Annotated in this window: 50 protein-coding genes (2 of these 50 only partly in view); 25 read left to right on the top strand and 25 right to left on the bottom strand. The window is 72.0% G+C overall.

All coding sequences use genetic code 11. The features are described 5' to 3' along the window. On the bottom strand, positions 1-669 hold the 5' portion of the coding sequence (locus ACQ5BE_RS13490) for an SGNH/GDSL hydrolase family protein (RefSeq protein WP_430297480.1). It extends 183 nt beyond the left edge of the window; only the first 669 of its 852 coding nucleotides appear in the window; the start codon lies at positions 667-669; its stop codon lies off the left edge, out of view. Between the two features lie 133 nt (positions 670-802). Between ACQ5BE_RS13490 and ACQ5BE_RS13485 the strand changes: the two genes are divergently transcribed. Together ACQ5BE_RS13485 and ACQ5BE_RS13480 are read left to right on the top strand one after the other, a co-directional pair. Continuing rightward, positions 803-2,773 carry an MFS transporter gene (locus tag ACQ5BE_RS13485; RefSeq protein WP_430297479.1) on the top strand — a complete coding sequence of 657 codons (1,971 nt, stop codon included), beginning with the start codon at positions 803-805 and terminating at the stop codon, positions 2,771-2,773. Next, complete coding sequence (locus tag ACQ5BE_RS13480; protein WP_430297478.1) at positions 2,770-3,306, top strand: TetR family transcriptional regulator; 537 nt, start codon at positions 2,770-2,772, stop codon at positions 3,304-3,306. The genes ACQ5BE_RS13485 and ACQ5BE_RS13480 overlap by 4 nt, the downstream gene beginning before the upstream one ends. Before the next feature lie 142 nt (positions 3,307-3,448). Here the strand turns inward: ACQ5BE_RS13480 and ACQ5BE_RS13475 are convergent, their stop codons facing one another. The 5 genes from ACQ5BE_RS13475 to ACQ5BE_RS13455 all read right to left on the bottom strand — a co-directional run bounded on the left by ACQ5BE_RS13475 (position 3,449) and on the right by ACQ5BE_RS13455 (position 10,173). Next, positions 3,449-6,988 carry an ATP-binding protein gene (locus ACQ5BE_RS13475; protein ID WP_430297477.1) on the bottom strand — a complete coding sequence of 1,180 codons (3,540 nt, stop codon included), beginning with the start codon at positions 6,986-6,988 and terminating at the stop codon, positions 3,449-3,451. Next, positions 6,985-7,893 (bottom strand): DUF4194 domain-containing protein, encoded by a 909-nt coding sequence (locus tag ACQ5BE_RS13470; RefSeq protein ID WP_430297476.1) that lies wholly within the window; start codon positions 7,891-7,893, stop codon positions 6,985-6,987. Before ACQ5BE_RS13470 ends, ACQ5BE_RS13475 begins: the two co-directional genes overlap by 4 nt. Next, positions 7,894-9,363 (bottom strand): DUF3375 family protein, encoded by a 1,470-nt coding sequence (locus ACQ5BE_RS13465; protein WP_430297529.1) that lies wholly within the window; start codon positions 9,361-9,363, stop codon positions 7,894-7,896. 242 nt (positions 9,364-9,605) lie between these two features. Continuing rightward, positions 9,606-9,842: a hypothetical protein gene (locus ACQ5BE_RS13460; RefSeq protein WP_430297475.1), complete on the bottom strand. Its 237-nt coding sequence runs from the start codon at positions 9,840-9,842 to the stop codon at positions 9,606-9,608. Continuing rightward, positions 9,835-10,173: a hypothetical protein gene (locus ACQ5BE_RS13455; RefSeq protein ID WP_413248907.1), complete on the bottom strand. Its 339-nt coding sequence runs from the start codon at positions 10,171-10,173 to the stop codon at positions 9,835-9,837. Before ACQ5BE_RS13455 ends, ACQ5BE_RS13460 begins: the two co-directional genes overlap by 8 nt. A 422-nt stretch (positions 10,174-10,595) precedes the next feature. On the opposite strand from ACQ5BE_RS13455, the gene ACQ5BE_RS13450 reads away from it, so the two are divergent. The 5 genes from ACQ5BE_RS13450 to ACQ5BE_RS13430 are packed head-to-tail and all read left to right on the top strand — an operon-like array spanning position 10,596 to position 14,845. Then, complete coding sequence (locus ACQ5BE_RS13450) at positions 10,596-11,705, top strand: DUF475 domain-containing protein (protein ID WP_430297474.1); 1,110 nt, start codon at positions 10,596-10,598, stop codon at positions 11,703-11,705. Positions 11,706-11,747: 42 nt separating this feature from the next. Next, positions 11,748-12,350 carry a TerD family protein gene (locus tag ACQ5BE_RS13445; protein ID WP_208710589.1) on the top strand — a complete coding sequence of 201 codons (603 nt, stop codon included), beginning with the start codon at positions 11,748-11,750 and terminating at the stop codon, positions 12,348-12,350. A gap of 28 nt (positions 12,351-12,378) precedes the next feature. Then, positions 12,379-12,960, top strand: coding sequence for a TerD family protein (locus tag ACQ5BE_RS13440; RefSeq protein ID WP_430297473.1), 582 nt, complete (start codon positions 12,379-12,381; stop codon positions 12,958-12,960). 47 nt (positions 12,961-13,007) lie between these two features. After that, positions 13,008-13,589, top strand: coding sequence for a TerD family protein (locus ACQ5BE_RS13435; protein ID WP_208710591.1), 582 nt, complete (start codon positions 13,008-13,010; stop codon positions 13,587-13,589). A gap of 50 nt (positions 13,590-13,639) precedes the next feature. Next, positions 13,640-14,845, top strand: coding sequence for a toxic anion resistance protein (locus ACQ5BE_RS13430; protein ID WP_430297472.1), 1,206 nt, complete (start codon positions 13,640-13,642; stop codon positions 14,843-14,845). 68 nt (positions 14,846-14,913) lie between these two features. Here the strand turns inward: ACQ5BE_RS13430 and ACQ5BE_RS13425 are convergent, their stop codons facing one another. Next, entirely contained in the window at positions 14,914-16,116 is a 1,203-nt protein-coding gene (locus ACQ5BE_RS13425) for a hypothetical protein (protein ID WP_430297471.1), read from the bottom strand. 117 nt (positions 16,117-16,233) lie between these two features. Here ACQ5BE_RS13425 and ACQ5BE_RS13420 point away from each other — a divergent pair, with 117 nt between their 5' ends. From ACQ5BE_RS13420 to ACQ5BE_RS13395, 6 genes are all read left to right on the top strand, one after another. Continuing rightward, entirely contained in the window at positions 16,234-16,776 is a 543-nt protein-coding gene (locus ACQ5BE_RS13420; protein WP_430297470.1) for a hypothetical protein, read from the top strand. Further along, positions 16,776-17,333: a TerD family protein gene (locus ACQ5BE_RS13415; RefSeq protein WP_430297469.1), complete on the top strand. Its 558-nt coding sequence runs from the start codon at positions 16,776-16,778 to the stop codon at positions 17,331-17,333. The genes ACQ5BE_RS13420 and ACQ5BE_RS13415 overlap by 1 nt, the downstream gene beginning before the upstream one ends. Before the next feature lie 23 nt (positions 17,334-17,356). Beyond that, entirely contained in the window at positions 17,357-18,130 is a 774-nt protein-coding gene (locus ACQ5BE_RS13410) for a hypothetical protein (protein ID WP_430297468.1), read from the top strand. A 66-nt stretch (positions 18,131-18,196) separates the two neighbouring features. Next, entirely contained in the window at positions 18,197-19,441 is a 1,245-nt protein-coding gene (locus ACQ5BE_RS13405) for an HpcH/HpaI aldolase/citrate lyase family protein (RefSeq protein WP_430297467.1), read from the top strand. Further along, positions 19,438-22,269: a phosphoribosyltransferase domain-containing protein gene (locus ACQ5BE_RS13400; protein WP_430297466.1), complete on the top strand. Its 2,832-nt coding sequence runs from the start codon at positions 19,438-19,440 to the stop codon at positions 22,267-22,269. Before ACQ5BE_RS13405 ends, ACQ5BE_RS13400 begins: the two co-directional genes overlap by 4 nt. Next, positions 22,262-23,182, top strand: a complete 921-nt coding sequence (locus ACQ5BE_RS13395) for an HAD family hydrolase (RefSeq protein ID WP_430297465.1) — start codon at positions 22,262-22,264, stop codon at positions 23,180-23,182. The genes ACQ5BE_RS13400 and ACQ5BE_RS13395 overlap by 8 nt, the downstream gene beginning before the upstream one ends. An 84-nt stretch (positions 23,183-23,266) precedes the next feature. Here ACQ5BE_RS13395 and ACQ5BE_RS13390 read toward each other — a convergent pair whose 3' ends face one another. Beyond that, positions 23,267-24,310, bottom strand: coding sequence for an LLM class flavin-dependent oxidoreductase (locus ACQ5BE_RS13390; RefSeq protein WP_430297464.1), 1,044 nt, complete (start codon positions 24,308-24,310; stop codon positions 23,267-23,269). 196 nt (positions 24,311-24,506) lie between these two features. Between ACQ5BE_RS13390 and ACQ5BE_RS13385 the strand changes: the two genes are divergently transcribed. The 3 genes from ACQ5BE_RS13385 to ACQ5BE_RS13375 all read left to right on the top strand — a co-directional run bounded on the left by ACQ5BE_RS13385 (position 24,507) and on the right by ACQ5BE_RS13375 (position 26,212). Then, on the top strand, positions 24,507-25,007 hold the full coding sequence (locus ACQ5BE_RS13385) for a hypothetical protein (RefSeq protein ID WP_430297463.1): 501 nt from the start codon (positions 24,507-24,509) through the stop codon (positions 25,005-25,007). A 177-nt stretch (positions 25,008-25,184) separates the two neighbouring features. Beyond that, positions 25,185-25,469 (top strand): WXG100 family type VII secretion target, encoded by a 285-nt coding sequence (locus ACQ5BE_RS13380; RefSeq protein WP_208710601.1) that lies wholly within the window; start codon positions 25,185-25,187, stop codon positions 25,467-25,469. Positions 25,470-25,747: 278 nt separating this feature from the next. Beyond that, positions 25,748-26,212, top strand: a complete 465-nt coding sequence (locus tag ACQ5BE_RS13375; protein WP_430297462.1) for an Lrp/AsnC family transcriptional regulator — start codon at positions 25,748-25,750, stop codon at positions 26,210-26,212. 199 nt (positions 26,213-26,411) lie between these two features. Here ACQ5BE_RS13375 and ACQ5BE_RS13370 read toward each other — a convergent pair whose 3' ends face one another. From ACQ5BE_RS13370 to ACQ5BE_RS13325, 10 genes are all read right to left on the bottom strand, one after another. Continuing rightward, on the bottom strand, positions 26,412-27,761 hold the full coding sequence (locus ACQ5BE_RS13370; protein ID WP_430297461.1) for an MBL fold metallo-hydrolase: 1,350 nt from the start codon (positions 27,759-27,761) through the stop codon (positions 26,412-26,414). 67 nt (positions 27,762-27,828) lie between these two features. Beyond that, positions 27,829-28,782, bottom strand: a complete 954-nt coding sequence (locus tag ACQ5BE_RS13365; protein WP_430297460.1) for a hypothetical protein — start codon at positions 28,780-28,782, stop codon at positions 27,829-27,831. 310 nt (positions 28,783-29,092) lie between these two features. Next, positions 29,093-29,596: a DUF456 domain-containing protein gene (locus ACQ5BE_RS13360; RefSeq protein ID WP_344300491.1), complete on the bottom strand. Its 504-nt coding sequence runs from the start codon at positions 29,594-29,596 to the stop codon at positions 29,093-29,095. A gap of 122 nt (positions 29,597-29,718) precedes the next feature. Next, a complete protein-coding gene (locus ACQ5BE_RS13355) occupies positions 29,719-30,936 on the bottom strand; it encodes an NAD(P)-dependent malic enzyme (RefSeq protein ID WP_430297528.1) in 1,218 nt (405 codons plus the stop codon). Positions 30,937-31,214: 278 nt separating this feature from the next. Beyond that, the gene (locus ACQ5BE_RS13350; RefSeq protein WP_430297459.1) at positions 31,215-32,474 is read right to left on the bottom strand and encodes a Gfo/Idh/MocA family protein; all 1,260 of its coding nucleotides are present in this window, start codon (positions 32,472-32,474) and stop codon (positions 31,215-31,217) included. Then, complete coding sequence (gene ggh / locus ACQ5BE_RS13345; RefSeq protein WP_430297458.1) at positions 32,471-33,832, bottom strand: glucosylglycerate hydrolase; 1,362 nt, start codon at positions 33,830-33,832, stop codon at positions 32,471-32,473. Before ggh ends, ACQ5BE_RS13350 begins: the two co-directional genes overlap by 4 nt. Further along, a complete protein-coding gene (locus ACQ5BE_RS13340) occupies positions 33,829-34,953 on the bottom strand; it encodes an ABC transporter ATP-binding protein (protein ID WP_430297457.1) in 1,125 nt (374 codons plus the stop codon). The genes ggh and ACQ5BE_RS13340 overlap by 4 nt, the downstream gene beginning before the upstream one ends. Before the next feature lie 15 nt (positions 34,954-34,968). Continuing rightward, positions 34,969-35,835: a carbohydrate ABC transporter permease gene (locus tag ACQ5BE_RS13335; RefSeq protein ID WP_430297456.1), complete on the bottom strand. Its 867-nt coding sequence runs from the start codon at positions 35,833-35,835 to the stop codon at positions 34,969-34,971. Continuing rightward, positions 35,832-36,767, bottom strand: a complete 936-nt coding sequence (locus tag ACQ5BE_RS13330) for a carbohydrate ABC transporter permease (RefSeq protein ID WP_430297455.1) — start codon at positions 36,765-36,767, stop codon at positions 35,832-35,834. Before ACQ5BE_RS13330 ends, ACQ5BE_RS13335 begins: the two co-directional genes overlap by 4 nt. Next, positions 36,767-38,095 carry an ABC transporter substrate-binding protein gene (locus ACQ5BE_RS13325; protein ID WP_413248930.1) on the bottom strand — a complete coding sequence of 443 codons (1,329 nt, stop codon included), beginning with the start codon at positions 38,093-38,095 and terminating at the stop codon, positions 36,767-36,769. The genes ACQ5BE_RS13330 and ACQ5BE_RS13325 overlap by 1 nt, the downstream gene beginning before the upstream one ends. A 150-nt stretch (positions 38,096-38,245) precedes the next feature. On the opposite strand from ACQ5BE_RS13325, the gene ACQ5BE_RS13320 reads away from it, so the two are divergent. Then, on the top strand, positions 38,246-39,460 hold the full coding sequence (locus tag ACQ5BE_RS13320) for an ROK family protein (RefSeq protein ID WP_430297454.1): 1,215 nt from the start codon (positions 38,246-38,248) through the stop codon (positions 39,458-39,460). Between the two features lie 102 nt (positions 39,461-39,562). Then, entirely contained in the window at positions 39,563-40,171 is a 609-nt protein-coding gene (locus ACQ5BE_RS13315; protein ID WP_430297453.1) for a TetR/AcrR family transcriptional regulator, read from the top strand. Between the two features lie 66 nt (positions 40,172-40,237). Here ACQ5BE_RS13315 and ACQ5BE_RS13310 read toward each other — a convergent pair whose 3' ends face one another. Next, positions 40,238-41,548 carry an MFS transporter gene (locus tag ACQ5BE_RS13310; protein ID WP_430297452.1) on the bottom strand — a complete coding sequence of 437 codons (1,311 nt, stop codon included), beginning with the start codon at positions 41,546-41,548 and terminating at the stop codon, positions 40,238-40,240. An 88-nt stretch (positions 41,549-41,636) separates the two neighbouring features. Between ACQ5BE_RS13310 and ACQ5BE_RS13305 the strand changes: the two genes are divergently transcribed. Together ACQ5BE_RS13305 and ACQ5BE_RS13300 are read left to right on the top strand one after the other, a co-directional pair. Continuing rightward, complete coding sequence (locus tag ACQ5BE_RS13305; RefSeq protein WP_430297451.1) at positions 41,637-42,308, top strand: GntR family transcriptional regulator; 672 nt, start codon at positions 41,637-41,639, stop codon at positions 42,306-42,308. A 28-nt stretch (positions 42,309-42,336) separates the two neighbouring features. Continuing rightward, entirely contained in the window at positions 42,337-43,998 is a 1,662-nt protein-coding gene (locus tag ACQ5BE_RS13300; RefSeq protein WP_430297450.1) for an ABC1 kinase family protein, read from the top strand. 32 nt (positions 43,999-44,030) lie between these two features. On the opposite strand, the gene ACQ5BE_RS13295 is transcribed toward ACQ5BE_RS13300, so the two are convergent. The 6 genes from ACQ5BE_RS13295 to ACQ5BE_RS13270 all read right to left on the bottom strand — a co-directional run bounded on the left by ACQ5BE_RS13295 (position 44,031) and on the right by ACQ5BE_RS13270 (position 50,469). Further along, positions 44,031-44,441, bottom strand: a complete 411-nt coding sequence (locus tag ACQ5BE_RS13295) for a DUF302 domain-containing protein (protein ID WP_430297449.1) — start codon at positions 44,439-44,441, stop codon at positions 44,031-44,033. A gap of 89 nt (positions 44,442-44,530) precedes the next feature. Further along, positions 44,531-46,120, bottom strand: a complete 1,590-nt coding sequence (locus ACQ5BE_RS13290) for a multicopper oxidase family protein (RefSeq protein ID WP_430297448.1) — start codon at positions 46,118-46,120, stop codon at positions 44,531-44,533. Then, positions 46,120-47,022 carry a F510_1955 family glycosylhydrolase gene (locus tag ACQ5BE_RS13285; protein ID WP_430297447.1) on the bottom strand — a complete coding sequence of 301 codons (903 nt, stop codon included), beginning with the start codon at positions 47,020-47,022 and terminating at the stop codon, positions 46,120-46,122. Before ACQ5BE_RS13285 ends, ACQ5BE_RS13290 begins: the two co-directional genes overlap by 1 nt. Continuing rightward, on the bottom strand, positions 47,019-47,648 hold the full coding sequence (locus tag ACQ5BE_RS13280) for a DUF305 domain-containing protein (RefSeq protein WP_430297446.1): 630 nt from the start codon (positions 47,646-47,648) through the stop codon (positions 47,019-47,021). Before ACQ5BE_RS13280 ends, ACQ5BE_RS13285 begins: the two co-directional genes overlap by 4 nt. 48 nt (positions 47,649-47,696) lie before the next feature. Continuing rightward, positions 47,697-48,194 carry a DUF6153 family protein gene (locus ACQ5BE_RS13275; protein WP_430297445.1) on the bottom strand — a complete coding sequence of 166 codons (498 nt, stop codon included), beginning with the start codon at positions 48,192-48,194 and terminating at the stop codon, positions 47,697-47,699. Between the two features lie 4 nt (positions 48,195-48,198). Next, a complete protein-coding gene (locus tag ACQ5BE_RS13270; RefSeq protein WP_430297444.1) occupies positions 48,199-50,469 on the bottom strand; it encodes a heavy metal translocating P-type ATPase in 2,271 nt (756 codons plus the stop codon). Positions 50,470-50,767: 298 nt separating this feature from the next. On the opposite strand from ACQ5BE_RS13270, the gene ACQ5BE_RS13265 reads away from it, so the two are divergent. The 5 genes from ACQ5BE_RS13265 to ACQ5BE_RS13245 form a co-directional block, all read left to right on the top strand. Next, positions 50,768-51,253, top strand: a complete 486-nt coding sequence (locus tag ACQ5BE_RS13265; RefSeq protein ID WP_430297443.1) for a DUF3237 domain-containing protein — start codon at positions 50,768-50,770, stop codon at positions 51,251-51,253. 82 nt (positions 51,254-51,335) lie between these two features. Further along, a complete protein-coding gene (gene malQ, locus ACQ5BE_RS13260; RefSeq protein WP_430297442.1) occupies positions 51,336-53,465 on the top strand; it encodes a 4-alpha-glucanotransferase in 2,130 nt (709 codons plus the stop codon). Between the two features lie 56 nt (positions 53,466-53,521). Then, the gene (locus ACQ5BE_RS13255) at positions 53,522-53,884 is read left to right on the top strand and encodes an ArsR/SmtB family transcription factor (protein WP_208710619.1); all 363 of its coding nucleotides are present in this window, start codon (positions 53,522-53,524) and stop codon (positions 53,882-53,884) included. Further along, a complete protein-coding gene (locus ACQ5BE_RS13250) occupies positions 53,881-54,930 on the top strand; it encodes a cation diffusion facilitator family transporter (RefSeq protein WP_430297441.1) in 1,050 nt (349 codons plus the stop codon). Before ACQ5BE_RS13255 ends, ACQ5BE_RS13250 begins: the two co-directional genes overlap by 4 nt. Before the next feature lie 128 nt (positions 54,931-55,058). After that, positions 55,059-56,146: the 5' portion of an MDR family MFS transporter gene (locus ACQ5BE_RS13245; protein WP_430297440.1), read on the top strand. Its footprint extends 514 nt past the window's final position; the window shows 1,088 of its 1,602 coding nt (coding positions 1-1,088); its start codon is at positions 55,059-55,061; its stop codon lies off the right edge, out of view.

Here is a 56,146-nt window from a genome sequence, read left to right as displayed (position 1 = left end):
CTGCTGCGACACCCACTCGCGGGCCGTGCGGCGCGCGGGCTCCTCCCATTCCTTGGGCTCCATCCGGTGCGGGACCCCGAGATGGTCCAGGACCTGGCGGGCGAGGAACTTGTGGCCCGCCTTGGACATGTGGAGGCGGTCGGAGTCCCACATGCGCCGGTCGGCGTACTCGTCGAAGCACCAGTAGTCCACGAGCACGGCGTCGAGCTCGCGCGCCAGCGCGCGCACATGGGCGTTGTACTGCCAGTTGCGGCGCTTGAGGGGCTCGAGGAGAGGGTTGACCTTGACGTCGTAGCCGGTGAAGAGCACCAGCGTGGCGCCCGTCCCGGCGAGGGCCCGGGCGAGTCCGCTGTACTCGGCGAGCAGGTCGTCCATGTCGGTGCCGAGGTCGAGGATGTCGTTCCCGCCGGCGTAGAGCGTGACGAGGGTCGGCTCCATCGCGAGGGCCGGCTCGAGCTGGTCCGCGATGATCTGCCGCAGCCGCTTCGAGCGCACCGCGAGGTTCGCGTACTCCCAGCCCTTCTCGGCCTTGGCGAGCTTCTCGGCGACGCGGTCGGCCCAGCCGCGGACTCCGTTGGGCAAAAGGGGGTTCCAGTCCCCCACGCCCTCGGTGAAGGAGTCGCCCAGGGCGACGAACCTCCTCCGGCTCCCGGACACGCGCTCAGCCACGCCGGGAGTCTAGGCGCGCCACACCACGCGCGGCCGACGCCCGGGTTAACGCGAGGCGACATGCTGCACGGGTGAACACTCGTTTACCCTTGGAGGTAAACGCATGTTCACCCCTCCCAGCTCGGAAGGATCCATGAGCACCTCCCCGCACGCCGCCCCCACTCCCGCCGCATTCGGCCGCGGCAGCAGCGCGCCGGCCGGGCGCCGTCGTGCGCCCTGGCTCCTCACGCTGGTGCTGTCCCTCTCGGGAACGCTGGTCGCGCTGCAGCAGACGCTCGTCGTCCCGCTCCTGCCGGACTTCCCGAAGATCCTCGGCGTCTCCCCGGAGGACGCGTCGTGGCTTGTGACCGCGACCCTCCTGACCGCGGCCGTCGCGACCCCGATCGTGTCCAAGCTCGCGGACATGTTCGGGAAGAAGCTCATGATGCTCGTGTGCCTCGGCGTCATGATCGCGGGCTCCGTGGTCGCGGCTGTGGGGCTCGGGTTCGCCTGGGTCATCGTCGGACGGGCGCTCCAGGGCTTCTCGGCCTCGCTCATCCCGGTGGGGATCAGCATCATGCGGGACGAGCTCCCACCGAAGAGGGTGGGCGGCGCGGTTGCCCTCATGTCCGCGACCCTCGGGATCGGCGGCGCGCTGGGCCTCCCGCTGGCCGGCGTCATCTACGAGAACCTCGGCTGGCACAGCCTCTTCTGGGTCACCGGCGCGGCGGGCGTGGCGATGTTCGCCGCGATCCTCGGCAGCGTCCCCGAGTCGCGCGTCAAGACCCCGGGCCGCTTCGACCTCCCCGGCGCGCTCCTGCTCTCCGCCGCCCTCGTCGCGCTGCTGCTCGCGGTGACGAAGGGCGGCTCGTGGGGCTGGGGCAGCCCGGCGGTCCTCGGCCTGTTCCTCGCCGCCGCGGCGCTGCTCGCGGTGTGGTTCCCGTATGAGCTGCGGGTCGGCGCCCCGATGGTGGACCTGCGCACGTCCGCCCGCCGGCCGGTGCTGCTGACGAACATCGCGTCGGTCCTCGTGGGCTTCTCGATGTTCGCGAACCTCCTCCTGGCCTCGCAGCAGCTCCAGTTCCCGACCGCGACGGGCTACGGGTTCGGCCTCACCGTGCTCGAGGCCGGCCTGGTCATGGTCCCGTCCGGCCTGGTCATGGCCGTCTTCGCACCGGTCTCGGGAGCGATGATCAACCGGCTCGGCGGCCGCCTCACGCTCATCATCGGCGCCGCGGTCCTCGCCGTGAGCTACGTGTTCCGCGTCTTCTTCTCCGGCTCCGTGCTCGAGGTCGCGGTCGGCGCGACCCTCGTCAGCATCGGCACCGCGATCGCGTATGCGCCCATGCCGACCCTGATCATGGGCTCCGTGCCCGTCACCGAGACGGCGAGCGCGAACGGGCTCAACGCGCTCCTGCGGGCGGTGGGGACCTCGGCCTCGAGCGCCGCGGTCGCCGCGTTCCTCTCCACCGTGGTCGTGCACCGTGGGGACGCCACCTTCCCCTCCGCCGATGCCTTCCACGACGTGTACTGGATGGCCGCCGTGGCCGCGCTCGGCGCCATCGCCGTCGTCTGGTTCGTCCCCAAGCCGGCCCCCACGACGGTGCACGCGGCGCGCGAAGGCGGCGACGTCGTCGTGCGCGGGATCCTCCGCACCGGGGCCGGGGCGCCAGCCACGCGCGGGCTGGTCACCGTGCTCACGCTCGACGGCACGCCCATGGACTGGGCGCGGACCGACACCGAGGGACGGTTCTCGGTCGCCGTCCCCGAGGCCGGGCAGTACCTCGCGGTCGCGACGGCGCCGGGCTGGGCGCCGTCGGCCCGTGTCGTGCGGCTCGAGCCGGAGACGCCGCACGAGCTGCTGCTCGGCGAAGAGCAGGCGCTGCACGGGGTGGTGCACGACGCCGCCGGCGCACCGGTGCGCGGGGCGGTCCTCTCCGTCGTCGGCTGGGAAGGCGCGTTCGAGGGGACAGCCCGCACGGACGACGACGGCCGCTACCGCCTCCTGCTGCCCCCGGCCGGACGGTACGTCGTGAGCCTGCTCGACCCGGCGACCGAGCACGCCCAGGCCCGCAAAGTGCACATCGAGACGCGCTCGCAGCAGCTCGACTGGGTCACGCCGTGAGTGCGCGCGACGCGATCCTGGCCGCCGCGCACGAGCTGTTCGGGGCGCGCGGCTACCGGGCCGTCACGGTGCGGGAGATCGCGGCGGCGGCCGGATGCTCGCCCGCGCTCGTGATCAAGCACTTCGGGTCCAAGGAGCAGCTCTTCGCCCAGACCCGCCCCGACGACGCCCTCACCCACGCCATCACCGCTCCGCGCTCCGAGCTCGGGGAGGCCCTCGTGTTCCGCGTGCTCATGCGGCGCGAGCGGGGGCTGCCGGAGCCGTGGACCACGATGTCCCGCAACGTCCGGGAGCTGCCCGACTCGGAGGCGGCCCGGGACGCGACCCGCGAGCAGCTCCTGGCCTGGATGGCGGACCTCATGGGCGACACCTCGCCGGGGCGCCAGCACGCGGAGGTGGTGTGCTCGCTCATGCTCGGGCTCGCGGAGGGCACCCGCACGCTCGGGCTGCTCGCGGCCCCCGGGTGGGAGTTCGACGACGCCGTGCGGCACTACGGCGCGATCGTCCAGGCGGAGATCGACCGGGTCCCGTGAGCCGGGCGGGGCGGGGGTGTCGGGCGGGGCGTCAGCGCACGATCGGTGCCACACCGCATGACCGGTGCTGCCCGGCACCGATCATGCGGGCAAGGGCCGACCGTGGGACGCGTCCCCGCCCGAGCCGGGCATGACCCCCGCGTCAGCGCAGCACGATGTCGACCGGGTTCGCCTGGGACGCCGGGCCGCCGGGCACCGCCGGCCCCTCGATGAGGCCAGACCTGTTGGTGCGCTTGTCCCGCAGGATCTCCGTGACCGAGCCCAGATAGCGCGAGAGGTCGATGACGTTCTCCGGCGCGGCGAGCAGCAGCTGGAACCCGAACTCGTGCAGGGCCGAGATGCCTGCCCCGGCGAACTCCTCGGACGCGAGCACGAAGGCCTCGTCCATCATGACCGTCCCGTAGCTCGTGAACCCCTGCTCGGCGATGCCCAGCTGGTAGCTCAGCGCCGCCGCCATGATGAACGCCGTGAACCGCTGACGCTCGCCGCCGGACATGGAGCCGGTGTCGGCGTGCACGAACACCTCGTCGCGCGGCTCCCCTGCCACGTCCCGGGACACCCGGTGCTCCTTGCACGAGATGAACACGTGGGTCCTCGTGTCCAGGACCTCCGCGCGCCACCGGCGGTCCTCGGGCGTCTGGGACGCGAGCCGCTTCACGAGGCCCTCGAGGGTCTTGTAGCGGATGGTGAGCTGGTCCTCGCCCGGCGAGCCGGCGCCGTCGTGCGTGCCGTGACCTGACGCTGGCACCGACGCGGCCGAGACGGCCGACGGCGCGTGGCGCGCCTTGAGCGCCGAGACGATCGCGTCCTTGAACTGCTTCGCGGAGGCGGGGACGGTCTGGCGGATGTCCAGCTCGAGGTAGGAGCCCTCGTGGAAGTCCACGCCGGCGAGGATCGAGTTCAGCGGCAGGATGCGCGCGGCGATCCCGCGGCGCTCCTCGTCCAGGAGGTGGAGCAGGGTCGAGAACGACTCGTGCGTGCGCTGCGCGAAGAACTCCCGGAACTGGGCCTCCTGGGCGGGCAGGCCCTCGGTCACGATCTGGTGGTAGCGGGCTTCGAAGGCATCCGCCGCCGCGACGGAGGTGCCGTGGTCCGCCGAGACGACCGATCCCCAGTCCCGCTGGAACTGCTCGAAGATGCGCGTGAGCCGCTCGGCGGCGGCCTGCGCGCGGCTCTCGGCGGCATGGACGCGGGCGGCGAGCTGGGCCTGGACCTCGGCGGCGATGCGTTCCAGGTCGTGCTGGTCGTCGGGCTCGCCGAACTCGGCGAAGAGCGGCGCGAGCGTGCCGGTCGCCGCGTCCGACGGCGGTGCTGCCGCCAGCCGCGAGCGCGCGGCGTCGAGGACGCGGTCGGCGGCCGAGAGCTGGCTGTCGAGCTGGCGGTACTCGCTGCCGAGGACGGCTGCGGCCTCGGTGGATGCCTGGTGCTCGGCGCGGGCCGCCTCGACCTTGGCCCGCAGCGGCTCGAGGTCGCTCTGCGCGGCGAGGGCGTCCCTGAGGCGGTCCTCGATCCGCGCCAGCTCGTCCTCTGCGACGGAGGAGGAGACCTCCTCCCACGGCCGCTCGTCCTGTGCGACGCGCCGGAGCGCCTCGATCCGGCGGGCGACGCCTTGGTGCGAGTCCTCGCTCGCCTGCGCCGCCTCGGCCGCGCCGGCGAGCGCGCTCTCGAGCTCGAGGACCCTCGAGGCCAGGAGCTCGACCTTGGCCCCGTTGTCGAATCCGAGCACGAAGTCCGCGCGGGCGGCGAACCGGTCGTCCTTCTCGACCGTGCCGCGGCCGCGCTTGACCACCCCGCCGAGGCTCAGGCCCCGCTCGAGGCCGGCGAGCTCGTCGGGGTCCTCGACGCACGGGAACGCGAAGTCCGCAGCGATCCGCTCCCGGAGGTACTGGGCTGGGTCGTCGGCGGGATCGGCCGGGGTTCCCGAGGCCGCAGAGGACGCAGAGGCCGTGGAGGACGCAGAGGCCGCGGAGGACGCGGCAGCGTCCCGGAACTGCAGCTTGGTGAGGAGGTCGCCGTCGCGCACCTGGGCGAGTGCGAGCTCGGCGCCCGGGACGCGGGCCGAGAGGTCGACCGCGCGGAGCGCCCCGCGGACCGGGTTGGCGTCGAGCCACCGCGTCACCGCGGCGAAGTGGCGCCCGGGGACGAGCAGCGTCGTCGCGAGCGAGCGCAGCGCCCGCTCCGCAGCGGGCCGCCAGCGCTCCTCGCCCTCAGCCAGGTCCACCAGCTCGCCGCCGAACGGCATCTCCTCCTCGGCCAGCCCCAGAGCCTGCGCAATGCGGGCGCGGTTCTCCACGGCCGAGGGCGGCAGAAGGCTCTTGCTCGAGGACATCGCCGCGAGTTCGGCCCGGGCCTCGGCGAGCGCGCGCTTGGCGGTGGCCTGGGCCTCGAACGCCTCGAAGCGGGCCTCCCTGAGCGCCGCACTGTCGCCCTCGAGGGCGTCCAGGGCCGCGGCCGCCTGCTGGTGGGCGGCCGCCCAGCCCTCGGCCGAGAACGGGAGGTCGAGGCCGGCGTCGCGCATCCCCGCCCGGGCTGCCTCCTCGACCTCGCGCCGCAGGCGCAGGCCCACGGCAGCGTTGTCGCGGGCCTGCTCGAGCGTGGCGATCTGGTTGCCGCCGGCGTTGTTGTACTCGGCCTCGAGGGAGCGCAGGTCCGCCGCGAGGGCGTCCCGGCGCTGCCGCTCCGCAGCGAGCTCCGCGGCCTTGGCCTGGGCGCTGGCCTTGATCCCGGCGAGGAGGCGCTCCTGGACCGCGACGGCGTGGGCCTGCCGGACGGCGTCGAACGGCTCCGCGGCGAGTTCGCGCAGCCCCGCGGCCTCCTCGAGCGCAGCCGCGTGCTCGCTGTTGAGCGCCGGGACGGGGGCAAGCTGGTCGCGCTGGAGGCGCACGTCCTCGAGGCGTGCGCGGATGGACATGAGGTTGCTGAACTCCTCGACCACCTCGTCGGCGGCGGCGAGGGTGGCCGGAGGGTCGAGGACCTGGTCGCGGAAGAAGCTGTTCACGCTGCCGCCCAGGCCCTTGCCTGCCTGGATGACGCGCAGGAGCGGGAGCGCCTGGTCGCTGGAGATGCCGAGGAGGCGGCGGAAGCGCTCGGCGAAGGTCTTGTGGACGTCGAAGACCTGCGCGTCGGGGAAGAGCGCCTCGAGGGCGGACTTCGTGAAGCGCCGGCCCTGCCCCTCTCCCGCGAGGCCCTCCACCGCCTGGACGTCCAGGGGGGCCGAGTCGATGAGGTAGAAGCGGCTGAGGCTGGACTCCGTGCCGTTCTTGGGCAGGTCGAACAGGGCAGTGAGCGTGTGGCGGGTACCGGCGGCGTTGTCGAACGTGAGGGCGACGGCGCTCCAGGTCGCCCCGGGCCGCTGGAACGCGCTCGCCTGGCCCTCGCCGACGGCCACGTCGCCGACCTTGCCCCGCATGTACGTGTAGGTGGTGCGGCGGTCCTCGCTGTGGCCCGTGCGGGCGGCTGCGGCCTCGTTCGAGCGCGGGCGCGCGTCGAAGACGCGGGCGATCGCGTCGAACAGGGTCGACTTGCCCACGCCCGAGTTGCCGGTGAGCATCGTGCCGCCCCGGTCGACGTGCATCGTGTGGGCCCCATGGAAGGTGCCCCAGTTGACCACCTGGACGAGGGCGAGGCGGTACTGGCCCGGGTTGACCTCGGTGCCGAGCGGGAGCATGGCCGCGATGCTCACAGGAAGGCCTCCTGCCCCTCGACGCCGAGGTCACCCCCAGTGACGCCGAAGTCACCCCCAGTGACGCCGAGGTCACCCCCTTTGGCGCCGAAGTCACCCCCAGTGACGCGGAAGTCACCTTCTTCCTCCTCCGAGGGTGCGGCGCCGTCGACGCCCAAGGCGACCCGGCCGGCGTCGTGCGCGGGCCCTGCATCCCGGGCGGCCCCGGCGGCGGCGACCGCCTCGAGGTGGCGGGTCACGTCACCGATGTTGTCGAAAGGCAGCGCGAGCGGAAGGGCGTTGGAGATGAGGTACACGTCATCGAGGGCGGTCGGGATGAGGAGCCGGCGCGCCTGCAGCTTGGCGACGGCGCGGGCCAAGGTGTCCGCATCGCGGAGGGCGTCCTGCTCCTCGGGGGGCTGGTAGTGGGCGACGACGTCGGCGAGCTCCTCCAGCGTGACCGTCGGCTCGGTCTGGGCGGTGGCGTGCCGGTCGAGGAGCAGGCGGAGCCGCAGCACCAGGATCGTCTCGACGCGGCTCAGGGGCCGCTGCTGGCGCAGTACCGTCGCACGCGATGCCGTCCCGAGCAGCTCCGGGTCAACAGGCCGGAGGACCGCGACCTTCCGCTCGTGGTCGATCTGCAGGCGGAGGAAGAGCTCCGACAGCCGCGACCGGAGGATCTCCTGGTGGTCGAGGAGCGTCGTCCAGGCCTTCTCGTCGCGGCCGCCGTCGAGGTAGGGGCCCTTGAGCAGCCTGACCAGGACCTGGCGGACCCGGAGCGGGAGGGCTCCGGTGTCGCCGTCGTAGAGGGCCGATCCCGTGGAGTACGTGTGCTCTGGGGTGACCTCGTGCTCAGACGCGGTGACCTCGGGCTCAGACGCGGTGACCTCGGCATCAGAGGCGGTGACCTCGGCGGTCGTGTCCATCTAGTTCTCCTCCTCGCGCGAAGCGCGGGTGATCGTCGCGTCCGGGACGTACGCGGTACGCCGGGTCCCGTCTACCTGGGCGAAGTCGAGCGCCGCCCAGCCGGAACGGTCGAGGCGCACGCCCTCGTGGAGCAGGTGGCCGAGCAGGGCGCGGATCGAGTTGATGTGCTGTTCCTCGGGCGGCATCTGCTCCCACACCTCGGAGATCCCGGCCTCTCCGCCGCCCGCTTCGAGGGCGACGGCGACCGCCTGCCTCAGCGTCGCCGCCCGCGCCTTCGCGGTGCGCGCCGACCGCGCCCGCTCCTGGCCGCCGAAGCTGATGGGCTCGGCGAGACGGGGCGGCGGGGCGAGCTCGTCGGGATCGAAGAGCTTGACCATGGACAGCGACTCGAACTCCGCGCCGAACAGCTCCGGCCCCGGCGCGAAACCGGACTCCTCCCGGGCATAGGGCAGCCGCCGGACCGCCTGCTCCGCACGCCGGACCGCATCACGGAGGCGGACGGACTGGCGGTAGTCGTCGCTCTGGACGTACGTGTTGAGGCTTTCGGAGAGCTTGCCGTAGATGCGCTGGATCTGCGAATGCGACTCCCGCAGCTCGATGACGAGGTGGCGGAGCGTCTCGCGCTCCTCGTGGCCGAGTCCGTCGGCGAAATCGCGCGAGAGGACCTCGGCGATGGCGGAGCGGAACCGCAGCTGCTGCTCTGGGTCCTCGAGGAACGCGGTGAAGGAGCGGAAGGTGCGTCCCTCGCTCGAGGCGCGCAGCCGGCGGTCGGCCTCGAGGACCTGGGCCATCGTGGCGCCCTTCGTGAGGGACTCCTCGATGATCTGGTTGCGCAGCTGGCCCACGGAGTCCTCGAGCGTGGCGCGCATGCGCTTGAAGTCGGCAGGGAGGCCGGCGGCGAGGTCGAGGATGTTCTCGGCGGCCTCGAGCGCGGTGTCGCTGTCGAGTCCCCCGGTCTGCTCGCCGGCGCGCAGCTGGCGGACGAGTTCCCGCCGTTCCTCGATCTCCGCTTCGAGCGCCTCGATCCGCGCCGAGGTGTCCGGGTTGGTCTCCCGTGCGAGCTTCTCGACGTCGCCCAGGAGCGTCCCGAGGCGCGAGCCCGTGAGCGTGGATCGGTCGGAGGAGAGGGACTCGAGGAACGCGAGCACGCGGGCCGTGGCCTCGGTGAGCTCATACACGATCCGGCCACCCTGCGCCCGCCGCGTGAGGAAGCGCCGGCGGGTCCAGTCGTCGGCGACAGCGCGGGCGGTCGCGGCACCGGCCGTGGGCGTCTGGCCGGCCGCGGCGTCACGGGACCGCAGGTCCTCGAGGAACGCCCCGAGCTCGTCATGGAACGCCTCGAGCTCCACCTGCGGCCGGTTGCGCGAGAAGGCAGTCTGCAGCGCGGCGATGGTCCACGGGGCCGATCGCGTGAGCGCCCACGCTGGGCCGCGGTGGAGCGCCTCGAGTTCCGCGAGCCGCGTCAGCATGGACGACGGCGCTGTCCCACCTCTGGCGGCCGCCGCACCTCGGGCCCGGGGTGCTGGCGCGCCGGCCCGGGCTGCCGGATCGGCGTCCGGCCCGATCCCGCGCTCGGGCACGCTTGCCCGAAGCGTCGGCGGAGGCGTGGATTCGGGCACGGCAGACCAGTCTAGCGACACCGGTCCGGCCGTCCTGCGCCGGCAGCCTACCGCCGGCGTTCCGCGGTGGGATTCCGGCTGCTGTGCGGACCCTAGCGGCCCGCCAGATCGTCGGCCACGCGGCGCAGGTCTTCGAGCCAGCCTTTCGATCGATTGGGAGCAGGTGCAGCTCCCTCGAAGTTCTGCAGAGCGTCGGCCATGGAGTCCAGCGCAGCCGCGAGGTTCGCCCTCACGATTTGGTAGCCCTCATCGGAGCGAGGGTCAGAGGAAGCAGCCTTCAGCAGCTCTGCCCCGGCACGCACGACCAGCGATGCCTCCAGCTCATTCATCATGGGTTCCCTGTGAAAGCGCGACCGCGCAGGTGAAGCCAGCGAGTGCCTCCCATCGCACAGGGATGGCATCGGCCGGGACGGCACCGATCGCGGCCAGCCAAGCCATGAGCTCGGTGCGGTCCTCGAAGGTCAGGTGGGTGCCGGTGACCATGTCACCTCTCATGAGGGACTCGGTGTCCTCCGGGCGGCAGATGGCAGCTTCCCACCAACCGTTCTCCGTCCAACCGCCAAGACGGTGCACTGAGAGTCTGAGTTCGGAATCGATGGCGAGGCCGGAGGCGGCATTCTCAATCATCCGCCGGTAGATGTGACGGTCGTGTTGTTCCATGGGGCGGGCTGCTTCCTAGTGTGGAAACGAGGATGCAGCCGAGGCCGGTGACGTCATTCTCGGAGGAGACGGGTAGCGGGTGAAGGGCGCGGAGCAAGCCAAACACCGCGGGCGGCGATTGCCGTGCCCTTCAGTCTCTCACATCGCGATGGTGACCGACAGGGCCAGCAGGGCGGTCCGTCGGTGAAGCGCGAGTCCCGGTGCGCGCGCGTGGACGGTCCGCCGTCGGGGAACCCCGGGCCGCCCTTCCCCGTTGAACCGGCAGAAGCTGCCCGGACCCCGGCGGGGTTCGAGAACTGTCGGCGCCCCGCGACATAATGGCCGTGGCCGGTTGGGGGAACCGCCCCTGGCCCGTCGGCAGCGCCAACGCTGGATGCCGCCCGGCACCCCGGGCCTTGAACAAGGAGCTCTGTACCCAAGCGGTGTTTCTGAGAACCTTCGGGTGGTCGTTCGGCGTGAGCCTCGTCGCCCTCGCCGTCGCCTTCCTCTATGGCGGCCCCCAGGCGCTGTTCCTCGCCCTCGTGCTCGGCATCCTCGAGGTGAGCCTGAGCTTCGACAACGCGGTGGTCAACGCCCGCATCCTCGAGCGCATGAACCCGTTCTGGCAGAAGATGTTCCTCACCGTGGGCATCGTCATCGCCGTGTTCGGCATGCGCGTGCTCTTCCCGCTGCTCATCGTGGGCCTCACGGCCCAGCTCAACCCCGTGGAAGCTGTCCAGCTCGCGCTGGCCAAGGGCCCGATCGAGGAGCCCGGCACCTACGCGTACATCCTTCACCACGCCCACCCGCAGATCGCGGCGTTCGGCGGCCTCTTCCTGCTCATGATCTTCCTCGACTTCTTCTTCGAGGAACGGGACATCAAGTGGCTGCACTGGCTCGAGATGCCCCTCGCCAAGGTCGGCCGGATGAACGGCGCGTCCCTCGTCGTGGGCCTCATCGCCCTCGCGGTGATCGGGCAGCTCTCCGGTCCCGGGTTGCAGGGCGCGGTCCTCATGTCGGGCATCTTCGGCATGGTCGCCTACTTCCTGGTCAAGGGCCTCGGCGAGCTCTTCGACGTCGACGACAGCGGCGAGATCGATGCGGCGGACATCCCAGCAGTCGCCGGCGGCACCCATTCGAGAGTCCCCAATCGGGTCGTCCAGGTCTCGGGCAAGGCCGCGTTCATGCTGTTCCTGTACCTCGAGATGATCGACGCGTCATTCTCGTTCGACGGCGTCATCGGCGCCTTCGCCATCACCTCCGACCCGATCATCATCGCCCTCGGCCTCGGCCTCATCGGCGCCATGTTCGTCCGCTCGCTCACGGTCTACCTCGTCCGCCAGGGCACCCTCGACGAATACGAGTACCTCGACCACGGCGCGCACTGGGCGATCGGCGCCCTCGCGATCATCCTCCTGATCACGATCGGCATCGAGGTCAACGAGGTCGTCACCGGCCTCGTGGGCGTCTTCTTCATCGCGGCAGCGTTCATCGCCTCCGTCCGCCGGAACCGCCGCAAGGCCCGCGAGCCGGAACCCGCGGCCACAGCCTGAGACACCACCACTACCGAGAAGAACGACGACAAGGAGCGCATTGTGGGACTGAGCCTGCAGAAGGGCCAAGGCCTCTCGCTGACCAAGCAGGACGGCTCAAGCATGACCCAGGTCCGCATGGGCCTCGGGTGGGACGCCGTCCAGCAGCCCAAGAAGGGCGGCCTGTTCGGGAGCCTGTTCGGGGGCGGGGAAGCCGAGATCGACCTCGATGCCTCGGCCATCCTCTACAACGCCGGGCGCCAGGCCCTCGACACGGTGTTCTTCAACCAGCTCGCCAGCAAGGACGGCTCGATCCGCCACACCGGCGACAACCTCACGGGCGCCGGCGAGGGCGACGACGAGACGATCATGGTCAACCTGCCCAGCGTCAACGGCGTGGTGGAGCACATCGTCTTCGTCATCACCAGCTACTCGCAGCAGACCTTCGACCGCGTCCAGAACGCGTTCTGCCGCGTGGTCGACGACTCGGTGCCCGGCAGCCCCGAGGTCGCACGGTACACACTCACCGAACAGGGCCCGTCGACGGGGATGATCATGGCCAAGCTGTCCCGTGAGGGTGCAGGCTGGAAGTTCACGGCGATCGGCCAGCCGGCGAACGGCCGCACTGTCGGCGACCTCGTCGGCCCCGCGGCCGCCGTCCTCTGAACGCCACTACAGTCCGCGAAGGAGCATCATGGCAAGCCTGTCCCTGAGCAAGGGAAGCAACCTGTCCCTCACCAAGGCGGATCCCGGTCTGACCCGCGCCATGGTGGGTCTCGGCTGGGACCCCCGCACGACGGCAGGCGAGGCCTTCGACCTCGACGCCTCGGCCCTGCTCGTCACGGCCAGGGGCAAGGTGCGCAGCAACGACGACTTCATCTTCTACAACCAGCTCACCGCCGCCGACGGCTCGGTGGTCCATCAGGGCGACAACCGCACGGGCGTGGGCGAGGGGGATGACGAGCAGATCCTCATCGACCTCTCCAAGGTCGCAACGGACATCGAGAAGGTGGTCATCGTCGTCTCCATCGACCAGGCCGAAGCCCGCCGGCAGAACTTCGGCATGGTCCGCGGCGCCTTCTGCCGCGTGGTGAACGACGAGACCGGTGACGAGGTGGTCCGCTACGACCTCACGGAGGACGCGGCCTCGGAGACCTGCATGATCTTCTCCGAGATCTACCGGCACGGCAGCGAGTGGAAGTTCCGGGCGGTCGGCCAGGGCTACGCCACCGGCCTGCGCGGCGTCGCGACCGACTTCGGCATCGTCCTCGACTGACCCGCGCCGAGAGCGCGGCCCAAGACCAACAGCAAAGGAGCACCGACATGGCCGGACTGACCCTCTCCAAGGGCGGCAACCTCTCCCTGACCAAGACCGACCCGGGCCTGACGAACGCGATCGTCGGCCTCGGCTGGGACCCGCGCACGACGACTGGCGACGCCTTTGACCTCGACGCCTCCGCGCTGATGCTGGGGGCCAACGGAAAGGTCCGGTCGGACGCCGACTTCATCTTCTACAACCAGAAGGACTCGGCCGATGGATCGGTCTCACACCTCGGGGACAACCGCACGGGCGAGGGCGGCGGAGACGACGAGCAGATCAAGGTCCACCTCGCGAACGTCCCTGCCGACGTCGAGCGGATCGTCGTCGTCGTGAGCATCGACCAGGCCGAGTCGCGCCGGCAGAACTTCGGCATGGTCCGGGGCGCATACTGCCGGATCGTCAACGCGGGCACGGACACCGAGGTGGTCCGCTACGACCTCTCCGAGGATGCCGCAGCCGAGACCTGCATGATCTTCGCCGAGCTGTACCGCCACTCGGGCGAGTGGAAGTTCAAGGCCGTCGGCCAGGGCTACGCGAGCGGTCTCGCCGGCGTCGCGACCGACTTCGGCGTGAACCTCGGCTGACGCGGGCACCCGCCGCACGAGCACCGCAGACCACTACGAAGGAGCACGCGATGTCCATCTCCCTGACCCCTCCGGACCCCACCGAGACGCAGGCCGCCCTCGTCCTGCAGGCGCCCGAGCCGGCGCCTGTCATCAAGGAGGAGGAAGCCCCCGGCATGGTGCCGGTCCCGACCGAGCGCCAGACCGAGATCGCCTCGCAGGCGAAGGCGTTCGTGGCCGAGATCGCGGCGATGGACTCGCGGAGCCCTGACTTCCAGCAGAAGGTCGAGGGCCTCAACCGGTTCGCGGGCCGCGAGATGGTCGCGTCGTCGGACGCCTCGAACCGCCTCCTGGAGCGCTCGACCACGTCCATGGCGAGCGCGAAGAAGACCGGCAACAGCGCCCAGATGTATGTCGCGTCGACGCTCGGGGAGCTCCGCTCCACGGTCGAGGACCTCACCCCGAACCAGTCCGACCTCAGCGTCGGCCGGAAGATCCTCGGCGTGATCCCCGGCGGGAACAGGCTGGCCAAGTACTTCCAGCGCTACGAGTCCGCGCAGACCCAGCTGGACAAGATCATCAAGTCGCTCATGGCCGGCCAGGACGAGCTCATGAAGGACAACGCGTCCCTGGCGCAGGAGAAGACGCGGCTGTGGGAGACCATGCAGCAGCTCTCCGAGTACGCCGTCTTCGCCCAGGAGCTCGACAAGGCCACAGTCGAGAAGATCGACGAGGTGCGCCGCGGCGGGCAGGCGGAGCACGCCCAGCAGCTCGAGTCGGACGTCCTGTTCCCGGTGCGCCAGCGTCGCCAGGACATCCTGACCCAGCTCGCGGTGTCCGTGCAGGGCTACCTCGCAATCGACATGATCCGGAAGAACAACAACGAGCTCATCAAGGGCGTCGACCGCGCGCGCACGACGACGATCAGCGCCCTCCGCACGGCGGTGATCGTCGCGCAGGCGCTGGCCAACCAGAAGCTCGTGCTCGACCAGATCGATGCGATCAACACGACGACGAACAACATGATCCTGCGCACCTCCGAGATGCTGAAGGACCAGACCGGGCGCATCCACCAGCAGGCGGCCAGCTCCGGCGTCTCCGTCCAGACCCTCGAGAAGGCATTCGCGAACATCTACGAGACGATGGACGCCATCGACACCTTCCGGTCGCAGGCCGCGAAGAGCATGGAGGGCACAGTCCACGCCCTCGAGGAAGGTCTGGAGAGGTCCCGCCCGTACATCGACAGGGTGCGCCGGCAGGAGGGCAACGCGAGCTGACACCCTCGCAACGGATGCACCCTCGCTGCTGACTTCCCCGGCGGGCGTCGCCGGCTCCGCCGGGAAGGTCAGGTCTCGTCGAGCTCCCGCGCCTCGAAGTCCTCGTCGACGAGTCCGAGCTCCTCTTCGGTCATGAGGGCGTCGTAGACGGCGTCGAGGGCTGCGACCGGAACCGCGACCATGCCGTCCGAGGTGTCGAGGAGCCCGAGCGCTTCGAGTTCGCGGATCTCGGAGAGAAGGGCTTCACCGAGGCCCTTGAGCCGTTCGGCAGCGTCCGGACCCAGCTCCTCCTCCACGTCGAGGTCCTCCCCGGACTCCGTGCCGAGCGAGGCGACGTCCTCGAGCGGGAACGGCTCCTGGTGGAGGCCCGCGTTGAGGATCGTCGCGAGCACGGCCCCGGTCTCCCCTTCGAGGGTCCCGGGCGCCCCGTCGGAGCAGGCTGCGGCGACAATCTCCGTGGCGAGGAACTGCGCCTCGAGGTGTCCCATCGCGTCGTCGCCTCCGAGGTCCGCGGCGCCCTCGCCGGGGCGGCCCGACCCGTCGTCGAGCTCCACGAGCTCCGCGGCGAGCATGGCCTGCCACACGCGGAGGGCGCGCTCCTCCGACCCGATCGGGCCGGCCACTTCCGTGAGTGCAGCTGCGGGAAGCGAGCCATCGGCGTCGACCTCGCGGCCCTCGCCGAGCCACTCGAGGAGCTGGCGCGCGTGGCGCACGAACGGCGAATCGGTCGCGAAGGCCCTGGACTCCTCATCGGTGGCCTCGGGAAGGCCGGCCAGCGGGCTGGCGTCGACAATCCCGCCGAGCCGCTCGGCCTGGGCGTCGAGCTGTTCGGCGACGTCCTCGAGCTCCTCCGCGGTGCCCACCCACCGGCCTGTCTCCTCGAGGAAGCTCAGCCAGTCAACGAGGGTCCCCACCACATAGCGCTGGTCCTCGATGGCCTCGTCCTCATCGGCGCCCTCGGCCTCGGCCAGGGTCGCGGCATCCTCGATGTACGGCTCGAGGTAGCTCTCCATGCTCCGGGGATCGATGCGGAACGAAGTCGGCGTCGTGAGATTGGCGTGGATGATGGTCAGGAATCCCTTGACCACGCTGAGCTGCTGGGCCGCGAAGGCTGCCATGTCGGGCTCGCCCCCGGTGGCCCAGGCAATGTACTCGGGCGTGACGGAGTCCACGAGCAGTGCGACGCTCCGGGCCCGCCGCTGGACCACGTTCGGCGCGACCGCCTGCTTGGGGCGGGTGTTCTTCGGCTTGCGGGTGCGGCTCTTCGGCATGACACGAGCGTACGTCCCGACCGCGCCGCAACACAGTGCCGCGCCCTACGCGCAGCCCCCGGTCGGAGGCTGGGAGCGGGCTGCAAGGCTGTCGGCGCCAGACGCTACGCTGATCCCATGGTGGCGAAGTTCTTCGGTTCGCTGTTCGGGGGTGCCGAACGCGAGCCCCGGCGCGTGCTCGACGAGCATCTGCCGCTGACCCAGGAGCAGGAGCTCGAGCAGACGAGGCTGGCCCTCACGGAGCTGCGCAGCGCGGTCCGACGCGCGGGCGCCGTCCTGCCAGTCCTCGCGTCGTCGCGGCTCCGGCAGACGGACGACCTCCTCGCCGCCCTCATCGGGTACATCGCGGAGCACGGCGCCTCGACCGAGCAGCGGGTGCTGCTCAACGCCATGGTCACCGACTACCTCCCCACCTCCCTGCGCGTGTACCGGGCCCTGCCGGCCTCGACCCATGCGGAGGACAGCCCCGAGGCGGAGAAGCTGCTCGAGCAGCTCGACATCCTCCACTCGACGGCCCTCGACCTCGACAACCAGGTCCGGACCGGCGCCATCGCGGAGCTGAGCGTGCACGGCCGCTTCCTCCAGGACAAGTTCGACGTCGGCGGGATCCGCCTCACCCCGGGCCCCGGCCCGCAGCCCCACGAAGGAGACAGCCACTGATGGCCTCGATGGTCGCAGGCAGCAACGCCCCGCTCACGGCAGAGAACCCCGGCCTGCCCGGGGTCATCATCGCGATGGGCTGGAGCGCCGTGCCCAGCAATGGGCCCCAGTCGGAGCTCACCTCGATGGCGATCGTCTGCGGCGCCGACGGCCGCGCCCTCTCCCCCGAGCACCTCGTGTTCTTCAACCAGCTCACGACGGCGGCCGGCGGCGTCCGCTTCGCCGGCGGCGAGGCGAGGGACGCCGAGCAGGTCGACGTCGAGTTCGCACGCGTGCCCGCGGACGTCGCCAAGATCTCCTTCCTCGCCTATGTCGACCCCGAGCTCCGGGGCCCCGGGACGTTCGCCGCTGTGCGCAGTGCCTACATCCGGGTTGCCCGCCCGGACGGGTCGGAGCTGCTGCGCTTCGACATTCCCGAGATGCACGGAGACCGGATCAAGGCCATGATGTTCGGCGAGCTGTACCGCCATCGGGACGACTGGAAGTTCCGCGCCCTCGGGCAGGGGTACGAGAACGGCCTCGTGGGCGTGGCCCAGGACTTCGGGCTGGACCTGTGACGCGGGGCCTGCGGGGCTCGGACGTGCCGTTCCTGACCCGCCGCGTGAAGGAGCCGGCGACACCGGTGTCCAACCCGCCGGCGCCCAACCCGGCAGCGGCCAGCCCGACGCGCGCGGCCAACCCGAACCGAAACCCACTCGACCTCTCCGCGCCGGTGCCGCCCAGCCCATCGTCCGCGGCGGCCCCGAACCGCAACCCTCTTGACCTCTCGCATCACGTGTCCCCCCGCCAGCCGACGGAGTCTGGTCCGGCGGCGGCGGGGCCGGCCGTGCCGCCCTCCCCCGAGTCCCGCCTCTACCCGGCCCCGGCGTTCGGCGAGCTGCGGCAGCTCACGGCGAGCGACGCCGTCGTGCGTCTCAACCCACGCCAGTCTGGGATCGGCTCGCTCATCGTGACGGCCACGCGCGGTGTCGCGTGGGAGGGCGAGGACCGCACGACCGGCGCGCAGAGTGTGCACCACGAGGAGATCGGCACCCCGGTTCCCACCGCCGGAAACCGCCCGCTCGTGGGCTACCACGGACGGGATGCCCTCATCGTGCTGCGCCACGTCCGGCTGCTCCGCCGTGCCCTGTTCATCGCCGCGGGACCCCCGATGACCGTCCAGACGTTCGACGGCTCCGGCGTCGCCGTGCAGGGAACCCTCGCAGCCGGGCAGCGCACCGTGCTGACGGTCGCCCGGATCGGGTCGGTGCTCGAGGTGCGCGCCGAGTCTGTGCCCGAGGAGTGGGACGACGGGCAGATCTGGCGCGAGTTCGCGTTCACGATGACGGTGGGACTGGGAGGCCCACGCCGCTAGACCCCGGCCGCGGCGCACGCCGCCCCGGAGCCAACCGCACACTGCAGCCGACACTTTGGGGGAACCATGCTGCACTACTCCTTCCTCAACGACAGCACACGCGATCGACTCTTCCACCGGCCACCGCAGGAGCTCGGAGCGGATTCCGACCCGACAACCCTGGCCACCGGGCTGGGCGCGACCCTCTACACGCCCGGGACGCGCGCGGGCCTCGGCGAGGGGATCCTCAAGCGCGCACGCGCGGGCTGCACGAGCACCGTCCTGTGTCTCGAGGACTCCGTGGCCGATTCCGCCGTGGAGAGTGCCGAGGACAACGTGGTGGCTGCCCTACGCGAGCTCGCCAGGCGGCGCACCACCGGGGTCGACGGCGCGGCCCCGGCCCAGGCGGGCAACGCGGCCGCGGGCGTGTGGACGGACGACGGTGGGCGCCCGGAACGCCTCCCGCTCCTGTTCATCAGGCCCCGCTCGCCGGAACAGCTCCTGTCGGTGGGCCGCCGGCTAGGTGACGCATCGGAGCTGCTGACCGGTTTCGTGCTCCCGAAGTTCGAGAACTCGACCGGTCGCGGCGAGCGGTACCTCCGCGCGCTCGAGCGGCTCAACGCCGAGCTGTCCCTGCGCGTGCCGCTGCGCGCGATGCCGATCATCGAGCACCCGCTCACGACCCACCGCGAGACCCGGCACGAGGCGCTCCTCGCCGTCCGGGACCTCCTCAGAGCCCACCGCGGCCAGGTCCTGTCGGTGCGGCTCGGCGGGACCGACATCGCCTCGGAGTACGGCCTGCGCCGCACGCGCGACCTGACCATCTACCACGTGGGCGTCGTGGCCGAGGTGATCGCGGACGTCGTGAGCATCCTGGGCCGCGCCGACGACGGGTGGGTCATCTCCGGCACCGTCTGGGAGCACTACAGCAACACTGAGCGCATCCTGCGGCCGCTCCTGCGCGCCACTCCGTTCGAGGTGGCGAACTCCGCCATGCTGCGGCAGCACCTGCTCGGCGCGAACCTGGACGGGCTCATCCGCGAGATCGAGCTCGACCAGGCCAATGGGCTCATCGGGAAGACAGTCATCCACCCCACGCACGTCCCGGTGGTGCACGCGCTGCACGTGGTGAGCCACGAGGAGTATGTGGACGCGCTGGACATCTTCGGGTCCGAGGGCGGGGGCGCCACCGCATCCCGGTCCGGCACGCGCATGAACGAGTCGAAGCCCCACCGTGCTTGGGCCCTGCGCACTCTGCGCCGCGCGGAGGCGTACGGGGTGGCGCGTCCCAAGGTCACCTTCGTCGACTTCCTGGAAGTGAGCATCAAGTGACCCACCTCGCCGAAGTCACCCCCTCTGGCGCCGAGGTCACCCCTTCCCGGCGTGAACAGCGCTGGCACGGGGCCGTCGTGAGCGAGCGGCTCGGCATCCGGCTCACGACGGCGCCCGGGAGCCTCCTGCCCATCGACGCCCTCGTGGGACTGGCGGTACGCCGCAATCCCAAGCGCGCCCAGCTGCTCGTCTCGCGGGTCCTCGCGAAGCACGCCCCCACGCCTCCGGGCCTCGCGATCGGCGCAGGCCGGCTCCTAGGGGCCGCAGTAGCTCACAGGCTCGGGCTGTTCTCGCCGGATCCCAAGGCCCCGGCCGAGGCGCTGCGCCGCTGGCTGGAGGGGACGCCGCCGTCGTGCGCGGAGATCGTCGCACTGCCCGACAACCCGCCCGCGGCCGGTCGCTCCATCGCCACGCTCGGGTACGCGGAGACCGCGACCGGGCTGGGCCACCTCGTCGCAGAGTTCCTCGGCTCGTACTACGTGCACTCGACCCGGATCGCCACTGCCGTGCGGCCGTTCGGCGGATTCGAGGAGGAGCATTCGCACGCGACGAGCCACACGGTTGTCCCCACAGATCCCGACCGGCTCGCGTGCGCGGCCACCGTGGTGCTCGTCGACGACGAGCTCTCGACCGGCCGGACCGTCCTCAACACCATCCGCGAGCTCCACGCCGCGTGGCGGCCGGCCGCGGCAACCGACACGCACGACGGCGACGCGCCCGGCGGCGGGAAGGGCGGGCGGCGGTATGTGGTCGCCGCACTCGTGGACCTGCGTTCGCGCGAGGACAGGTCCCGTTTCCAGGCGATGGCCGACGAGCTGGGATGCCGGCTGGATGTCGTGGCACTCGGCTCGGGATCGGTCGAGCTCCCCGATGATGTGCTCGACCGCGCCTCGGAGTGGCTGGCAATCCCGGCACCGGGTGACCTCGCGGCCACACGGGGTGACCTCGGCGGCACACGGGGTGACCTCGGCGGCACACGGGGTGACCTCGGCGGCACACCAGGTGACCTCGCCCCCACGCGCGGTGACCTCGGCGGCACACCAGGTGACCTCGCCCCCACGCGCGGTGACCTCGGCGGCACACCGGGTGACCTCGCGCCCACACCAGGTGACCTCGGCGCGGTGCGGAGCGCGCGGTTCGGCATCGACACCTCAGGCCCCCACGGGACACGCCTCTCCGAGCTCGCCGTCCCCGCGGCCCGGGAAGCCGCGGAGGCGCTGGCCGCGGCCGGAGTCGTGCGGACGGCCCGGGTCCTCGTCCTCGGATCGGAGGAGCACCTCGCCCTGCCGCTCGCGATCGCGGACGCGCTGACGGCCGCGTTCCCGGACACCAGCTTCTCCTCCACCACACGCTCACCCGTGCACGTCCACGACGAGCCGGGCTACGCGATCCGCTCAGCCCTGCAGTTCACATCCCATGACCACGCAGTGGACGGGGGGCCGGGCAGCGGCCCGCGCTTCGCGTACAACCTCACCGCAGGCGGCAAGCGCTTCGACGCGATCGTCTACGTCCCCGAGCCCGGCACCGCCCCCGAGGACCTCGAGTGCGGCGACGGCAGCGTGACCGCCGCCCTGAAGCGCGCGGCGGGCACCGTCGTCGTGCTCCATCTCGCCGCCGTGCCGCCGTACCCCGAACCGCTCCGCGGCCCGGGGTTCGGCTCCTACCCCGCCGAGGATGTCGGCTGGCTGCTGAAGGACCTCTCCCACGCGCGCCTCGAGGCGCCGACCCACGAGCGGGAGGCGGCGATCCAGTCCGGCCGGGCAAGCTATGCCGAGTCCCTCCCCCAGGAGTACGAGCCGAGCCCCGAGTACCAGGCCCTCTTCCACCAGGCCCTCGAGGAGTCCAAGCACCGGATTGCCCGCGCGGTCGCGGACGTCACCGAGCAGGTCCTGGCGCTGCGCGGCAACGAGCCGGTCCTCGTCTCGCTCGCCCGGGCCGGGACTCCCGTCGGCGTGCTCATGCGCCGCTGGGCGCGGCACGCCCACGGGCTCGACGTGCCGCACTACACGATGAGCATCGTGCGCGGGCTCGGGATCGACAGGAACGCCCTGCGCTGGCTCCTCACCCGCCACCGCCCCGAGCAGCTCATGTTCGTGGACGGGTGGACGGGCAAGGGCGCGATCACCCGTGAGCTGGCCGCCGCGGTGGCGGCGTTCGCCGCGGACGGGTCCGGCGGCGCAGGCCTCCAGCCATCCGGTGGGCGCCTCTCCCCCGAGCTCGCCGTCCTCGCGGACCCCGGGCACTGCGTCCGGGTGTTCGGCACCCGGGACGACTTCCTCATCCCGTCCGCATGCCTCAACTCGACCGTCTCGGGTCTCGCGTCCCGCACCGTGTTCAACCGGGAGCTCATCGGGCCGCATGACTTCCACGGCGCCAAGTTCTACCGCGAGCTCGCCGGGCGCGACGTCTCGAACGAGTTCGTGGACGCGGTCGCGGCCTGCTTCCCGGCCATCCGCCCGGCAGCCCAGCCGCCGCTGGCGGACCCCAGTTGGGCGGGCTGGGCCGCCGTGGAGAAGATCGCCGCGGAGCACGGCCTCGGCCCGGTCCGCAGCGCGGTGAACCTCGTCAAGCCCGGCGTCGGGGAGACCACCCGCGTCCTCCTGCGCCGCGTGCCGTGGAAGGTCCTGGCCCGCCCCGAGCTTCTCGAGACGGACGACGCCGGGCGCCTCCTGCGCGGCGAACTCGCCCACGTGCTGCTGCTCGCCGAGCAGCGGGGCGTCCCGGTCGAACCGGTCGAGGGACTGCCCTACAGCTGCGTGGGGCTCATTCATCCACAGCTCACCCCGGGCGCGACCGGGGCCGATGGGAAGACGGTGCTCGATGTCTGAGACAGGAACGCTCTCGCTCGTCCCGGACACCCCGCCGGACACAGCGCCCGACGCACCGCGGGACGCCCTGCCGGCACACCTCACCGGGCTGCCCGTGGTCGCGTGCGACCTGGACCGCACCCTCATCTACTCGGCGAAGGCCCTCTACCTCGACGGCCCCGACCACGAGGCTCCCCGGCTCGTGGTCAGCGAGCTGCACGAGCGCCTCCCGCTGAGCTACATGACGCGCGACGCCGAGGACCTCCTCCTCGAGCTCCTCGACCACGCCTTCCTCGTCCCGGTCACGACGCGCACGCGTGCCCAGTTCCGTCGCGTCCAGCTCCCGGCCACGCGGTACGCCGTGACGACCAACGGTGGAGTCCTCCTGGCCCACGGCGAGCCCGACGGCGACTGGGCCGCCCAGGTGCGCGGCGCCGTCGACCGCGGGTCTGCCCCGCTCGCGGAGGTCCTCGCGCACCTGTCCGAGAAACCCGCGCCGGGGGTGCAGCGGATCCGGACCGCGGAGGACCTGTTCGCGTACGCCATCGTCGAGCGGGCCGAGCTGCCAGACGGATACGTCGGCCAGCTCACCGCGTGGTGCGCCGAGCGCGGCTGGGTGGTGTCCCTGCAGGGCCGCAAGCTGTACTGCGTTCCGGCTCCCGTGACGAAGGAGGCCGCCATCGAGGAGGTCATGGAACGCCTGGGGGCGACGACGCTCGTCGCCGCCGGGGACTCGCTCCTTGACCGGGGGCTGCTCGAGATGGCGGACGTCGCCCTCCGCCCGTGCCATGGCGAGCTCGACGCCGCGGGCTACGCGCGGCCGGGGCTCCGGGTCACGGAGACTCCCGGTGTCCGCGCCGGCGAGGAGATCCTCCGCGCGGCGCTCGCGGCCGTCCGCCGGCCCTCGACGCTGGCCTCGCAATTGTCGGGCTGACGCCGGTTCAGGGCGCGCGCACCCGCGCCCAGCCGACAATTGCGAGGACTCACCGACTCACCCCCCGCGGACTCACGGGGACGCTCAGCCCCGGAGCGCGGAGGATGCAGACGCGTCCCGGGCCCACTCCTCGGCCATGAGGCGGAAGGAGCGCTCGCGCATCGCGGGGTCGTGCGCGTAGCCGGTAAGGATGATCTCGTCGATGCCGTAGGAGCCCGCGAAGGTCCGCAGGAACTCGGCGGCCTCCGCCGGCGTCCCGACGGCGGAGACGCGCAGCGCCGAGGTCGCCATCTGCTCCTCGTGGGGCGCCCAGTCCATCTCGCGCACCGGCGGCCGCAGCGGCCCGCGCGTGCCACGGCGGATCGCAACGAACATCTGCTGGTGTGTGGTGAAGAGGAACTCCGCCTCCTCCCGCGTTGGGGCGACCATGAGATTGGCCCCGGCCATGACGTAGGGCTCTGCGATCTGGGCGGTCGGGGCCGAGGGGTTGAACATCTGCCGGTAGGTCCAGATGGCCTCGGAGAGCTGGAACGGGGCGAAGTGGCTCGCGGCCGCGTAGGGCAGGCCGAGCTGGCCCGCGATCGCCGCGCCCGCCGTCGAGCTCCCGAGGATCCAGAGGGGAACGTTGGTGCCGCGCGCCACCCCGGCGTGGACGCCGTGCGAGAGTTGCACCGACTCGGCATCGTCGACCTGTTCCCCGAAGTACCACGCGAGGAGGCGGATGTTCGCGGCGAAGGCGGCCTCGCCGTCGTCGTGCGAGCCGCGGCGCAGGAGGGCCGCCGTGCGCGGGTCGGTGCCCGGGGCGCGGCCGAGGCCCAGGTCGATGCGGTCCCCGTAGAGGTGCGCGAGGGTGCCGAAGGCCTCGGCGACGGCCAGCGGGGCGTGGTTCGGCAGCATGATGCCGCCGGAGCCGACCCGCAGCGTCGAGGTGTTCGCGGCCGCGTTCGCGATGAGCAGCGCGGTGGCACTCGAGGCGAGGGCGTCGGTGTTGTGGTGCTCCGCGTACCAGAGCCGCCGGTAGCCCGCCTCCTCGGCGAGCTCGGCGAGGCGGGTCGCGGAGGCGAGGGCGTCGGCGACGGTTGCGCCCTCCACGACGGGGGCAAGGTCCAGGATCGAAAGAGCGGTCACATGGTTGGGCAACCTGAGCGCGAGCCGAGATGTTCCCGAGACGGATGTGGGAAGAATGTCACAGCGGATAACAGGTGCATTGCTTTTCAGCAACTAAGCCGCTTCCGGCTTGTGGGAGCAGCCGCTTCTCTGGAAAGAATGGATGGTCGTGGCCGGCGCGAGGGCCAGCCAACCGACCCCGTGGGGAGGAGCTTCTGTGGACGACGCCTTGCTGGTTGCCAACCTGGTCTACATCGGGACACTCATTCTGGGCGGTGTCCTGTTCGCCTTCCTCGCCGCAGCCTTCGGCATCACCCTCCTGATCGCGGGTGCCGGGCAAGGGATTGCCTCCATCATCGGCCTGCTCCTGCGCCCCCTCCGCCGCACGGCCGGCCAGACCGCAGCCGAGCGCACGACGGCGGACGCAGCGGACGCGGACCACATCCGCACCGCTGTGATCGCCAAGGCGGACGCGATCCTCGCCTCCCAGCGCGCGGCAGCCGTCGCCTCCAGCGAGGCGGCCTCGTCCGCCCGCGATCCTAAGCGGGACGCCACCGGCGCCACCCAGGCCGAGGACGAGGACGTCGCGGTCCCGGCTGCCGCACCCGCAGCCTCCACCACCGCCGTCGAGGCCACCGTGACCCTCGTCAGGCCAGCAGCGAGCCGTCCCATCCATACGGGGACCCAGCCCGTCCTGGCAGTCGGCCGGGCCAGCTGACCGGAGCCCCAGCACCCGCCCGCCCGACCACCGAGGGCCCCGATGCGCCGCGCGACGGCGGTCCGGGGCCCTCGGGCGCGTGTGGAGTTCTCCCCATCGCAGCCCTTGGCCCAGCCCGGTAGCGTGGAGCCCAGAGTCCACGGGGGAAGCTCGGGGAACGGACGAAGGGAAGAGATCATGGCGATTCAGCAGGGTGCCAACGTAGCCGAGCTGCGCGGCGTCGCGAAGCAGTTCGACTCCAAGGCCGCCGAGGTCGAGAGCATCAAGAACAACCTCAACGCCCTCATCAACAACAACATCCCCGCCAACTGGGCCGGCCGCGACGCCGACCAGTTCAAGAACGAGTGGCAGGCCAGCGGCATGAAGTCGCTCGCGAAGCTCATCGAGCAGCTGCGCGAGGCGTCCCGGACGATGAAGACCAACGCCGCCGCCCAGGAGCAGACCTCCAGCACCCTCAGCTGACCCGGAGCGCAGCTGCAGCACTGAAGGGCCCCGAGGCAGACGCCTCTGGGCCCTTCAGTGCATCTCAAGTGCATCCTGTGCTGGCGTGCGGCAGGGCTGGCGTGCCCTCTCGGGTCCCGGGCGCTGGGTGGTGCGCCGCGGGCCGTCTCCGCGCCGGGCCGACCGGTGGGCCGGCCCGGCTGATTGCCACCATCCGACCACTGGAGGCCCGTCAGTGACAACAGGCGTGGAGTAGAGTGGTCAATCTGATCAATAGCCCGCCCGATTTTCCGCGAGGAGTGGTCACTTCGCAGCAGCTTGACTCCACCGACCGCCGGATCCTGCTCGCCCTGGACGAGGACCCGCGGGCGCCCATCATGGTCCTCGCCCAGCGGCTCAGCCTGGCCCGGGGGACCGTCCAGTCGCGCATCGAGCGCATGACGGCTTCCGGGGTCCTGCGTGAGCACTCGACGCGGGTCCGGCCGGAGGGCCTCGGCCGGGGCGTCATGGCGGAGGTCAGCGCAGAGCTCGACCAGAGCAGGATCGACGACGCCGTCGCCGCGCTCCGGGGGATCCCCGAGGTCCTCGAGTGCCTCGCCCCCGCCGGGGACACCGACCTCCTGATCCGGGTCGTCGCCACCAGCCCCGACGACCTGTACCGCGTCTCGGAGGAGATCCGCCTCTGCCCGGGCATTCGCCGCACCTCGACGCGGATGATCCTGCGCACCGTCATCCCCTACCGCACGACGGCGCTGCTCACCTGAGCGCCCCACCACCACCACCCCCATCTCGGGTACAGATGGCGCGCCCCATGGGCGTCTCGGGTACAGATCGCGCGCCCCATTGGGCATCTCGGGTACGGGGGCGCGTACCCGAAAGGGCGTTCTGGCGTCCCGATCTGTACCCGAGACGGGAAGGGAGGGGACGGGAAGGGCGGGAACGGGAAGGAAGGGGAGGGGCGGATCAGGACGTGACGAGCGACAGCCCAGCGTGGGCCGCCCGCGAGAGGCGGTCGTCGATGAGCACCACGTCCCGGCCTGCCCGGTCGAGCAGGCTCGCCGCGACGCTCGCCCGGTAGCCCGACGAGCAGTACACCCACACCCGGCCGGCCGGGACGTCGTCGAGCCTCGCGAGCAGCTCGTGCAGCGGGACGTTGACCGCCCCGGGGAGGTGGCCGGCGTCGTGCTCCTCGCGGCGGCGCACGTCCAGGACCGTGTCCTCGGGCGGGAGCTGAGCCGCCACGTGCGCCCAGCCGAGCCGCGGGTAGGAGGAGGTCGGGGCACCGGGCGCAAGCTGGGCCGGGTCCTCGCCGAGGGCGGCGTCGGGACGCTCGATCCCGATGCGGGCGAGGTCGCGGACGGCGCGCTCGACGTCGTCGCGCGCGCCGACGAGGGTCAGGGTGCGGCCATAGGGGAAGAGCCAGCCGAGGTAGTTCGTGAAGTTCGTGCCGTATTCGAAGCTCGCGGTGCCGCGGAGGTGGTCCGAGGCGAAGGCGACCCGGGAGCGGAGGTCCACGACCCACTCCCCCGCCTCGAGCCGGTGCTGCAGCTCGTGGGGGTCGAGGGGCTCGGGGACGGAGAGGTCGGGCTCGCCGGGGCCCTCGGCGTTGAGCGGGGCCATGTGGGCGTAGAAGCTCGGGTAGGCGGTGAGGTTCGCGATGAGCTCGGCGACGAAGTGCCCCTCGTCCGGGTCCGTGTAGACGTGGTTGGACTCCAGCTGCTCGCCGAGCGTCGACTCGGTCGCGTCCGACGCGGGGCCCGAGGAGCAGAAGGAGCCGAAGCCATGCGTCGGGTACAGGGCCGCGTCCGGGCGGGCCTCCCCCGCGAGCCGCCGGGCGGAGGCGTACTGGTCGTGGGACAGGCCCACGGTGTCCCGGGCGCCGAGGAGGTCCGTGCGCCCCACCGACCCGTACAGGACGCTCCCGCCGGAGAACACAGCCTGCCGGCCCTCGTGCTCCACCACGTAGGAGAGGTGGTGGTGCGTGTGGCCTGGTGTGGCAACCGCGGTGACGGTCAGCGCGCCGACGCTGAACCGCTGCCCGTCCGCGACGGGGGTGCGCTCGAAGGAGACGTCGTCCAGCGCGCTCACGAGGTACTGCGCCCTGTGCTTGCGGGCGTAGGCGTAGCCGCCGGTGAGGTAGTCGTTGTGGAGGTGGGTCTCGAGGACGTGGGTCACCTCCACGCCTGCCTCGGCGGCCGCCCGCTCGAGCCGGTCGATGTCCCGCTGGGGGTCCACGAGCAGGCCGTGTGCGCCGTCGTGGACGAGGTAGCTCCTGTCCCCGAGCGGCGGCGTCTCGATGACCACGACTTCCACGGCGTCCTCCTCATCGTGCGGCCTGGCGTGAGCCCACCGTACGTCGGCGCCGCCTGCCACGACAGGGCTAGAGGAGCGGGCCGCCGTCGAGCCGCTCGAACTCCCGCAGCCACAGCTCCCGGGCCTCGGCCTCGCGGGCGCGGCGCGCCTTCGTCGCGGCCCGCAGCTCCTCGAAGGCCGCCGACGGCGCCGACTCCGCCGCCCCGCTCCGGCTCCTCCGCCCGACACCGAGCATGAGCAGCGCGCGCTCGGTCGCCGCAGCGTTCTTCACAGCGAACGACGTGCGACGGCGCCGCATCGCCTCCCGCACGGCGGCCTGGGCGGCGGGGCGCTGCCCGAGTTCGCGCAGCGCACGGGCACGGATCACGAGGAGGGCGGCGGCGACGTCGTTCGCGTTCGTGAGGCCCTCGGTCCGGGAGACGACGTCCAGGGGCCGGCCGAGCACCTCGTAGAGGCGGCAGGTGGCGAGCGCGGCGGGAAGGGACGGCGGCAGCGGATCCATGACGGCGAGCGCCTCCTCGGGCCTGCCGATCTCCCTCAGGCTGTGCGCGAGCGCGAGGCATACGGCCTCCTCGCTGAAGGCGACCTCCACCTCGACGCCCTCGGAGAGCTCGATCCAGTGGCGCAGGCCCCCGAGGTACGTGGCGGCGAAGGCTGCGGCCGGCGGCTCGCTCGCTCCGGCGAGGCCGCGCGAGAGCAGCTCCGCGGCCTGGGCGTGCTGGTGCGCGCGGTAGGCATGGAGGCCGGCCGCGACGTAGCAGAGGCCGGACCAGCCGGGATGCGCCCGTGCGAGCAGCACGAGCCGCTCGGGGTCGCTGCCGAGGAAGATCGCCGCATGGACCTGCTTCTCGACCTTCGACGCGAACGTGCGGAGCTTGGGGGCGCGCACCCGCCCGGTGACGCGGCGGGCGATCCTGCGGCCGAATCCGCGCACGGGCGCGTAGACCTGCACGCCCCGGAACGGGGTGAGGTCGCGCAGGTCGTGGAACGAGGGCTGGCGGTCCAGCTTGCCGGAAGCCATGCCCACCATGCTAGCGAGGGCCGCCGGCCGTGGTGCGGGTACGGCTCTGCCCGCCCGGGGCTTTCGGGTACGCGTGTGCCCCCCAGGGACGCCTTGGTGCACCTGAGACGCCGCGCGGCGCGGCAGGGGACGTCCTGGTGCGGGGAGGGCGCCTTCGGGGCGTCTCCTCCGCCAGAGGGCGTCTCGCATCAGGGGCGCCGGCCGCGCGTGGGGCGCACGCGCCGTCGTGCGTACCCGGAATGGCGTGGGGCGCGCCTTTGGCGTACCCGGAACGGGGTGGGCGCGCCTTTGGCGTACCCGGAACGGCGTGTCAGCGGGTCGCGAAGTGGACCCACATGCCGATGACCCAGACGGTCGCGGCGGCGCAGGCGAAGCCGAACTCCACGAGGATCCCGAGGCCGGTCGCCTTGAGCGCCGCCCACGACGACGACGCGGCGCCCCGGAAGTGCCGGGTGCGGGCCCACTCGCTCAGCAGGAGTCCCAGGGCGAAGCCGACGAAGAGGCCCACGACCGGGATGACGAACATGCCGACGACGGCGAGCACCGCACCAGCGACGACCGACCGGTTGGGGATCTGCCGCTCGCGCAGGCGTCGGCCGGCGAGGACGGCGGAGGCGGCCATGCCGCAGGCGAAGAGCACACCGCCGATCGCGAAGACGAGCCAGCCGCCCCACCCGGCGCCCCCGAAGATGGCCCACGCGAGCAGGGCGACGAGGCCGAGGATGCTGCCCGGCAGGATGGGGATGATGACCCCGGCGACCGAGACCGCAAGGGCGAGGCCGACCAAGACGGCCGTCAGAATGCTCGTGTCCACCCGGCCATCCTCGCAGACCCGGATCGGAGACCCCGGATCGACGACCCCGGAATCGACTGCTCCGGAAGTGTCCTTCTGACGCGTCAGAACGACACTTCCGGAGCAGTCGATGGAGGTGGGGGCTACTCTCCGGGGCTGGTCGCGGCGCGCATGACGGCCGCCGTGACGGCGGGGGCGACGCGCGGGTCGAGGGGACTGGGGACGATGTAGTCGGCGGAGAGCTTGTCCTGGGCCAGCTCGGCAATGGCGCGGGCGGCCGCGAGCTTCATCGCCGGGGTGATCCGGCGCGCCCCCGCGTCCAGGGCCCCGCGGAAGATCCCCGGGAACGCCAGGACGTTGTTGATCTGGTTCGGGAAGTCGCTGCGTCCGGTGGCCACGACGGCGGCGTGGCGGCGCGCGACCTCGGGGGCCACCTCCGGGTCCGGATTGGACAGCGCGAACACGATCGCACCCTCCGCCATGCCCGCGAGGTCCTCCTCGGGCACGGTGGAAGAGGAGACGCCGATGAACACGTCCGCCCCGGCGAGGGCCTCCGCGGTACCGCCGGCGACACCGCGCGGGTTCGTGCGGCCCGCGTACTCGGCCTTCATCGCGTTCCTGGGCTCGGCCAGGTCGGGCCGGCCGGCGTGGATGGCGCCCTTGGAGTCCAGCAGGACCACGTCGGCGACGCCCGAGGCCAGGAGGATCTCGGCGATCGCGATCCCGGCCGCGCCTGCCCCGGCGATCACGACGCGCAGGGCCGGGAGCTCCTTGCCCACCACGGCCGCGGCGTTGGTCAGGGCCGCGAGGGCCACGACGGCGGTGCCGTGCTGGTCGTCGTGCATCACCGGCATGTCCAGGGCCTCGATGAGGCGCGCCTCGAGCTCGAAGCAGCGCGGAGCCGCCACGTCCTCGAGGTTCACCGCGCCGAAGCTGGGGGCGATCCGCACGATCGTCTCGACGATCTCGTCCACGTCGGTCGTGTCCAGCACGATCGGGATCGAGTCCAGCCCGCCGAAGGTCTTGAACAGGGCGCTCTTGCCCTCCATCACCGGCAGCGACGCCGCCGCGCCGATGTTCCCCAGGCCCAGCACCGCCGTGCCGTCGGAGACGACTGCGACCAGCCGCGAGGCCCACGTGTGCGTCCGGGCCACGGACGGGTCCGCGGCGATCGCGCGGGACACCTGCGCCACGCCGGGCGTGTACGCGATCGAGAGGTCCCGCTTCGTGGCGAGCGGGCGGTCCACCCCGATCGAGAGCTTCCCGCCCTCGTGCGCGGCGAAGATCTCCTCGTCCGTGATGGGCTGCTGCTTCGCCTCGGGCTGGCTGTCCTGGTTCTGCTGGCTGTTCTGGGCCTGAATGGTGGGAATGGACACGGCACTGTCTCCTGGGTCGGTGCCGCCGGGCCGCAGGGCGCACGACGGCGTGGCTGGCCGTGCGCTGGAACGTGCACTGTGCGCTTCGTCGGGCAGGGCGCGTTCCATGGCACAGCCATGAGGGGGATCCGGGGTTCCTGCCGGGTTCGGCGCTTCCGGGGGCCTGCGGGGTGTGCGGGGATGTCCGCGGGTCGCTGGCCTCGGGGAATGAGATACCGACCATCATAGGCGAACGGGACGTGGCTTCCGCAAGGCGGAAATCCTCACACCTCGATGACGCTCCTCGTGTGACGCGCCTCCTCGGCCGCGAAGACCACCTCGTGGCTCAGGAGCGACTCCGCCAGGTCCGAGGAGATCGCGCCGCCCCGCCCCTCGGCGAGCGAGTCCACCCACGCCTCGATGAGGCCGCGGTCGCCGCCGCCGTGCCCCCCGGACGCGTCCCCGGACACTGGGACGGTGCGCGTCGTGTCGGTGAGGAAGTCGCGGACGGCGACCCGGCCGTCGTCGACCGCCAGCTCGCCGCGGGTGCCGAAGATCCTCGTCCGCCGCGCGGTCGCCTCCGTGAAGGCGGTGACGGTGAGCGTGGCCGTCGCGGCGTTCTCGTACTCGATGGCGACCACCTGGTGGTCCACGGCGTCGTTGTCGCAGCGGTAGACGCAGCGGCCGTAGGGGCCGCTCTCGAGCGCCTGGCGGAGCGACTCCGGCGTCCCCCCGGGGTCGACGATGTCGGTGTAGTAGGCGCGCCGGCTGTCGGGGACCCCCGCCTCGGGCCGGCCGGCACGGTAGATCCGCAGGGCCGAGTAGGGGCACGAGGGCTCAACCGCGCAGTCAGTGCACCGCACCCCTGCGCCGTCGGGGGCCTCGTCGGGCCGGAAGTGGGTCAGGGCGCCGAAGGAGCTCACCCGCACAGGCCTGCTGCCCACCACGTAGGTGAGCCAGTCGACGTCGTGCGTGCACTTGGCCAGCAGGAAGGGGCTGGAGAGGTCCTCCCGCCGCCAGCTGCCTCGGACGTACGAGTGCGCGAAGTGCCAGTAGCCCACCGGCTCGAGGTGCTGCACGGAGACGACGCGCCCGATCTCCCCCGCGTCCAGGACCCTCTTCACTGCCGCGGTGACGGGCGTGTAGCGCAGCACGTGGCAGACCGCCGCCGTGACGCCGTGCGCGCGGGCCGCCGACGCCAGCTCGCGGCATCCCCTGCGGGTGACCGCGATCGGCTTCTCGAGCAGGATGGCGTAGCCGCGGCGGGCGGCGAGGACGAAGGGCTCATAGTGGTCGCGGTCCTGGGTGGCGATGACGACGGCGTCGGCGAACCGATCGCGCCTCAGCATCTCCCGCCAGTCGGGGAACCTGGCCGCCGACGGCACGCCGAGCTCGTCGCCGAGCCCCTCCCGCCTGTCCTCGACGGGCTCGGCGAGGCCGACGACGACGGCGCGCCCGGTCGCCGTGGCGAGCCTCGCGTACGCGGCGCCGCGGGCGCCTGCCCCGGCCACGAGGATCCGGACCGGCAGGTCCGGCGGCGTCATCCCCCGGGCTCCGCGTCGTCCAGCCATTCGAGGGCGACCGCTGCGGTCCAGGACTGGTTCCAGCTGCCGAGGGGCTCGCCGGTGAACGGCTCGTAGTACTCGCCGAAGTGGCCCTCCATGAGCTGCGCGAGCGAGGCCTGCCGCCAGGCCGCGTACCGGCCCTCGTCCCCGTGGCGCCGCAGAGCCGTGGCGAGGTACCAGTTCATGACCGGCCACACCGGTCCCCGCCAGTACTGCCGCGGGCGCAGCCCCTCGGAGCGGGTGGAGGTCGAGGCCGGGAGGGGGAAGGCGAGGCGGGGGTCGCCGGTCCAGTCGGGGCCGTCGATGAGGGCCGACTGGCGGGCCCGGAGCGCCGGGTCGGTGCTCGAGATGAGGGGCGCGAAGCCCGCGATCGTGGGCGGGTCGATCCACTCCCCCGTCAGGACGTCACGGTCTCTGGCAAGCCCCGTGGCGGGATCTACGGTCGAATCGACGCCCTCGCCGAACTCCTCGGCCCACTCCCTCAGCCGCGGCGCCTCGCCAGCGTGCCCGTGCCGCTCGGCGAGGACGGCGAGGTCCTCATTGGCCGCCGCAAGGGCAGCGGACATGAAGACGTCCTTGACCTGGAAGTCCACGGCGTCGGGCAGGCGGGCGTCGTCGAACCTGGCGTCCGCCATCTGCTGCACGAGCCACAGGTAGCGCGCGTACTCCTCGTCGCTGGGCCGCTGGCTCGCGTCCTCCACGATCCGCGTGTCGGTGCGGACGAACGGCTCGAGGTCCCCCGGCTGGACGCGGGAGTACGGGCCGTCGAACCGCGGCGAGTTGTCCATGCCGGACTCCCAGCCGTGGTAGATGGTGACGAGGCCGGACCCGTCGCCCGCGCGGGCGCTGCGGAGCCATCCGTGCCAGCGGATCCACTGGGGCACGCTCTGGCGGGCGAAGTCGTCGGCGAGCCGGGCGTCCTCGCCGCCGCGCGCCGTCGCCCGCTCCACGATCCGGCGCAGGAGGGTCGCGTGCACGGGCGGCTGGCAGATGCCGCTCGACTTCACGCCGGGCGGGGAGACGCCCTCGGTCCGCCAGCGGTCCACCCCGGGGAAGTAGCCGGGGGCCTCGGAGAAGACGATGTGCGGGATCATCCCCGACTCCCACTGGGCACCGAGCAGGTGCGCGAGCTCCGCGAGCGCCCGGGGGACGCTGATCGTCGAGAGCCCAGCGGCGACGAACGCCGCGTCCCAGCTCCACATGTGCGGATAGAGGTTCGGGGCGGCGGTCACCATTGCCCCGGTGTCATTGGCCGCGAGGACGGCGCGGGCACTGTCACCCAGCTCCGCGTGGTCCTTCAGGGGAGCGTCCGGGTTGGGCCAGCTGGCGGGGCTCATGCCGTGAGTCCGAGCTGCGTCTCGGTGTCGAAGAAGCGCAGGGCCTGGGGGTCCGGCCGCAGGCCGATCGTCTGGCCCGTCGAGAGGCGGACGGTGGAGGGCACCTGGACCTTGAGGGTCTGGCCCTCGAGGTCCGCGGTCAGGAGCGTCGCGTGGCCCAGGGGTTCGACGACGTCGACCCGCGCGTCGAGCGTCCCGTCGGAGCCGCGGTCCGCCACGGAGATGTTCTCGGCCCTGATGCCGACCGTGACCGGCATGGCCGCCCTGCCGCCCTCCGCCCTGCCGCCCTCGGCCCTCCCGCTGTCGGTCCGCGCTGCCTCGGCCAGGAACGATGGCGCCGCGATGGCCTGGCTGCCGATCCGCAGCGTGCCCTCCCTCACCTCGGCAGCGAGGAAGTTCATGGGCGGCGATCCGATGAAGCCGCCCACGAACCGCTCGGCGGGCTCCTCGTAGACGGTGATCGGGTTCCCGAGCTGGACGATCTGGCCCTTGCGCATGACGGCGACGCGGTCGGACAGGCTCATGGCCTCGACCTGGTCGTGGGTCACGTACACGGTCGTGGTGCCGAGCTGCTGGACGATCCGCTTCAGCTCAGCCCGGAAGTCCAGGCGCAGGAGGGCGTCGAGGTTGGAGAGCGGCTCGTCCATGAGCAGCACGTCGGCGTCCATGACGATCGCCCGGGCCACGGCCACGCGCTGGCGCTGTCCGCCCGACAGCTGCGCAGGGTACCGGTCGAGGTAGGGGGTGAGCTGGAGGAGGTCGGCCGCCCACGCGACCTTGCGTTCGACCTCTGCCTTGGACAGCTTCTTCATGGTGAGGCCGAACCCGATGTTGGTTCGCACCTTCCGGTGCGGGAACACCGCGTAGGACTGGAACACCATGGACAGGTTGCGGCTCTGCGGCGGCAGGTAGGTCACGTCCCGGCCGCCGATGTGGATGCTCCCCTGGTCGGGGAGGTCAAGGCCCGCGACCATCCGCAGGAGGGTGGTCTTCCCGCAGCCGGACGGGCCCAGGAGCACCATGAACTCGCCCTGGTCCACGTGCAGCGAAACGTCGTTCGTAGCGAGCTCGCTGCTCCCCGGGTAGGTCTTGTGGAGGTTTCGGATCTGGATGTCGGCCATGGCAGCGCCTCTCACTCAGCGGATCGTGGAGCCCCACATGTTGGTGAGGTAGCGGCGCATGAAGAAGATGAAGATGAGCGCCGGGAGGACAAGGAGGAAGCCGCCCGCGAACCGGTACGCGAACGGGGATTCGGACAGGGACGTGAGGACCTGCGCGGGCAGCGTGCGCTGGTTGAGCGTGAGGATGGACGCGCCGAGGACCTCGTTCCAGCTCATGACGAACGTGAAGATCGACGCGGCCGCGATGCCCGGGATCGCCATGGGCATGACCACCTTCAGGAAGGCCTGGACCGGGGAGCAGCCGAAGATCCGCGCGGCCTCCTCCACATCCCGCGGGACGCCGAGGAACACGGAGGCGGTGATGAGGATCGTCGTCGGCAGGGCCAGCGCGGTGTGGAGGAGCACGACGGCGAGTGCGCTGTCGTAGAGGCCGGTCTGCAGGAACAGCTGGGCGAGCGGTACGGACAGGACCACGATCGGCAGGGCGCGGGTGAACAGCAGGAAGAGCTGGTACGGGTCGCGTCCGGGGAAGGCGAACCGGGCAACGGCGTACCCCGCGGGGACGCCGATGACGAGCGAGAGGACGAGGGTGAACAGGCCGACCTGGACCGAGTTGATGAGTGCCCCGAGGATGCCCGTGGACTGCAGGAAGGTCTGCATGGTCTCGAGCGAGAAGCTGTCCGGGATGAAGCTCAGCGGGAACCGCTGGAGCGACTCCCGGCTCGAGGTCGCCGCGAGGGCGATGAGGTAGATGGGCGTCGCCATGAACAGCGAGACGAGGACGCACGCGACCTGGAGGAGGACCCGCTGGCGTCGGCGCGCGGCCAGCGGACGGCGGTCGACGTCGTCGTGCCCGGCGGGGGAGGAGGCGGCGGTGCTCATGACGCGCCCTCCGTCTGGTCGCGCAGGAGGCGGAGGTAGCCGACGGCGGTGACCATCGACACTGCCATGACGACGAGCGCCAGGGCGGAGGCGACGTTCGTGTCCTGCAGGCCGGTGTACCAGCGGTAGGTCTCGCCGACCACGAGCGGGAAGTTCTGCCCGGTGAGCGCGAGCGCCACGGCGAAGGTCTGGAACGCGAGGATGGTGCGGAGGATGAGCGCGGTCTGGAGGCTCGGCCGCAGCAGCGGCAGGGTCACGTGCCAGAGCCTGGACCAGAATCCGGCACCGAACACCCCCGCCGCCTCCTCGTAGTCCTTCGGGATCGACTGCAGGCCGGCCACGACGATCACGAACACGAGGCTCGTGGCGCGCCACACCTCCGCGATGAGGACGGTCATGAACATCGAGGGGTAGTTGTCGTAGGCGAGCCACGAGACCGGGTTGATCCCCACGCTCGTGAGGAGGGAGTTGAGGTAGCCGCGGTCGGTGAAGACGACGAGCCACACCAGGCCGGCGGCCAGGTCGCTGACCGCCAGCGGGATGGCCCAGATGTAGAAGTACAGCCCCGAGAGCTTGGGCTTCGCCCGGATGAGCAGCGCCATCGCGAGCGCGAGGATGAACTGCACGGGGATCATGACCACGATGAGCAGGACGGTGTTGCGCACCGACGGCCAGAAGTACGGGTCTGCAGCCATGCGGGCGAAGTTGTCCGTGGTGAGCCCCGACGGGCCGCCGAACGCCTGGAGGATGCCCGTCACCATCGGCCACCCGAAGAGCAGCGTCATGAAGACGATCGACGGCGCGATGAGGAGCATCGCGGCCGAGGTGCTGCGGCGCCTCATGCTCGGACGGCGGCCGCCGGGGGGCCGGGGCGGCCCGGGCTCGGGCTCCGCGGCGCTCGACGTGGCGCCGGGCGACTGGGCGGTGGCCATCACGCCACCGTGCACTGGTCAGCCTTGGGGTCCGGCGCCCAGCACGGGACCTTGAGGCTGTTCATGATGTCGGCGAGGGCCGCGCCCTGCTTGTCGAGCGTCGCCTTGACGTCCGCATTGTTGAGGCAGATCTCCTGGAAGCAGTTCTTGAAGATCTGCCCGACCTGGGGCTCCTTGTCGCCGAGGCCCACGGGCGGGAGCGCGAGGATCGCGCCGGAGGCGTCCTGCTGGGCGCTCACTGCCTTGGCCTCGAGCGCGATGCCGGGCGGCAGGTCGGACCCGATGTCCGCCTTGACGACCGGGAAGAAGGCGTTCGACTTGAGCGTCTCGATCTGTGCCTCCTTGGTGGAGAGGGCCCGGATGACGTCGAAGGCCTTGTCCCGGTCCTTCGACCCCTGGGGGACCGCGAGGCCGCCCACCACGAGGAGGTAGCCCAGGCCCTTCGGGCCCGACGGCGCGGGCGCCAGGACGAAGTCGTCCGGCTTGGCGGAGACCGCGTTGATCAGGCGCGCCACGTGGTCCCATGCCACGAGCACCTCGCCGTTCCCGAGGGGCTCCTGCATGAAGTCGTAGTTGGTCGAGGCGGGGTTCATGTTCGCCCACAGGTTCCGCATGTAGGTCCACGCTGTCACGGCGTCCGCGTTCCGGAAGGTCGTGATCTGGCCTCCCGTGAAGCTGGGCAGGAGGAAGCCCTGGTAGAAGCGGTGGTGCAGGCCCTTGGGGCCGGCCGGGATGCCGAAGACGGGCTTCCCCCCGTTCGCCGCCTTGGCCGCCTGGGCCCACGCCAGGAACTGGTCGTAGGTGAGCTTGTTGACGTCCGCTCCGCTGGGCAGCCACTGGAGGGCCTTCTTGTTGACGGCCAGGATGTACGTGGCCTGGATCCAGGGGATGTAGCGGGGCTTGTCGGTGCCGAGCTTGGCCAGCTCGAGGAGGTCCTGGGAGTAGCCGCGCGACTTGAGCTCGTCCGTCAGGGAGCTCAGGTCCTCAAGCTGCTTCGCGAAGGGGACGAGGTCGCCGTGGAGGCCGCCGATCAGTCCGATCTCGACCTTGTTGGCGTCCAGCTGCGACTTGATCGTCGTGTTGAAGGTGGGGTTGTCGACGGGGTTGTACGCGACGTTGGCCTTGTCCCCCACCGCCTTCTTGAGGGTGGCCTCGTATTTCTGCCGCTCCTCGACGGGGGCGAACTGGGTGGAGAGGAAGCTCACCGAGCCGGACCCGCCGCTTCCGCTCGTGTTCACGCTGCAGGCCGAGAGGATCGGGGCGACGACCGCCGCCGCGAGGGCGCCCCCGATGAACGTGCGCCGGCTGGTGGTCGGGATGGGGTTCATGGGGTGCCTCCTGTGGCAGACCAACCACATTCCGCATCGAAGCCTCCCCCGCCGTGTCCGCGCCTCCCAGCAACGGCAGGACATCGAAGCGAAACTTCTGTACGATTGTCGATCGTAAGTGTGTGATCGGCATCACGTCAACAGAGGACGATGGAAGTGCACCCCGGCATGCCCGTCGAACGGCCGGCTGCGGCCCCCGGCCTCGCGGCCAGTCCCGGCCAGCTGCTCGCGCTCATCCGCAGCTCACCGGAGGGGATCAGCAGGGCCTCCCTCCTGGAGCTGACCGGCATGGCCCGCTCCACCCTGTACGAACGCCTCGACGCGCTCTTCGCCGCCGGACTCGCCTACGAGGCCGAGCCCCTGCGCTCCACCGGCGGCCGCCGCGCACGCAGGATCCGGTTCGACGACCGGCAGAAGGTGCTGGTCGCGATCGACGCAGGCCAGACCCACGCCGCCGTACACCTCCTCACGCCGGCTCACGCAGTCCTCGCCTCGACCGTCTTCCGGTGGGACGCCTCTGGGCCCGCTGATGCGGCGGTGGACCTGTTCGCCTCCGCCGCCCGGGAGCTCCTCGCCGGCCGGACGCCCGTGGGAACCGGCCTGGGCCTCCCCGCCCCGGTCGAGGCCTCCGGCGCCGCAGGACTCGGCCGTTCGGTCCTCGGGCACTGGGACCTGCCCGGCGCGCTCGCGCGGCTCGAGGAGGCACTGGGATGCGCCGTCGTGATCGAGAACGATGCCCGGGCCATGGCCGTCGGAGAGGCCGGTGCCGCCGACGAGGGGCTCGTGGCCGTGAAGGTCAGCACCGGGATCGGGTGCGGGATCGTCGTCGACGGAGCCCTGGTGCGGGGCGCCCACGGCGCGGCGGGCGACATCGGACACGTCCGGATCCCCGAGGCGGAGGGGCGGACCTGCCGGTGCGGACGCGCCGGCTGCCTCGCGGCGGCGGCGTCGGGGCGGGCCCTGCTGGCCGAGCCGGGACTCCAGCACTGCCGCTCGCTCGCGGACCTCGCCCGCGCGCACGACGCCGGCGACCCGGCCGTGCTCGCGGCCGTCGCCCAGGCGGGGCGACTGACAGGGTCCGTGCTCGCCGCGGTGGTCGCGACGGTGAACCCCGCGCGGGTGGCGCTCGGCGGCGTCGTGGGCCTGCTCGGCACCTTCGTGCAGGCCGTGCGCGAGGAGATCGCCGAGCGGGTCTTCGAGGACGTCCTCACGGGGCTCGAGATCGGGCCGTCCCGCGCGTCGCACCCCATTCCGATAGGCCTCTCCCGCCTCGTGATGCAGGCCCTCTACGCCCCCGCGAGGATCGACGCCCTGCTCGCGCAGGCTGCCCGCCCGGCGGCACTCCGAGGGACCGGGGCTTCCTAGCGCCGCACCCTCCGTGGCGTATAGTTGGACAGTCCCTCCGCACGACCCCAGCCGCGGCGTGCCATGGGATGCAGAAGCGTCGGGAAAAGAGGTTGCTGCGCTGTGCTCGAACTGCCCCAGGATCTGGTCACCCCAGCCCCTCCTCCGGCCACGCCCCGCCTCGCTGCCCGGTACGCGCAGCTCCTGGACGCAGCAGCACGGTTTGCCACCCTCGAATACCCGGACATCGACATCACCGCTGTCGCCGAGGAGGCCGGGGTCGCCTTCGGCACCGCGCACCGGTATTTCCCCTCGGCCGCCCACCTCCTCCTGGCCCTGCACCGGCGCCAGCTCCTCGAGCTCCGCGCCCGCGTGGAGGACCGCGCGAGCGGGTCACGGACCGAGGCCCAGCGCGCGCGCCTCCTGGCCGGCGCCGCGGTCGAGCTCTTCCACATGCGCCTCGCCCAGCCCGCGGTGAACTCCTGCCTCGACGAGCTCATCGTCCCGGCGGACCACGAGCTGACGGGACTCGTCGGCGAGGTCGACGAGCTCTCCTGGTCGGTGCTCGGGCGCCTCGCGGGAGGTGCCGAACGCGGCCGGAGCATCGTCCATGTGATCTCGGGGCTAGTCTCCGCCGTGCGGACGGGCAGGCTCATCCCGCTCGAGGCCGAGAAGCAGCTCAAGGCTTCCTGCGAGATCGTCGCCCGCCGCCGCACCAGCCGCGCCGGCTGATCCCGCGGGGAGCACGACGCCGGCCGGGCACCAGCGCGCGCGGCCCCTCCCGCCGTCGTGCGCGGTTCAGGCGACCGAGCGGATCCGGGTGACGAAGACGGCGCCGAAGAGCCCGATGACGGCCGCGCCGATGTAGAGGGACACGTACCCGCCGAGGAAGGCGAGGAACGGGTAGGCGATGGCGGGCGCGATGACCTGCGGCAGCGAGTTGGCGATGTTGATGACGCCGAGGTCCTTGCCGCGGTGGGCGGCGTGGGGCAGGACCTGGGTGACGAGCGCGAAGTCCACGGCCATGTAGGCGCCGAAGCCGATGCCCAGCACGATGGCACCGACGAGGGCGCCGGTCCAGGTCGGGGCGAGCGCGAGGATGAGCGAGGCGACGGCCATCACGGCGGACGAGCCGATGACGAGCGGCTTGCGCCTGCCGATGCGGTCGCTGAGCTTGCCCCCCAAGATGCTCGTCGCGATGACCATCGCCGAGTACAGGCCGGTGAGGATGAGCGTCCCGGTGGCCGGGGGGATGCCGGTGGTCTGCTCGATCCGCACGGCGTCCGTGAGGAAGTAGATCAGGTAGAGCAGCACCACGTGGTTGCCCACGTTGACCAGGAGCTTGGTGAACCAGGCCCAGGCGAAGTCAGGGTGGCGGCGGGGGCTAATCCAGAAGGCTGCCACGAACCGCGCGAGCGAGAACCGCCCCAGCGCCGCGCGGGGCAGGGGCTCGTCCTTTGCGCCGAGCAGGAAGTGGACGACGCTCACCGCGAGCAGCACCCCGCAGATGAGGTAGCCGAGGGAGAAGTTCCCCGCGACGGCCGCCCCCACAGCCGTGCCGAGGAGGATCCCAGTCGTGATGCCCATGGCGGCCAGGCCCCCCACCGATCCGCGCTGCGTGACGGGCACGCGGTCCGGCACGGCGGCTGTGATGGCGGCGTAGGCGCTGTTGGCGCCGAGCTGGACGAGGCACCACAGAGCCGCCATCGCGGCGATGCTCGGCGCGCCGGACAGCCCGACGAGGGCGAGCGTTCCCGTGAGCGCGCCGAAGAAGACCCAGGGGCGGCGCCGGCCGAACCGGCCGGACGTGCGGTCGGAGAGGGCCCCCGCGAGGGGGTTGCAGACCACGGAGACGGCCGCTCCCGCGCTCGTCACGAGCGCCAGGACGGCTTCCTTCTGACCGGGCGCGAAGACCGCGGCCTGCTGGGCCAGGAGCACCTGGAGGGGGCCGAAGAAGGCGACGTTGATGCCGATGTTGACGAGGACGACGCCGAGGATCCAGCGGGGCCGGACAGGGGCGGTCGGCTCGGCGAAGGCCGCCTCGGTCGCCGGGGCGCGCCCGGTCGGGCTTCGCTCCGCGGGGCTCTGTTCGGCGGGGCTGTGGGGCACGGCCACGGGGCCTCCGGTGGGTGCGGGCGGTACAGGTGGTCTCAGATTACCGCCGAAAAGGGCGTCCGGGACCGGATACCCTTCGACAGTGGACAACGTGACAGCGGTGGCGCCGGACGAGGCGATGGCAGGCAAGGTCTACCAGCAGATCCTCGACGCGATCATCTCCGGCCGGGCCGCGCCCGGGCAGCGGCTGCGCGAGCGGGAGCTGTCGGACCAGTACGGGGTATCCCGCATCCCGGTCCGGGAGGCGATCCACCGCCTCGAGCAGGACGGCTTCCTCGTGACCGCCCCGCGGCGCGGCGCGGTGGTGCGGAAGCTGACGCTCAAGGACGTCGAGGAGCTGTTCGACCTCCGCGTGCTCCTCGAGTCCTTCGCCGCCAGGCGCGCCGCCGAACGCGTGGCGGCCGGGGAGGACGCCGGCGGGCTCCTCGAGACCCTGCGCCAGGCGAAGGAAGCGCTCGAGGCTGGCGACACGGACCTGACCTCCGACCTCAACACCCGATTCCACGACCAGATCATCGCCCTCGCCGGCAGCGGCCTCCTCGAGCGCTCGATGCGCCCGCTCCACGGGCTCAACCGCTGGCTCTTCGGCCTGGCCGTCAACCGTTCCCTCGAGGTCAACGCGCTCGAGCACGACGAGCTCGCCGAGGCGATCATGACCGGCCAGCCCCAGCTCGCCGAGGCAGTCGCCGCCGCCCACATCGAGGCGGGCCGCAGGCCCGTGATGGATGGGCTCGCGGGACTGCTGAACGGGTAGGGGACCCGCAGGACGGTAGGCTCGTCCCATGGCGCTGGTTCCCTGGAGCGGTCACGCCAGGCGGTACCGCGAGATCGCGGACATCCTCGCCCGGCACGGCCTCGGCCATGTCCTGACCGTGGCCGGCCTCTCGCGCTGGCTTCCGGGTCCGAGGCGGGGGCAGGAGGGCCAGGGCGCCCCCGCAGGCGCCCCCGTGCATGTCCGCCGGGCCCTCGAGGAGCTGGGCCCGACCTTCATGAAGCTCGGGCAGATCCTCTCGACCCGCCCCGACCTCGTCCCTGAGCCGTACCAGGCCGAGCTCGCCAAGCTGCAGGACGCGGCGCCACCCGTCCCAGCGGAGGCGATCCACGCCGTCGTGCGCGAGGAGCTCGGCATGGACGCGGACACCGCCTTCGCCGCGTTCGACGACGTGCCGCTCGCGAGCGCCTCGATCGGCCAGGTCCACGAGGCACGGCTCGCGGACGGCACGAGGGTGGTGGTCAAGGTCCGCAAGCCAGGCGCGGTGGAGCGCATCCGCGAGGACCTCGAGATCCTGCGCAACGTCACCGCGACCGCGACCCGGGCGTGGCCGGTCCTGGCCAACTACGACGTGGAAGGCCTCGTCGAGGAGTTCTCCAAGACCCTCACGACCGAGCTCGACTACCTCGAGGAGGCCCGCAGCGCGGAGCGGTTCGCCACGAACTTCGCCGGCGACGAGCGGTTCCGGTTCCCGAAGGTCTACTGGGACACCACGACGTCCCGAATCCTCACGCTCGAGTTCATGGAAGGCCTCAAGATCAACGACGTCGCGGCGCTCGACGCCGCGGGGCTCGACCGGCGCGCCCTCGCCGACCATTCGGCGGCCGCACTCGCCCAGATGATCTTCGAGGACGGTTTCTTCCACGCGGACCCGCACCCGGGCAACATGTTCGTGGAGCCCGGCGGCCGCATCGCGATCATCGACTTCGGCATGGTCGGGGAGATCAGCGACCAGCTCCGCCATGATCTGGGGCGGCTCCTCATCGCGCTCGCCCGCAAGGACCCGCGAAGGCTCGCCCGAGTCCTCGAGGCGATGTCGCGCTCGGGCGCCGTGGAGGACCGCAAACGGCTCGCCGCCGACGTCGCGGTGTTCATCTCCCTGTACGACGGCGTGGACCTCGCCGACGTGAACCTGGCGAGGCTCGCGCAGAAGCTCCTCGCGGTGATCCGCCACCACCACCTCGTGATGCCCGCCGAGGCGGCGGTGGTGATCAAGATGCTCGTGATGGCCGAGGGGCTCGGCCGGGTCCTGGACCCCCAGTTCCGCCTCTCCCGCGTGCTCGAGCCGCACGTGCGCCGGCTCCTGCTCGAGCAGTACTCCCCCGCCGCGATCACCCGCAGCCTCAAGGCGGCCGGGCTCACGGCAATGGACCTCGCCGGGGACCTGCCGGACCTCATCGACAGCGCCAGCCGGGTCCTCGACGCCGGCGGGTTCGAGGTGCACCTCCGCGCCGCCGAACTCGAGCCGCTCATGGCCCGCGCCGAGCGCGTCGGAAACAAGGTGCTGGCCGCCGTCATTGCGGCGGCGTTCATCCGCGGCGTCGGGGAGGTCGTCACGAACGACACGCGCTGGCGCGGCTGGCGCGCGCCCCTGCTGCGGACCGGGATCGGCGCGGCGGGGGGCCTCGGCACGTACCTGGCCGTGAGCGCGCTGCGGCGCCGGCGCAGCTAGACGGCGCCGAACCGCCCTACTGCCCTACTGCCCTACTGCCCCGAGACCGCGGCGAGCGCGGCGCGCAGGCGCGTTCCGGCGTCGTCCGCGACCTCCTTGACCTGCCCGCTCGAGCTGAGCTGCACCATGGTCTGGGGGTCGATGGCCTCGACGGTCGTCTCCTCGGCGCCGGCGGCGCGGCGCACCACGACGTTGCACGGCAGGAGCGCCCCCATCTCGGGTTCGGCGCCCAGGGCGCGGCTGGCGAGGTTCGGGTTGCACGCGCCGAGGATCACGTAGTCCCCCACTGAGTCTCCCGCCTCATCGCCCAGCTTGGCGGCGAATGTCTTGCGGATGTCGATCTCGGTCAGGACACCGAAGCCCTGGTCGGCGAGGGCCGCCTTGACGGCGTCGACCGCCTCGGCGTAGGGCAGCGGGACGTGCGTGGTGAGGGTGTAGGCCATGGCGCCCACGCTTCCAGAGGAGGCCGGGCTGGGCAAGGGGCCGAAGTCCCAGCCCGGCTCTGGCTCTGGCACTGGCTCTGGCTCTGCCCTCACCGCACGTAGCTCAGGACTCCCATCATGCCGCGCGCCGCGTGGTAGGCGTTGTGGCAGTGGTAGAGCCACTGGCCCGGATTGTCGGCGTCGAAGAGGACGCTGACCGTCTGCCCCGGCCGCACGATCACCGTGTCCTTCCGCGCTCCGGCGTCCCCGACCTGGAAGGTATGGCCGTGCAGGTGCATGGGGTGCCACATCATCGACTCGTTGACGAAGTCGATCCGCACGCGCTCGCCCTGCCGGACCTCGAGGGCGCCGTCGTACGGGTTGGCCATGTCGAAGCGGCGCCCGTCCAGGCCCCAGTCGTAGGCCATCATGGAGCCGGTGAGCCGGACGGTGTGGGTGCGGTCCGGATCCCGCCGTGCGAGCCGGGCGCCTGCCGCGGCGGTGAGCTGGCCGCCGTCGACCACCGTCCCCGTCAGCCGCGACGGCAGGGCCGCCGCGATCGGCTCCTTCCCCGTCCCCGTGCTGATCCGCCCGAGCGCGAGCCCCGTCTTGCCCTCCGGCTGCGCCATGAGCGGCGTCCATCCCTCGGGCACGGTCAGCAGCGCGTCGATCCGCTCGCCCATCCCGAGCACGACGGCGTCCGCCTCCGTCCGCTCGACCGGGAACCCGTCCGTGTGGGTCACCGTGAGCTTCACGCCGGGCGCGCCCACGCGGTAGGCCGTGTCCCCGCCGGCGTTGATGATCCTGAGCCGGACGCGGTCCCCGGCCTTGGCCCGCAGCGTGTCCGGGTCCGAGGGGGTGCGGCCGTTGAACAGGTGCAGGGGGTAGCGGACGTCCCCGGCGTCGCCGCCGAGGTAGTCGCTCACGGAGCCCATGGCCATGTACCGCCCGCCGCCCTGCCCGCCGGGCCGGCCGCCCATCATGCCGCCCATGCCTTGGGACAGCTCGTTGAGGACGTCCTCCGGGGTGCCGGTGACGCCGTCCATCCAGTCGTCGAGGAGGATGACCCACTCGTGGTCCCAGTCCCTGGCCTCGGACGGGTCGTCGACGATGAGCGGCCCGTAGAGGCCGCGCTCGCGCTGGAGCTCCATGTGGGAGTGGTACCAGTACGTGCCGGGGTGGGCGAGCCGGAAGCCGTAGCCGAAGGATCCGCCCGCGGCGATCTCCTTCTGCGTGAGCATCTCGACGCCGTCCTGGTCGTTGGCGAGGGCGAGTCCATGCCAGTGGACCACCGTGGGCTCCGGCAGTCCGTTGGCCAGGGCGACCTCGAGCCGGTCTCCCACCGAGCCGCGCAGGAGCGGGCCGTTGACCGTCCCGTTGTATCCCCACGTCTGGACCTGCTTCCCGTCCAGGGTGACGGTGAGCGGCGCGGGGTCCAGCCGGGCGGCGACGGTCCGGCCGGACGACGGGCGGGCGGCCTCGGCGGCCCGCACCGCGTCGTCGGAGGACAGGACGCGGGTGGCGCCCGAGGGCGACGGCGAGGTGCACGCGGCGAGCATGGCCGCCGAGGCGGCCGCAAGGGAGAGCCCGAGGAAGCCGCGACGGGAGACCGGCCCGGCCAGCCGGCCCGGGCCCTGGGGGTGCGGGTTGTTCGGGTGCGGGTCTTGGGCGTGCGGGTCCTGGGCGTGCGGGCCGTTCATCACGGCCTCCCCGGCTCGTAGGCGGCGAAGGTGGCGCCGCCGTCGCGGGACTCCAGCACACCGGAGTCCGTCGCCGCGAGGACCCGCACGGGCTGGCCGGGAGCCGCGACGGCAGTGACCGCCTCGACCCCCTTCCCCGCGTCGCCTAGCCGGGTCCACGAGACGCCCGCGTCCGCGCTCGAGTAGACCGCGCCGTCGGGCGCCACCCCGACCACCCGGCGGGCGTCCGCGAAGGCCGCGAACTGGATGAGCGGGGCGCCGGGCACGGCCAGCCACGTCGTCCCGCCGTCGAGGGAGGCGAACAGGCCCTTCTCGGTCGTGGCGAGGACGGTGTCCGTGGAAGGGTGCCCGGCCAGCACCGCGGGGTGCAGGGACGAGGCGACCGCGGCCCAGGCCTCGCCGGTCGGGGTGCGCTTGAGCACGCCGTCGAACCCCACGAGGCCCGACTTCGTGACCGTGAGCGCGTGGAAGTCGGAGACACCCTCGTTGGACACGGCGGTCCAGGTCCGGCCGCCGTCGGTCGAGCGGAGCAGGCCCAGCGGGTTGGGCCTGGACGAGCCGGGCCCGGGGTGGCCCGAGGCCCAGAGCGTCCCGGCGGGATCGCCGACGAAGCCCATGAAGTCGTCCGCGGCGCTGACGCGCTCGGGCCCGGCGCCGCTGAGGTCGTATACGCCTTGGTGGGTCCCGATCAGGACGGTCGAGCCGTCGCCGGTCGCCGCGATGCCGTGGACGTGGCCTCCCGGCAGGGAGGATCCCGTCGCACCCGAGGCGGCCGACGCCGTCGTGCCCGCTGCGGGTGCGGCGCATCCCGCCAGCGCGAGCGCGCCGCCGAGGGCGGCAGCGAGGACGGCGCCGAGGACGCCGGCCCGGGACAGCGGCGTCCGGGCAGCACGCGCGTTCACAGCTGCCCCAGGAGGGACTTCATCTGGTCGATCTCCGTGGTCTGGGAGTCGACGATCGACTGCGCCATCGCCACCGCCCCCGGGTGGGCACCCGTGCTGAGCTCCGACTTCGCCATCGTCACGGCCCCCTCATGGTGGGCGATCATCTGGGTGAGGAAGAGCTTGGCCCCCTCGCCGGCATCGGCGGCCTTGAGCGCGGCGAGGTCCTCGTCGCTCACCATGCCCTCCATGCCGTGGCCTGCGTCTGCCACCATGGCCGTGGGCTGGTTCCATGCGGCGAGCCAGCCGCGCTGGGTCGCGATCTCCGGGGCCTGGGCGGCCTTGATCCGCTCGGCGAGCTGGGCGACCCGGGCGTCGAGGCCAGGCTTGGCCAGGACGATGCCGCTCATCTCGACGGCCTGCTCGTGGTGGGGGATCATCATCTGCGCGAACATGGCGTCCGCGGCGTTGAACGAGCCCTGGGATGACGAGCTGCTGGGCGTCCCCATGGGCATCGAGTGCCCACTGTGATCCATCGGGGAAGCGCCCGACGTCGCGGCGGGAGCCGCCTCGGAAGCGCCGCATCCGGCGAGGGCGACGGTGGCGGCGAGCAGGGCAGCAGAGAGCGCAGAGTTCTTGGCGTTCATCGGTCTTCTTTCAGTCGTGGAGAGGTGTGCGGGCAGGCAGAGGCCTGCTCACGTTCGACTGATCGAGAGCTGGGTGAGGTCTGGCGCCGGGGCGCGCGGGAGGATCGAGCGTGGGACGGAGGCCGCCGGCGGCTGCGGGAGCGCGTCTGAACGCTCCAGCACCACGACGGCGGGCGGCACCGGGGGCACTGCACCGGGCGCCGGAATGCAGTGGGCCGCGTGGACCGGCACGTCGCCGCTGCCCTGCGTGCACTCGTCCGGGCCCCAGCCGGCGAATCGCTTGTCGGAGGCCAGCAGGATGTCCGGGCTCGTCGCGTGGCCGGACCCCGGGATCGATCCGTGGGCATGGTGGGCTGGGGCCCCGTGCGCCATAGCAGGCGTCGTGGTATGCGTTGTGGACGCCCCCGGTGCCGTGTGCATGCCGAGCACGCCGAGGGCCAGGGCCAGGACGAGGAGCCAGCGTGCATATCGACACCACTCAGCGCCCGGAACGGGCACAAGTGCCCGTTGTCCGGCGCGAGGTGTGTCGATATGCACGCTGATCATGCTCCTATCGGACGTGGCCTGGGTCCAAGTCGAGCCGCCGCAGCAGCTGCGCGTTGAGCGCCACGACAATCGTGGACAGGGACATGAGGACCGCGCCCGCAGCCGGGGAGAGCATGATCCCCGCGAACGCCAGCACTCCGGCCGCGAGCGGCACGGCGATGACGTTGTAGCCCGTGGCCCACACGAGGTTCTGCCACATCTTGCGGTAGCTCGCGCGGGAGAGCTCGACGACCGAGACCACCGAGCGCGGATCGTTGCCGGCGAGCACCACGCCCGCGGACTCGATGGCGACATCCGTGCCGGCGCCGATCGCGATGCCGACGTCGGCCCGGGCCAGGGCGGGCGCGTCGTTCACGCCGTCGCCGACCATCGCGACGCTGAGGCCGCGCTTCTGGAGCTCGGCCACCTTCTGGTCCTTGTCCTGCGGCAGCACCTGGGCGAACACCTCGTCGATGCCGAGGTCCCGGGCCACCGCGTCGGCCACCTGCTGGGCGTCGCCCGTGATCATCGCGACGCGAATCCCTCGCTGCTGGAGCGCAGCGACGGCAGTGCGGGACTCCTCTCGGACGGAGTCCTCGAGCGCCAGCGCCCCCGCGATCCCGCCGTCGCGGATCACGTGGAGAACCGAGGCGCCGCGGGCCTTCCAGCGGTCGACGGCGTCGGCCAGTTCCGCCGGGGTGTCGAGTCCCAGCTCGGCCAGCATCGCCGGGCCGCCGACCTGCACGAGCTCGCCGCCATGCTCGCCGCCGACGCGCGCCTGGATGCCCCGGCCCGAGCTGGCCTGGAACCCGGTGGCCGCGGGAACGCGGAGGCCGCGGTCGCGGGCCGCGCGGACGATCGCCCGGGCCACGGGGTGCTCGCTGTCCGACTCGGCGGCCGCGGCAAGCGCCAGGAGCGCGTCCTCGCCGGCCGGGCCGTCCGGGGCAGCCGCCGGGGCGCCGGCGTCGTGCGCACCGCCGTCGTGCGCCGCGCGGGCATCGCGCGCGAGGACGCTCGCGACCGCCGCGACGCCGACGACCTCCGGCGCGCCCTTGGTGAGCGTGCCCGTCTTGTCGAAGAGGACGGCCTTGACGGTGCGCATGCGCTCGAGGGCGAGGCGGTCCTTGACGAGGACTCCGCCCTTGGCCGCGCGCTCGGTCGAGATGGCGATGACGAGCGGGATGGCGAGGCCGAGTGCGTGAGGGCACGCAATCACGAGGACGGTGACGGTGGCCGTGACGGCGGTCGGGAGGTCGCCGAGGAGGGTCCACGCGATGAACGTGAGGATGCCCGCGCCGGTCGCGAAGTAGAAGAGGAACGCGGCGGCCCGGTCGGCGAGCGCCTGGGCGCGGGAGGAGGAGGCCTGCGCGTCGGCGACCATGCGCTGGATGCCGGCGAGCGCCGTCGACTCCCCCACTGCCCCGACGCGCACCCGGAGGCTCGTGTCGGTCGCGACCGTGCCCGCGACGACGGTGTCGCCGGGTCCGCGCGTGACGGTCTTGGACTCGCCGGTGATCATCGACTCGTCGAGCTCGGCGGTACCTTCCTCGATGCGGCCGTCCGCGGGGAGCCGCCCACCGGCGCGCACGAGGACGAGGTCGCCCACCGACAGCTCGGAGGCGGCGACGGTCTCGGTCTCACCCGTGTCGCCGATGCGCTCGGCCTCGTCGGGCAGGAGTGCGGCGAGGGCCTCGAGCGCCCCGCGCGAGGCGCCGAGGGCGCGCATCTCGAGCCAGTGGCCCAGGAGCATGATCGTGACGAGGAGGGCGAGCTCCCACCAGAAGTCGAGGTCGAACCCGCCGATCCCCAGGCTCGTCGCCCACGAGGCGGCGAACGCGACCGTGATGGCCATCGCGATGAGCAGCATCATGCCCGGCTTGCGGGTCCTCGCCTCGCTGAGGCCGCCCTTGAGGAACGGCATGCCGCCGTAGAAGAAGATCACGGTCCCCAGGACCGGGCCGATCCACTCGCTCCCGGGGAACATCGGCGGAGTCGCGCCGAAGAGGCGCCAGAACATCGGGCTGAAGTACACGACGACGAGCGACAGCCCGAGCGTGAGCCAGAACCGATCGCGGAACATCGCGACCGAGTGGCCTGCGTGCTCGCCGTGGGTGTGGACCGCGTGCGGGTCGCCGTGGCCGGCGTGGAGCTGGGCGGTCATGTCGTGCCCGGCGTGCATGTCGTGCCCGGCATGCGGGCCGCCGGGCCGCTCCCGGTCGGCCTGCGCGTCGTGGCCGTGGTGCTCGTGGGCTGCGTGGTCGCGGGCCGCGTGGTCGTGCATGCTGTGGTCGGTCATGGTCAGCGCCGTCCTCCTGGGGTGCAGATGGTTCGTCGCTGGGGGCGATCGGCGGTAACGGGGCAGGACCGCGTCCATCGCTGGCAGCACCACCAACATACCCCTAGGGGGTATGTTTGGCAACCACGCTGCCGGGAGGCACCCGGCACCGCGTGAAACTGCGCAACTCGCGGCACGCTGAACCCGATAGGGGGCCCGGGAGGCCGCGGATTGTGCAGTTTCCGACGGCTCAGGCGCGGCGGCCAGACCCACAGGGGCAGGAGCCTGCACGGCCCGCCCTCCGAGTACTGTCCTAGCCATGACCCAGGAACTCCAGGCGCCGGAGCCGCAGGCGCCGGCCCTCCAGTACGCAGGGACCCTCTCGGTCCTCATCGCCGAGCCGATCGACGTCGGGCCGACACCCGAGGGGCACCGCCGGATCATCCCGATCACGGGCGGCACCGTCTCGGGCCCGCGGCTCAAGGGACGCGTGCTCCCGGGCGGAGCGGACTTCCAGATCCTGCACACCCCGGAGCTCAGCCAGCTCGATGCCCGCTACGCCCTCGAGCTCGACGACGGCGCGATCGTCTCGGTGGACAACGCCGCCCTCCGGTCAGGCTCCGCCGATGCCCTGGGCCGGATCGCCCGAGGCGAGGCGGTGGACCCGCAGGAGATCTACTTCCGCTGCGCGCCGCGGCTGCGGACCTCCGCACCCCAGTGGGACTGGGTGAACCGCACGCTGTTCGTCGGCACGGGCGAACGCTACCCGGACCGCGTCGTCGTGCACGTCTTCGCCGTGGGATGACGCGCGGCCCGCGCGAAGGCTCGGCGGCGGGTCGCCAGGCCGCGGCGGTTGACCAGCCCCCCGTCCCGCATAGGGTGGAGCCATGGCGGATGCAGAGGGGCTCCTGCGCGAGCTGGCCGGACGGCACAGGGTGGCGACATCGTTCTGGGGATGGGACGGGGCCGAGCATCCTGTCTCAGACGCGACCCTCCGGGCCGTCCTGGGCGCACTGGGGGTACCGGTCGGCTCAACCGACGAGATGCTCGCGGCGCTGGACGACGCCGACCTCGCGCCGTGGCGCCGGCTCCTCCCCCCGGTGGTGGTCACCCGCCAGGGCCACGAGGCCTCCGTCCAGGTCCACGTGCCGCACGGCAGCTCCGTGTCGGTCTGGGTGACCGCTGAGGACGGCACCTCGTACACCGTGCGGCAGGTCGACGACTGGGAGGAGCCACGCACGGTCGACGGCGTGCTGACCGGCCGCGCCGTCTTCCTCCTGCCGTCCGAACTCCCCCTGGGCTGGCACACGCTCCACGCGGAAACGGACGGGCTGACCGCGTCGTCGCCCCTGGTGGTCACGCCGACGCAGCTCTCAACCACCCAGCGGCTGGCCGAGGGGCGCCGCTGGGGCCTCATGGCGCAGCTGTACTCGGTCAGGTCGCGCCGCTCCTGGGGCATCGGCGACTTCGGGGACCTCGCCGACCTCGCCGCGGTCGCGGGCGCGGAGGGGGCAGGCTTCGTCCTCGTGAACCCGCTCCACGCCGCCGAGCCGGAACCCCCGATCCAGGATTCCCCGTACCTCCCGACGACCCGCCGCTTCGTCAATCCGCTCTACCTCCGGATCGAGGACATCCCGGAGTACGGCTACCTCAATCCGGAGGACCGGGCCCACGTCGAAGAGCTCCAGCGCGAGCGGGCGGCCGCCAATTCCTCCTCGGCGCTCCTCGACCGCGACGCCACGTTCGCGGCGAAGCTCGCGGCGCTCGAGCTCGTGTGGCACGTCCCGCGCAGCCCTGCCCGCGAGCAGGCCTACCGCCGGTTCCGCGACGGTGCCGGTCCAGGCCTGGACGACTTCGCGCTCTGGAGCGCCCTCGCCGCCGCACCCCAGGCCGATGACGCCGCGCCGAGCTGGCCGGCGCCCGCGAGCGCGGAGGCCGGCCGCCTCAAGGAGCAGCTCGCGGACCGGGTGGACTTCTACCGCTGGCTCCAGTGGCTCTGCGACGAGCAGCTCGAGGCAGCCCAGCGGACGGCGCAGGACTGCGGCATGGACCTCGGGCTCATCCACGACCTCGCCGTGGGCGTGCGCCCGGACGGCGCCGACGCCTGGACCCTGTCCGGGACGCTCGCAGAGGGCGTCTCGGTGGGGGCGCCGCCGGACGTGTTCAACCAGCAGGGCCAGGACTGGAGCCAGCCCCCGTGGCATCCGGGGCGCCTCGCCGAGTCGGGCTATGCGCCGTACCGCGACATGCTCCGCACGATCCTCCGCCACGCGGGCGGGATCCGCGTGGACCACATCCTCGGGCTCTTCCGCCTGTGGTGGATCCCCGGGGGCGGCTCCCCCGGCGAGGGCACGTACGTCTACTACGACCACGAGGCCCTCGTCGGCATCCTCGCGCTCGAGGCCCAGCGGGCGGGCGCAGTCGTGATCGGCGAGGACCTGGGCGTCTTCGAGCCGTGGGTGCGCGACTACCTCGCCGAGCGGGGCATCTTCGGCACCTCGATCCTGTGGTTCGAGAACGACGCCGAGGGACGCCCCCTCGAGCCCGAGCGGTACAGGCAGCAGTGCCTGACGAGCGTCAACACCCATGACCTCCCGCCCACGGCCGGCTACCTCGCGGGCGAGCATGTGCGCCTGCGCGAGTCGCTCGGCCTGCTCGAGCGGCCCCTGGAGGAGGAGCTCGCGGCGGCGGCCAGCGAGCTCGAGGGCATGATGGGGCTCCTGCGCGAGCGGGGCCTCCTGCCGGAGGCCGGCAGCAGCGCGGCCGACGAGCAGCGGACCATCGAGGCGCTCTACACGCTCACCACCCTGACGCCGTCGGCCCTCCTCGGCGTCGCGCTTGTGGACGCCGTCGGCGACCGGCGCACCCAGAACCAGCCCGGCACCCACCTCGAGCACCCGAACTGGCGGATCCCCCTCACAGGCCACGACGGCGAGGCCGTCCTCATCGAGGACCTCGCCGCGAACCCGCGCTTCGCATCCCTCGTGTCGACGATCCGGGGTGCCCTCGGCTCCTGACCCTGCATGCGCCCGCGAGGTGGAGGCTCGCGCCGCCGCCGTGGGATAATCTGCGCATGAATGCAGATAAGAAGATGTGCGGATTGGACGTGGACAGCGGCTACGTCGAGCTCGCCGTCGAGGTCTTCTCGATGCTCGCCGACGCGACGCGCATCCGCATCATCCTCGCCCTGCGCGAGGGCGAGCACAGCGTCAACGACCTCGCCGAGGCCGTCGGCAAGTCCCCCGCCGCCGTCTCACAGCACCTCGCCAAGATGCGCCTCGCCCGGATCGTCGCCACGCGCCAGATGGGTACCCGCGTCTTCTACCGCCTCGAGAACGAGCACGCGAGCAAGCTCGTCACCGACGCGATCTTCCAGGCCGAGCACGCCCTCGAGGCCAACCCCCGCCACCACCACGGAGAGAAGGCCGGCGCATGAGCGCGCAGCACGAGCACACCCACGCCCACACGCACGACGACGGGCATCACCACGCGCACGACGGCCATCACCACGGGCATGACCACGACCATGGCCACGACCATGACCACGGCCACGGCGTCCTGGGTGCGCTCAAGGAGTTCTTCGTCCCGCACACCCACGACTCGTCCGACTCGATCGACGATGCGCTCGAGGCCAGCACCGAGGGCGTGCGGGCGCTCAAGATCAGCCTCGTCGCGCTGCTGGCCACGACCGTGCTGCAGTTCGCCGTCGTCCTCGTCAGCGGATCCGTGGCCCTGCTCGCCGATACGGTCCACAACTTCTCGGACGCGCTGACGGCGCTGCCCCTCTGGGTGGCGTTCCTCCTGGCCCGCCGTCCGGCGACCAGCAGGTACACCTACGGGCTGGGGAAGGCCGAGGACCTCGCGGGCCTGTTCATCATCGCGGTCGTCGCGCTCTCCGCGATCGTCGCGGCGTGGCAGTCCGTCGACCGCATCCTCCACCCCCAGCCGCTGACGAACCTGTGGTGGGTGATGGCGGCCGGCGTGATCGGCTTCGCGGGCAACGAGGCCGTGGCCATGTACCGGATCAGCGTCGGGCGTCGCATCGGCTCGGCGGCCCTCGTGGCGGACGGCGTGCACGCCCGCACGGATGGGTTCACCTCGCTCGCCGTCGTGCTCGGCGCGGCAGGCGTCATGCTGGGCTTCCCGCTTGCCGACCCGATCGTGGGCCTGGCCATCAGCGTCGCGATCTTCGTGCTGCTGTGGGGCACCGTCAAGAGCCTCGGGCGGCGGCTGCTCGACGGGGTCGAGCCCGCTCTGGTGCACCGCGCCGAGCACGCGCTCGGGCACACGCCCGGCGTCCTCGCCGTCGACCGCGTGCAGCTGCGGTGGATCGGCCATCGGCTCCACGGCTCGGCCCTGGTACGGGTGGCCGCGGCGACCACGGTGGCGAGTGCCGACGTCGTGCGCCGCGACGCCGCCGAGCGCCTGGGCCGGGCGCTGCCGAACGTCGAGGAGATCACGGTGACCACGACGGCGCGCTGAGGGCAGTGACTCGGGGGGTGCGGCGCAGATACGCTGGTGGTCTCCAGATCCTTTCGGGAGGCCCCGTGTCCTCTAGCCCACCCCCTCCCGAGGCCCCTTCAGTGTCGCCGGGCCAGGTGCGCGGTGTCATGACGGGCCTCATGCTCGGCATGTTCCTCGCCTCGCTCGACCAGACGATCGTGGCGACGTCGATCTACACCGTGGCCAACGACCTCGACGGGCTGAGCCTGCAGGCGTGGGCCACGACCGCGTACCTCATCACCTCGACGGTGAGCACCCCGCTGTACGGCAAGCTCTCGGACATCTTCGGACGGCGGCCGCTCTACCTGGTCGCCATCGCGGTCTTCCTGGCCGGCTCCCTGTACGCCGGCTCGGTGCACTCGATGGCGGAACTCGCCGTCGCCCGGGGAATCCAGGGCCTCGGCGCGGGCGGCCTCATGGCCTTGGCGCTGGCAATCATCGGGGACATCGTCCCGCTGGCTGACCGCGCGAAGTTCCAGGGCTACTTCATGTCAGTGTTCGGGGTCTCCTCCGTGCTCGGCCCCGTGATCGGAGGAGCCTTCGCGGGGGCGGACCAGATCCTGTGGATCACCGGCTGGCGGTGGGTGTTCTTCGTGAACGTCCCGGTGGGCCTCGCCGCCCTCGTCACCGTCTTCCTCTTCCTCCACCTGCCGGCCCGCTCCGAGCGCCAGCGCATCGACTACGTCGGGGCCGCGACGATCACCGCGGGCCTCGTGCCCCTGCTCCTCGTCGCCGAGCAGGGCAGGGGCTGGGGGTGGACCTCCGCCCCCTCACTCGCGTGCTACGGCATCGGCGCCGCGGGGCTCGCCCTGTTCGTCCTCGTCGAGAGGCGCGCGGGCGATTACGCCCTCATCCCGCTGCGCCTGTTCTCGAGCCGCCAGTTCACGCTCTCGGCGCTGCTGAACTTCCTCATCGGCGTCGGCATGTTCGGCGCCATCGCGATGCTGCCGATGTACCTCCAGCTGGTCCAGGGCCTCACGCCCACACAGGCCGGGCTGCTCATGATCACGTTCACGCTCGGGATCATGTCGGCCTCGATCATCGCCGGACGGACGATCTCCGCCACCGGCATCTTCAAGGTCTTCCCCATGGTCGGCGCCCTCCTGCTCACGGGCGCCTCCGCGACCATGGGCATCGTGCTCACCGTCGACTCCCCGCTGTGGGTGCCGGCTGCCGTCGCGGTGTTCTTCGGCAT

Origin of the sequence: Sinomonas sp. B1-1 (assembly GCF_050474465.1) — a bacterium.
Taxonomy (GTDB): Bacteria; Actinomycetota; Actinomycetes; order Actinomycetales; family Micrococcaceae; genus Sinomonas; species Sinomonas flava.
The sequence above is the reverse complement of the archived record's forward strand: the minus strand, read 5'-3'. Positions and strand labels throughout refer to the sequence as shown.

What these genes read in the sequence shown, in the direction of transcription:
- ACQ5BE_RS13485 (WP_430297479.1), top strand. Translation starts at nt 803, where the DNA reads ATGAGCACCTCCCCGCACGCCGCCCCCACTCCCGCCGCATTCGGCCGC.
- ACQ5BE_RS13470 (WP_430297476.1), bottom strand. Translation starts at nt 7,893, where the DNA reads ATGGACACGACCGCCGAGGTCACCGCCTCTGATGCCGAGGTCACCGCG.
- ACQ5BE_RS13465 (WP_430297529.1), bottom strand. Translation starts at nt 9,363, where the DNA reads ATGCTGACGCGGCTCGCGGAACTCGAGGCGCTCCACCGCGGCCCAGCG.
- ACQ5BE_RS13460 (WP_430297475.1), bottom strand. Translation starts at nt 9,842, where the DNA reads ATGAATGAGCTGGAGGCATCGCTGGTCGTGCGTGCCGGGGCAGAGCTG.
- ACQ5BE_RS13455 (WP_413248907.1), bottom strand. Translation starts at nt 10,173, where the DNA reads ATGGAACAACACGACCGTCACATCTACCGGCGGATGATTGAGAATGCC.
- ACQ5BE_RS13440 (WP_430297473.1), top strand. Translation starts at nt 12,379, where the DNA reads ATGGCAAGCCTGTCCCTGAGCAAGGGAAGCAACCTGTCCCTCACCAAG.
- ACQ5BE_RS13435 (WP_208710591.1), top strand. Translation starts at nt 13,008, where the DNA reads ATGGCCGGACTGACCCTCTCCAAGGGCGGCAACCTCTCCCTGACCAAG.
- ACQ5BE_RS13430 (WP_430297472.1), top strand. Translation starts at nt 13,640, where the DNA reads ATGTCCATCTCCCTGACCCCTCCGGACCCCACCGAGACGCAGGCCGCC.
- ACQ5BE_RS13425 (WP_430297471.1), bottom strand. Translation starts at nt 16,116, where the DNA reads ATGCCGAAGAGCCGCACCCGCAAGCCGAAGAACACCCGCCCCAAGCAG.
- ACQ5BE_RS13420 (WP_430297470.1), top strand. Translation starts at nt 16,234, where the DNA reads ATGGTGGCGAAGTTCTTCGGTTCGCTGTTCGGGGGTGCCGAACGCGAG.
- ACQ5BE_RS13415 (WP_430297469.1), top strand. Translation starts at nt 16,776, where the DNA reads ATGGCCTCGATGGTCGCAGGCAGCAACGCCCCGCTCACGGCAGAGAAC.
- ACQ5BE_RS13405 (WP_430297467.1), top strand. Translation starts at nt 18,197, where the DNA reads ATGCTGCACTACTCCTTCCTCAACGACAGCACACGCGATCGACTCTTC.
- ACQ5BE_RS13395 (WP_430297465.1), top strand. Translation starts at nt 22,262, where the DNA reads ATGTCTGAGACAGGAACGCTCTCGCTCGTCCCGGACACCCCGCCGGAC.
- ACQ5BE_RS13380 (WP_208710601.1), top strand. Translation starts at nt 25,185, where the DNA reads ATGGCGATTCAGCAGGGTGCCAACGTAGCCGAGCTGCGCGGCGTCGCG.
- ACQ5BE_RS13365 (WP_430297460.1), bottom strand. Translation starts at nt 28,782, where the DNA reads ATGGCTTCCGGCAAGCTGGACCGCCAGCCCTCGTTCCACGACCTGCGC.
- ACQ5BE_RS13350 (WP_430297459.1), bottom strand. Translation starts at nt 32,474, where the DNA reads ATGACGCCGCCGGACCTGCCGGTCCGGATCCTCGTGGCCGGGGCAGGC.
- ggh (WP_430297458.1), bottom strand. Translation starts at nt 33,832, where the DNA reads ATGAGCCCCGCCAGCTGGCCCAACCCGGACGCTCCCCTGAAGGACCAC.
- ACQ5BE_RS13340 (WP_430297457.1), bottom strand. Translation starts at nt 34,953, where the DNA reads ATGGCCGACATCCAGATCCGAAACCTCCACAAGACCTACCCGGGGAGC.
- ACQ5BE_RS13335 (WP_430297456.1), bottom strand. Translation starts at nt 35,835, where the DNA reads ATGAGCACCGCCGCCTCCTCCCCCGCCGGGCACGACGACGTCGACCGC.
- ACQ5BE_RS13330 (WP_430297455.1), bottom strand. Translation starts at nt 36,767, where the DNA reads ATGGCCACCGCCCAGTCGCCCGGCGCCACGTCGAGCGCCGCGGAGCCC.
- ACQ5BE_RS13325 (WP_413248930.1), bottom strand. Translation starts at nt 38,095, where the DNA reads ATGAACCCCATCCCGACCACCAGCCGGCGCACGTTCATCGGGGGCGCC.
- ACQ5BE_RS13320 (WP_430297454.1), top strand. Translation starts at nt 38,246, where the DNA reads ATGGAAGTGCACCCCGGCATGCCCGTCGAACGGCCGGCTGCGGCCCCC.
- ACQ5BE_RS13300 (WP_430297450.1), top strand. Translation starts at nt 42,337, where the DNA reads ATGGCGCTGGTTCCCTGGAGCGGTCACGCCAGGCGGTACCGCGAGATC.
- ACQ5BE_RS13295 (WP_430297449.1), bottom strand. Translation starts at nt 44,441, where the DNA reads ATGGCCTACACCCTCACCACGCACGTCCCGCTGCCCTACGCCGAGGCG.
- ACQ5BE_RS13290 (WP_430297448.1), bottom strand. Translation starts at nt 46,120, where the DNA reads ATGAACGGCCCGCACGCCCAGGACCCGCACGCCCAAGACCCGCACCCG.
- ACQ5BE_RS13280 (WP_430297446.1), bottom strand. Translation starts at nt 47,648, where the DNA reads ATGAACGCCAAGAACTCTGCGCTCTCTGCTGCCCTGCTCGCCGCCACC.
- ACQ5BE_RS13275 (WP_430297445.1), bottom strand. Translation starts at nt 48,194, where the DNA reads ATGATCAGCGTGCATATCGACACACCTCGCGCCGGACAACGGGCACTT.
- ACQ5BE_RS13270 (WP_430297444.1), bottom strand. Translation starts at nt 50,469, where the DNA reads ATGACCGACCACAGCATGCACGACCACGCGGCCCGCGACCACGCAGCC.
- ACQ5BE_RS13265 (WP_430297443.1), top strand. Translation starts at nt 50,768, where the DNA reads ATGACCCAGGAACTCCAGGCGCCGGAGCCGCAGGCGCCGGCCCTCCAG.
- malQ (WP_430297442.1), top strand. Translation starts at nt 51,336, where the DNA reads ATGGCGGATGCAGAGGGGCTCCTGCGCGAGCTGGCCGGACGGCACAGG.
- ACQ5BE_RS13255 (WP_208710619.1), top strand. Translation starts at nt 53,522, where the DNA reads ATGAATGCAGATAAGAAGATGTGCGGATTGGACGTGGACAGCGGCTAC.
- ACQ5BE_RS13250 (WP_430297441.1), top strand. Translation starts at nt 53,881, where the DNA reads ATGAGCGCGCAGCACGAGCACACCCACGCCCACACGCACGACGACGGG.